Annotated in this window: 29 protein-coding genes, 1 other RNA gene and 26 pseudogenes; 14 read left to right on the forward strand and 42 right to left on the reverse strand. The window is 70.5% G+C overall.

Annotated elements, in window-relative coordinates:
- Both FF86_RS57340 and FF86_RS24910 read left to right on the forward strand, forming a co-directional pair.
- Positions 1–253 (forward strand): transposase (locus FF86_RS57340; protein ID WP_242419523.1); only part of this gene is annotated, 253 nt, incomplete at both ends.
- 1 nt (position 254) lies between these two features.
- Positions 255–1,101: pseudogene (locus FF86_RS24910) on the forward strand (IS256 family transposase); the annotation flags it as partial.
- Positions 1,102–1,273: 172 nt separating this feature from the next.
- On the opposite strand, the gene FF86_RS68230 reads toward FF86_RS24910, so the two are convergent.
- Positions 1,274–1,474: a helix-turn-helix transcriptional regulator gene (locus tag FF86_RS68230; protein WP_396230073.1), complete on the reverse strand. Its 201-nt coding sequence runs from the start codon at positions 1,472–1,474 to the stop codon at positions 1,274–1,276.
- Positions 1,475–2,917: 1,443 nt separating this feature from the next.
- On the opposite strand from FF86_RS68230, the gene FF86_RS36400 reads away from it, so the two are divergent.
- Positions 2,918–3,358, forward strand: a 441-nt coding sequence (locus FF86_RS36400; RefSeq protein ID WP_206779022.1) for a hypothetical protein, incomplete at its 3' end; no start/stop codon positions are given.
- A gap of 37 nt (positions 3,359–3,395) precedes the next feature.
- Here FF86_RS36400 and FF86_RS68235 read toward each other — a convergent pair.
- The 14 genes and pseudogenes from FF86_RS68235 to FF86_RS33680 all read right to left on the reverse strand — a co-directional run.
- Positions 3,396–3,786, reverse strand: a pseudogene (locus FF86_RS68235) (hypothetical protein); the annotation flags it as partial.
- Between the two features lies 1 nt (position 3,787).
- Positions 3,788–4,219, reverse strand: a pseudogene (locus FF86_RS68240) (AAA family ATPase); the annotation flags it as partial.
- A 692-nt stretch (positions 4,220–4,911) separates the two neighbouring features.
- Positions 4,912–6,373 (reverse strand): annotated as a pseudogene (locus tag FF86_RS35015) (DUF4157 domain-containing protein); the annotation flags it as partial.
- Positions 6,374–6,855: 482 nt separating this feature from the next.
- On the reverse strand, positions 6,856–8,106 hold a 1,251-nt coding region (locus FF86_RS24925; RefSeq protein ID WP_242419525.1), incomplete at its 5' end, for an Hsp70 family protein.
- Positions 8,107–8,379: 273 nt separating this feature from the next.
- The gene (gene tnpB, locus FF86_RS24930; protein WP_044887724.1) at positions 8,380–9,732 is read right to left on the reverse strand and encodes an IS607 family element RNA-guided endonuclease TnpB; all 1,353 of its coding nucleotides are present in this window, start codon (positions 9,730–9,732) and stop codon (positions 8,380–8,382) included.
- Positions 9,729–10,007: recombinase family protein (locus FF86_RS57345; protein WP_242419527.1), on the reverse strand; the 279-nt coding region annotated here is incomplete at its 5' end. The genes FF86_RS57345 and tnpB, both read right to left, overlap by 4 nt.
- Before the next feature lies 1 nt (position 10,008).
- Positions 10,009–10,148 (reverse strand): annotated as a pseudogene (locus tag FF86_RS57350) (recombinase family protein); the annotation flags it as partial.
- Between the two features lies 1 nt (position 10,149).
- Positions 10,150–10,304 (reverse strand): annotated as a pseudogene (locus tag FF86_RS57355) (IS607 family transposase); the annotation flags it as partial.
- Positions 10,305–11,293: 989 nt separating this feature from the next.
- A pseudogene (locus FF86_RS68245) lies at positions 11,294–12,176 on the reverse strand (dynamin family protein); the annotation flags it as partial.
- A 98-nt stretch (positions 12,177–12,274) separates the two neighbouring features.
- Positions 12,275–12,460 (reverse strand): nucleotide exchange factor GrpE (locus tag FF86_RS57360; RefSeq protein WP_242419529.1); only part of this gene is annotated, 186 nt, incomplete at its 5' end.
- Position 12,461: 1 nt separating this feature from the next.
- Positions 12,462–12,587: pseudogene (locus tag FF86_RS68250) on the reverse strand (hypothetical protein); the annotation flags it as partial.
- Between the two features lies 1 nt (position 12,588).
- Positions 12,589–12,844, reverse strand: a pseudogene (locus FF86_RS68255) (hypothetical protein); the annotation flags it as partial.
- On the reverse strand, positions 12,841–14,382 hold a 1,542-nt coding region (locus FF86_RS24950; protein ID WP_206779023.1), incomplete at its 5' end, for a dynamin family protein. The pseudogene FF86_RS68255 and the gene FF86_RS24950, both read right to left, overlap by 4 nt.
- Before the next feature lie 121 nt (positions 14,383–14,503).
- Positions 14,504–14,734, reverse strand: a pseudogene (locus FF86_RS33680) (hypothetical protein); the annotation flags it as partial.
- 224 nt (positions 14,735–14,958) lie between these two features.
- On the opposite strand from FF86_RS33680, the gene FF86_RS24960 reads away from it, so the two are divergent.
- Positions 14,959–16,113: a hypothetical protein gene (locus FF86_RS24960; RefSeq protein ID WP_044887719.1), complete on the forward strand. Its 1,155-nt coding sequence runs from the start codon at positions 14,959–14,961 to the stop codon at positions 16,111–16,113.
- Between the two features lie 333 nt (positions 16,114–16,446).
- Positions 16,447–16,602, forward strand: coding sequence for a hypothetical protein (locus FF86_RS34345; RefSeq protein ID WP_157866983.1), 156 nt, complete (start codon positions 16,447–16,449; stop codon positions 16,600–16,602).
- Positions 16,603–16,664: 62 nt separating this feature from the next.
- Here FF86_RS34345 and FF86_RS57365 read toward each other — a convergent pair.
- The 11 genes and pseudogenes from FF86_RS57365 to ssrA form a co-directional block, all read right to left on the reverse strand.
- Positions 16,665–16,879 (reverse strand): annotated as a pseudogene (locus FF86_RS57365) (nuclear transport factor 2 family protein); the annotation flags it as partial.
- A 1-nt stretch (position 16,880) separates the two neighbouring features.
- A pseudogene (locus FF86_RS57370) lies at positions 16,881–17,143 on the reverse strand (nuclear transport factor 2 family protein); the annotation flags it as partial.
- Between the two features lie 142 nt (positions 17,144–17,285).
- A complete protein-coding gene (locus FF86_RS24970; protein WP_044887718.1) occupies positions 17,286–17,573 on the reverse strand; it encodes a DUF1330 domain-containing protein in 288 nt (95 codons plus the stop codon).
- Between the two features lie 3,241 nt (positions 17,574–20,814).
- A pseudogene (locus FF86_RS36415) lies at positions 20,815–20,997 on the reverse strand (hypothetical protein); the annotation flags it as partial.
- A gap of 202 nt (positions 20,998–21,199) precedes the next feature.
- Positions 21,200–21,571: a DUF86 domain-containing protein gene (locus FF86_RS24985; protein ID WP_044887714.1), complete on the reverse strand. Its 372-nt coding sequence runs from the start codon at positions 21,569–21,571 to the stop codon at positions 21,200–21,202.
- On the reverse strand, positions 21,561–21,851 hold the full coding sequence (locus tag FF86_RS24990) for a nucleotidyltransferase family protein (protein WP_242419539.1): 291 nt from the start codon (positions 21,849–21,851) through the stop codon (positions 21,561–21,563). The genes FF86_RS24985 and FF86_RS24990 overlap by 11 nt, the downstream gene beginning before the upstream one ends.
- 116 nt (positions 21,852–21,967) lie before the next feature.
- Positions 21,968–22,453 (reverse strand): annotated as a pseudogene (locus FF86_RS57375) (transcriptional regulator); the annotation flags it as partial.
- A gap of 1 nt (position 22,454) precedes the next feature.
- Positions 22,455–22,527 (reverse strand): annotated as a pseudogene (locus FF86_RS57380) (hypothetical protein); the annotation flags it as partial.
- Position 22,528: 1 nt separating this feature from the next.
- Positions 22,529–22,861: pseudogene (locus FF86_RS57385) on the reverse strand (helix-turn-helix domain-containing protein); the annotation flags it as partial.
- A 27-nt stretch (positions 22,862–22,888) separates the two neighbouring features.
- Complete coding sequence (locus FF86_RS25000; protein ID WP_044887712.1) at positions 22,889–23,695, reverse strand: SDR family oxidoreductase; 807 nt, start codon at positions 23,693–23,695, stop codon at positions 22,889–22,891.
- A 1,415-nt stretch (positions 23,696–25,110) separates the two neighbouring features.
- Positions 25,111–25,478, reverse strand: a transfer-messenger RNA (tmRNA) gene (ssrA, locus tag FF86_RS31220).
- Between the two features lie 215 nt (positions 25,479–25,693).
- Here ssrA and FF86_RS57390 point away from each other — a divergent pair.
- From FF86_RS57390 to FF86_RS25015, 3 genes and pseudogenes are all read left to right on the forward strand, one after another.
- On the forward strand, positions 25,694–25,831 hold a 138-nt coding region (locus FF86_RS57390; RefSeq protein WP_242419541.1), incomplete at its 3' end, for a VOC family protein.
- A 1-nt stretch (position 25,832) separates the two neighbouring features.
- Positions 25,833–26,167, forward strand: a pseudogene (locus tag FF86_RS25010) (VOC family protein); the annotation flags it as partial.
- An 87-nt stretch (positions 26,168–26,254) separates the two neighbouring features.
- A complete protein-coding gene (locus tag FF86_RS25015; RefSeq protein WP_044887709.1) occupies positions 26,255–26,941 on the forward strand; it encodes a YoaK family protein in 687 nt (228 codons plus the stop codon).
- 76 nt (positions 26,942–27,017) lie between these two features.
- Here FF86_RS25015 and FF86_RS25020 read toward each other — a convergent pair whose 3' ends face one another.
- The 8 genes and pseudogenes from FF86_RS25020 to ftsE all read right to left on the reverse strand — a co-directional run bounded on the left by FF86_RS25020 (position 27,018) and on the right by ftsE (position 30,558).
- Positions 27,018–28,238, reverse strand: coding sequence for a class I SAM-dependent methyltransferase (locus FF86_RS25020; protein ID WP_082122216.1), 1,221 nt, complete (start codon positions 28,236–28,238; stop codon positions 27,018–27,020).
- A 62-nt stretch (positions 28,239–28,300) separates the two neighbouring features.
- On the reverse strand, positions 28,301–28,490 hold a 190-nt coding region (locus FF86_RS57395), incomplete at its 5' end, for an SsrA-binding protein (protein WP_242419531.1).
- Between the two features lies 1 nt (position 28,491).
- Positions 28,492–28,780 (reverse strand): annotated as a pseudogene (smpB, locus tag FF86_RS57400) (SsrA-binding protein SmpB); the annotation flags it as partial.
- Positions 28,781–28,912: 132 nt separating this feature from the next.
- On the reverse strand, positions 28,913–28,967 hold a 55-nt coding region (locus tag FF86_RS63110), incomplete at its 5' end, for a hypothetical protein (protein ID WP_255355913.1).
- 1 nt (position 28,968) lies between these two features.
- A pseudogene (locus FF86_RS57405) lies at positions 28,969–29,105 on the reverse strand (cell division protein FtsX); the annotation flags it as partial.
- A gap of 1 nt (position 29,106) precedes the next feature.
- Positions 29,107–29,687 (reverse strand): annotated as a pseudogene (locus tag FF86_RS25030) (permease-like cell division protein FtsX); the annotation flags it as partial.
- Between the two features lies 1 nt (position 29,688).
- Positions 29,689–29,785, reverse strand: a pseudogene (locus FF86_RS57410) (cell division protein FtsX); the annotation flags it as partial.
- A complete protein-coding gene (gene ftsE, locus FF86_RS25035) occupies positions 29,785–30,558 on the reverse strand; it encodes a cell division ATP-binding protein FtsE (RefSeq protein ID WP_055870407.1) in 774 nt (257 codons plus the stop codon). The pseudogene FF86_RS57410 and the gene ftsE, both read right to left, overlap by 1 nt.
- A 1,043-nt stretch (positions 30,559–31,601) precedes the next feature.
- Between ftsE and FF86_RS25045 the strand changes: the two are divergent.
- Positions 31,602–32,567: pseudogene (locus FF86_RS25045) on the forward strand (PQQ-dependent sugar dehydrogenase); the annotation flags it as partial.
- Between the two features lie 1,410 nt (positions 32,568–33,977).
- Here FF86_RS25045 and cobA read toward each other — a convergent pair.
- The 4 genes and pseudogenes from cobA to FF86_RS57415 form a co-directional block, all read right to left on the reverse strand.
- Complete coding sequence (gene cobA / locus FF86_RS25055) at positions 33,978–34,784, reverse strand: uroporphyrinogen-III C-methyltransferase (RefSeq protein ID WP_055870400.1); 807 nt, start codon at positions 34,782–34,784, stop codon at positions 33,978–33,980.
- A gap of 126 nt (positions 34,785–34,910) precedes the next feature.
- Entirely contained in the window at positions 34,911–35,255 is a 345-nt protein-coding gene (gene nirD / locus FF86_RS25060) for a nitrite reductase small subunit NirD (RefSeq protein WP_044887703.1), read from the reverse strand.
- On the reverse strand, positions 35,252–37,049 hold a 1,798-nt coding region (nirB, locus tag FF86_RS25065; RefSeq protein WP_242419533.1), incomplete at its 5' end, for a nitrite reductase large subunit NirB. The genes nirD and nirB, both read right to left, overlap by 4 nt.
- A gap of 1 nt (position 37,050) precedes the next feature.
- Positions 37,051–37,924, reverse strand: a pseudogene (locus FF86_RS57415) (FAD-dependent oxidoreductase); the annotation flags it as partial.
- 311 nt (positions 37,925–38,235) lie between these two features.
- Between FF86_RS57415 and FF86_RS25070 the strand changes: the two are divergent.
- Complete coding sequence (locus FF86_RS25070) at positions 38,236–39,393, forward strand: uroporphyrinogen-III synthase (RefSeq protein ID WP_044887701.1); 1,158 nt, start codon at positions 38,236–38,238, stop codon at positions 39,391–39,393.
- A gap of 120 nt (positions 39,394–39,513) precedes the next feature.
- On the opposite strand, the gene FF86_RS25075 is transcribed toward FF86_RS25070, so the two are convergent.
- The 3 genes and pseudogenes from FF86_RS25075 to prfB (FF86_RS57420) all read right to left on the reverse strand — a co-directional run.
- The gene (locus tag FF86_RS25075; RefSeq protein WP_052681426.1) at positions 39,514–40,350 is read right to left on the reverse strand and encodes a polysaccharide deacetylase family protein; all 837 of its coding nucleotides are present in this window, start codon (positions 40,348–40,350) and stop codon (positions 39,514–39,516) included.
- Between the two features lie 568 nt (positions 40,351–40,918).
- Positions 40,919–41,797: peptide chain release factor 2 (gene prfB / locus FF86_RS25080; protein ID WP_242419537.1), on the reverse strand; the 879-nt coding region annotated here is incomplete at its 5' end.
- Between the two features lies 1 nt (position 41,798).
- Positions 41,799–42,019, reverse strand: a pseudogene (gene prfB, locus FF86_RS57420) (peptide chain release factor 2); the annotation flags it as partial.
- 827 nt (positions 42,020–42,846) lie between these two features.
- On the opposite strand from prfB (FF86_RS57420), the gene FF86_RS25085 reads away from it, so the two are divergent.
- The gene (locus tag FF86_RS25085) at positions 42,847–43,965 is read left to right on the forward strand and encodes a hypothetical protein (RefSeq protein WP_044887700.1); all 1,119 of its coding nucleotides are present in this window, start codon (positions 42,847–42,849) and stop codon (positions 43,963–43,965) included.
- Here the strand turns inward: FF86_RS25085 and FF86_RS25090 are convergent.
- A complete protein-coding gene (locus tag FF86_RS25090; protein ID WP_044887728.1) occupies positions 43,907–44,404 on the reverse strand; it encodes a pilus assembly protein TadG-related protein in 498 nt (165 codons plus the stop codon). The two genes, FF86_RS25085 and FF86_RS25090, sit on opposite strands and share 59 nt — an antisense overlap.
- A gap of 250 nt (positions 44,405–44,654) precedes the next feature.
- Here FF86_RS25090 and FF86_RS63115 point away from each other — a divergent pair.
- From FF86_RS63115 to FF86_RS32525, 3 genes and pseudogenes are all read left to right on the forward strand, one after another.
- Positions 44,655–45,019: pseudogene (locus FF86_RS63115) on the forward strand (hypothetical protein); the annotation flags it as partial.
- Position 45,020: 1 nt separating this feature from the next.
- A pseudogene (locus FF86_RS25095) lies at positions 45,021–45,648 on the forward strand (SPFH domain-containing protein); the annotation flags it as partial.
- 220 nt (positions 45,649–45,868) lie between these two features.
- Positions 45,869–46,022, forward strand: a 154-nt coding sequence (locus tag FF86_RS32525; RefSeq protein ID WP_199865810.1) for a transposase domain-containing protein, incomplete at its 3' end; no start/stop codon positions are given.

Genomic DNA, 46,022 nt, shown 5'->3' on the forward strand with positions numbered 1-46,022 from the left:
GTGGTCCGTAACGGTCACGCGCAGCCGCGGCAGGTGATGACCGCCGCCGGCGCGGTCGAGGTCACCGCACCGCGGGTCAACGACCGCCGGGTCGATCCGGCCACCGGGGAACGACAGAGGTTCTCCTCGGCGATCCTGCCGCCGTGGTGCCGCCGCTCCCCGAAGATCGCCGAGGTGTTGCCGCTGCTCTACCTGCACGGCCTGTCCTCCGGTGACTTCGTGCCCGCGTTGGAGCAGTTCCTCGGCTCGGGTGNCGGCCTGTCCGCCTCGACGGTGACCCGGCTGACCACGACCTGGCAGGGCGACTACCAGGCGTTCACCAACCGGGACCTGGCCGGCGTGGACTACGTCTACCTGTGGGCCGACGGGATCCACGTCACCATCCGCCTGGATGAGGAGAAGCTGTGTCTGCTCGTCGTCATCGGGGTCCGCGCCGACGGTCGCAAGGAACTCGTCGCCCTCGCGGATGGCTACCGGGAGTCGACCGGGTCGTGGGCGGACCTGCTGCGCGACTGCGCGCGCCGCGGCATGGGCGCCCCCGTGCTCGCGGTCGGCGACGGCGCGCTGGGGTTCTGGGCCGCGCTGCGTGAGGTGTTCCCCCAGACCGCCGAGCAGCGCTGCTGGGTCCACAAGACCGCGAACGTCCTGGCCGCGCTGCCGAAGTCGGCGCATCCCGGTGCGAAGAAGCACCTCGCGGACATCTACAACGCCGAGGACAAGACCCACGCCACCGCCGCGGCGAAGGCGTTCGCCGCCGCCTACGGAGCGAAGTTCCCCAAAGCCACCGCGAAGGTCACCGACGACCTGGAGGTGCTGCTGGCGTTCTACGACTACCCCGCCGAACACTGGGTGCACCTACGGACCACGAACCCGATCGAGTCGACGTTCGCGACCGTCCGCCACCGCACCCGGGTCACCAAAGGCCCGGGATCGCGTGCCGCCGGGCTGGCCATGGCGTTCACGCTCATCGAGGCCGCCCAGGCCCGCTGGTGGGCGGTCAACGCACCCCACCTCGTCGCCCTCGTCCGCGCCGGCGCCGTCTTCGAAGCCGGCCAGCTCGTCGAACGACCCACCACCACACCCGTCAACCAAGCCGCCTAACGATCACCATCCACAGGTCTTGACAATTCCTCGTGATAACGACCCGCATGACGNCTTCCTTCCGCCGGAGGCAGACCGCGGTCGGACGGAGGCTAGTACGTCAGGGAACCAGTCGCCACGGTGATACCACCGGCTCACGCGGTTATGGACCACGGGTACAGACACCGGCTGGCTACCGGGAATTCAGGACAGCCGCCAGTTGCGCGCGCGAACGCAGGCCCAGCTTGGCGTAGACATTTCCCAGGTGGTATTCGACCGTGCGAACGCTCAGTACCAGTTCGTCCGCGATCTTCTGGTTCGACAACCCGTCGCCGGCCAGGCGCGCCACGTCCGACTCCCGCCGGGTCAGACCACGCACCCGGCCCGGCAGCATGAGGACCGGCGTTGGTGNGGAGGTTGGGGTTGGGGTTGGTGACCTGACCCGAGGCATGGCGTCCATGCACGCGGCCAGCGCGGTCTCGCAGGAGGTCAGGTACGGCGTGGCGCGCAGCGAGGCGAAAATGTCCCGGGCGGAGGCGAGGACCTGTGCCGCCTCGCCGAGCCGACGCGCCCGGCTCAGAAAACGACCATGGGTGAGATCGAGTAGTGCCCGGTCGAACGGCAGGCGCACGCTGAGAGTCGTCGCCACCGCGCGTTCGTATGCCCCCATGGCGGCTCCGGCCCGCCCACTCGCCCATTCGATCGCGACCCGCGCCCGCGCCGCGGCGAACCCGGTCAGGCTCATGCCCCGTTGGGAGACCGACCGCTCGAGGGGGGCGAGTATCTTCTCGGCCTCGTCGATGCGACCGACACAGGCCAGCGACTCGGCGTAGAACACCCTCCAGGGAAGACTGACGGGTTGGACCGGGTCGTCCGCCGGATGCGCGACGAACCATTCCAGCTCGTCGACAACACGAGTGTGCGCGCCGAGGGCATGCGCGACGCGGGCTCGCGCGATGCGCACAAACTCCTCGGCACGGCCGCCGGTCAGCGCGACACGCAGGTGCTCGACTCGAGCCACATGCACGCCGGCCGCCTCGGGGTCGCGCGCCGCGAGCGGTTGGATCATGGCGAGCAGGCACCACAACGCCAGCCACGCCTGGCCGGTCTCGACGGCCGCCGCCGCGGCGGTCTCGGCGTGCGCAAGCGCGTCATCCCAGTCACCCAGGCAGAACTCGACCAGGGCCAGATGCGCCAGTGCCACCAGTCCGACCGGCGCCGCCGGGTCATCACCGTTGTGCGCCTCCGCCGCGGCCCGCAGAATCGTCCGGGCCTGGGCCATCTCGTCGGTGGACGCCTTGTACACCCCCCGGACCAGCAGCGCCAACTCCCGTTGATGTTCGCCAGCCGCAGCGTCGCGTTCGACGGACTCGGCAACGGCCCGCGCGTCCGCGAGGCGTCCCGACCACAGGTAGGCGGTCAACGCCAGATAGGGAAGGCTGCTGGGCTGGCCGCCGCTGGACCCGCCGGCCAACTGTCGAGCGAGCAAGGCCCGGCGGGCCCACGACGCGCCCGACCGGAATGATCCGTAGCTCAGACCGACGATCAGTAACGCCTCGCAGACCGCGCTCGCCATGGCGGGGTCGCGTGCGGTCGCGGTCCGGACGTCGGTGGCGTCCGAGGACTCGGCCTGGGGTAAGGAGCGGGATCGGACCTGGGGCCGGGACCCGGCTCGAGGCGCGGTCAGTTCCGCCCAGGCCCGCAGGAGCCTCGCCTCACCGGCGACGTAGTCGCCGCGAACCAGCGCGAGCCGCCCGTGGAGATAGTGGTATCGGGCGCCGTCGGCGAGCGGTTCCGTGTCCTCGAGCTGGGCCACCGCGCGCGCGGCGTCTCCAGCGTGGAGCGTGGCGTCAAGCGCGTCGACGAAGCGTCTCTCTCGGGTTGGGCGATGAGACGTGAGGCGAGCGGCATCAAGGAGCAGATCGCCGACGGCCGCCCACCGCCCTCGGGAGGCTTCCTGCCCAGCGGCCTCCACCAGGTCACCAGCGAGAGCGTCGTCGGTCAGCGGCGACGCGGCCACCCGGTGCCGAAGCGTGTCACGCGGATCGTCAACGATGTCGGCGGCGCCGCGGTGCAGGGCACAGCGACGGATGGGACCGAGGTCATGGTAGACAGCCGCTCGGATCAGTGGGTGCGCGAAGGCGATACGTCGGCCGAGCGGGCCGTGGCGTTCGGCGAGCAGCCCGGAGGCGACCGCCGGTTCGAGCGCGGCCAGGCCATCGGCGCCGTCCCCGCTGACGTCGTCGATCTCGGCGAGCCTGAGCGCCGCGGCCAACGANCAGACCTGTCCCAACACGGAAGCGGCGACGACGAGNCGCCGCGTCGGCTCGGGGCAGGAGGTAAGGCGCGCGAGCACCACCAGCCCGAATGATCGGGGCGCCGGTAGCGGTCCGTCGTCGTCGGCGCGCAGCACGTCCTCTGGCAACTCCTCGAGCAACGCCCGGGCGTGCAGCGGGTTGCCGACCGTGGCCTCCTGCAGCCGCTCGGCCGCGCGCGCCGACAGCGGAACCGCCCGAACAGCCCGACAGAGGTGACCAAGATCCACCGCGGGCAGTCCGGACAGACGCAACCAGACAGCGCTGTCCACCAGCACCCGACGCAGTCCGTCGGCGAGCGCGGCGTTCTGACCACTCCGCATTGTCAACAGACACAGGACCTTCTCGCGCCGCAGGCGGCGTAACGCGAAAGCCAGCGCCCGCTGCGACGNGACGTCGGCCCACGCGACGTCATCAACGACAAGGACCAACACCCGATCGGCAGCGCCACCGTTCGCGAGCGCGGCCCCACCGTCCGCGAGCGCGGCGGCAAGCGCGGCACCGACCCTGGCCGAAGCCTGGAACGACTCCGCGCCGCGGGACAGGCCAGCGAGCCCCGCGAGAGACGGCGGCACGCGCTCGGGCGGTATCCCGGCGACGAACTGCTCGATGACGCCGAAGGGGACCGATCTCTCGGCCTCGTCAGCGCCCGCCAGCAGCGTGACCTCCTCGCTCAGGCCCGCGACGAACCGGCGTGCCAGGGCGGTCTTACCGATGCCGGCATCGCCGTCGATAACGACCAGACCCAGCCGACCTGTTCGTGTCTCGGCAAGCAGGGCGGCCAGAACCGCCAGTTCACGGTCCCTGCCGACGAGGTGATTCATCCCGTCACAACCCCTGTTTTCCGGCACGACGAGGGTCACTTCGGTAAATAGTTCCAAAAATTGGTGAAGTACTCAACGAACACCCCCTTCAGAATGCGCGCGGTGACGCCGGAAACAAAGATACTCGGGGCATTCCGCGCCACGCGCGGTCCACCCGTGGAATTCGACCGTGGACATGGCCGCCAACGAATCGATCGTATCCGTCCACGCGCCGCCGGCCACCGATTTTCAGGCACATCCCACCTCGGCCGAAGCACCCCCCGCGCCGATACCGGTCACTGAGCCGGGCCGTTGACCGGACGGCGGCCCGACTGGTCAGGCCAGACAGGGGTCCGCCATGATGATTGACCGAATCACGCTGTCAGGGACGTCGGTCGAGACGAGGTCGTTGAGGTCGGGTGTTCCGGCCGCACTGCCCGACTCGACCTCCCACCGGCCGTCCGCCTGCTTGCGGTAGACGACATCTCGTTGATCAATCTTCTGGTTGCCGAGTATGTCGCGTTCACAACGGCCGACGTCCCACCGCATCGTCAGCGTCTCGCCCGGCTTCTTTGCGGCAGCGACGTCGCGGATCTTCTTGCGCCAGACACCGAAGTTGAACCGGCCATCAAGGCCGACCGCCTTGTCGGCCGAATTGCCCGGGTCGAGGAACCACGCTCCGAGGTCGTAGAGGATTCCGTGTCCGCTCGGGNTGTCGAACGGCACGTAGCCCTCCTTGGCCGCCTGGTCCTTGATCCGCTTTTCGACGGCGCGGCCGTGTGCCCACCCGACGATGGGAAGCGCAATACTCAGCACGCCGCCGACAAGGCCGCCGATGCCGCCGCCGCCTCTCTTGGGCGTCGGCGTGGGCGAGGCTTCGGGGGCGAGCGCGGGCTCCGGGGCCACCGCCGGTTTCGGTGTGGGTGTGGGTGTGGGTTCGAGGGCCGCCGACTTCGGAGCGGCGGCGGGCGCCGGCTCGGCCACGGGCTTGGCCGCGGGCTTGGCCGCGGGACCGGATTTCGTTGCCGGACTGGGCTCGGGCGCGGGGCCGGACTCGGCCGCCGAGGGGGCGGCCGACGGTTCGCCGACGGCGGGAGAGCCCGCCGCGGGGGTCGGGCCCAGGGTCACACCGCGCACGAGCCGCGCGGAGGTCGCCGGCCGATTGCCCTGGAACGCGCTGGTGGAGGATGTCTTCGGGCTGGCCGTGGTGCCCGGCACCGTCATCGACTCGCGTGCGGGAACGTAGATTTCCAGGCGTTCGACCCCGAACTCGTGGGCCGCCTTCGTCAGCGCTGTGTCGCACTCAGGACAGGGAACCTGGTCGACGGCGACCATCATGGTCCCGCCCGCTGTCTGGGCGCCGGGCTTGACGCTGCCCCTGAGCGCCCCGATCGCGCCCTGCTCGCCGTGCGGCGTCGACCTGCTCGTGTAGGCACCAAGGCCGACGGCGACCTGGTTTCCCCTGGCGTCGACAATCTGGATCGCCGCATAGGTCCGATAGCCATAGCCCGTCGGCTTGCCGACCAGGTTCGGATCGATCGACACCGGCCCCGTCGTGCTGGTGCCGAATCCGCGCTGCGCGAGCATGGTGTCCATCAGCTCGTCAGGAGTGAGGGGCGGAAGGCCACCAGTCGGACCGCTCGGGCCGCCGGGCGCGAGCGCGACCCCACGGGCTGTTCCCTGGGCCCGGTCGGCCGGATGGCTGGCCGCCTGGCCCTTGCTGACCCGGTCGGCCTGGAGATCCGCCGCCGTCTCGTGAGACGCGGCGGCGTCCAGCGCCGGCGCCGGCCCGCCGAGCCGTTGCTGAACGACGTGGGCGAGCTCGTGCGCGATCAGGTGGTCGCCCGCCACGGTTCCCGGAACGTAGCGACCGGCGGCGAAGGAAATCTGCTCGCCGTGGGTGAAGGCGGCCGCGCCGAGCGCGCTCGCCGTTCGCGCGGCCGCGGCGTCAGTGTGCACCCGCACGCCGCTGAGATCCGTAGCGAAGCCCGCTTCCATTCGACGTCGGGTTGCCTCGTCCAACGCGTTGCCGGACGACGGTGTCGCCACGGCCAGGTCGGTGGCCGCGGCCTGGCCGAGGGTGAAGGAGCGCCGCGCGTGGACACGCGCCAGGGCTGGACGAGGCCGCCCAGCGGTCGCGGTCCGCGGCACCGATGGTGCCCGCTCACGAGTCATCAGGGGCCTCCCCTACCGATGGCGTCATCGCGGTGCCCGGCCACCGGTCAAACCCGGGTGACAGACCACAGTCCACGCGGCGGAATGCGGCAACCGTACTCCCGCCGCAAATCCAGCGCCGGCCATTTCTCACCGACGCCGCAGTCGGGTCGACGACATAGCCGGGTCGACTCTCGGGTGGTTCCCATTCAGAGCAGGGCGTTCTGCATCGCGAACAGCGCCGCCGCGCCACGGGTCGACACACCAATCCTGGGGTAAGAGCGTGTCTTGCGTGGACCTCCGGATATAGATTCGATCATGGATGTGTTGGCGAGCAGCCTCGCCGGGCGGCTGGTCCCGAGTGATCTGTGGGAGCTGGCGAAGTCGTTTTTGCCCCGGTTCGAGACGCGCCGGCAGGGTGGGGGGACGCCGGTGGAAGCAGGCGACGCGATACGGGCGATCGGCCCGCTCTCGTCTTCACGTAGCGGGCATGAAGCTCACCGTCAGCCGCGTCGGCCGAAGTTCTCGCCGAAGAAGGTCCCGACTCCGATTGCCGCGATGACGTACAGCGCGCCGGGCGGCGTGACGCCGATCAGACCGCCGAGGATGGTCAGCGCCACCACGGCGAGCACAGCACCCACGACAAAGCCGAGGACGGTCTTGAGGCGGTCGAAGGACGACGAACCTGACGGGGAACCGGGTACCGACGGGGAACCGGGTACCGACGGGGAACCGGGTACCGACGGGGAACTGGGTACCGACGGGGAGGGGGGTTTCGGCCGGGACACCGGCGGGGTGGAGATCTTCGGCCGCTCGTGGGTTCCGGCCCGGAACGGCTCCGGCGGCGTCGGCTTGACCGCCGGACCAGTGGTCGCCGACGGGGCCGCGTCGGCGCTGGCCGCGCCCGGCTTGGACGTGATCACAGGCTTGGGAGCGATCATCCGACGGGCGGTCAACGTCGCGCCCCGCACCACCGCCAGGTCGGGCTCGTCGACCTTGAGCACCCGGCGCCCGGACCGTCGGGCCAGTTCCCGCCCGACCAGCGGGCTCATCGAACTGCCGCCGACCGGCGCTACCGCGTCGACGTCGCGCCAGCCCAGACCCAGGTCGGCCAGCAGGCCCTCGCAGGTGTCGATCGTCTCCCGGACGTACCGGCCGGCGATTTCGTCCACGCGGTAGCGCGTCAGCTCAACCATGGTCGGCGGCTTTGTCTGCCCGACCAGTTCCGTGACCGACTTCCGGGTGGACAGCTCCCGCTTCAGCCGTTCGGCCCGGTCCCGCAGGTCGAGCCGTTGCCGTAGGACATCCAACGCGTCCGACGCGAGGAGCTCCTTGATCGGCGGGTAGGTGACGGCGAGGTGGGCGAGCAGGTCACGGTCGATGTCGCTCCCGCCGACGTCGAGGCCCTTGGTCCCCAGCGCCTCCCGGGTGCCGTCCGCCTGCTGCTCGACGACCGCGCAGTCGAACGTCCCACCGCCGAAGTCGTAGACGAGGATCCTTCCCGGCCCGCTGAAGTCGTCGGTACCGAAGGCGTGCTCGGCCCCGGCCACCGGCTCGGGAACCAGTCGCAGGACGGCGGGGTCGAAGCCGGCCGCGCCCGCCGCGTCCAACATCAGCCGCCGCCGCTGGTGCTCCCACGACACCGGCACGGTGATGCAGACCCGCTTCACCTTGCCCGGTACCTTCTCCGCGGCCAGGTGACGCAGATGCCGCAGCACCTCGCTGACCAGCTCGACGTTGGTCAGCTCCTGGTCNCCGAGCCGCTTCGGCGTGNGGTCCGCGATGTCGCCCTTGAACCCGTCCCGGTAGGCCTCGATACGGGTGTGGCGCATCCGCCGGGCCCGCTCGCCGACCGCTATCGTGCCGTCCGGGCCAAGGAAGACCGCCGTCGGCATGGAGACGCGGCTGCGGTCGGCCGGGTCCTGGATGGTCACCACATCGCCGCCCGGCCGACCAACCATGATCGCCGAAGTCGACATCCCGAAGTCGATCCCGTACACCAGTGCCACAGCTCATCCCGTTGCGAGTCATGAAGCATGAGTGAGCCTTCGTCTCGCAGCCACCGTCGATGTGGTGGCGCTCCCGGTCTGACCGGCCGCAGCCGTGCCGGGTTCCCGTTTCACAGCCACCTGCCGCGCGAACGCGGTCTTACGGTCGGCTCCGCGGGCGTTTTTCGTCTCCACCGCACTGGCGGCGACGAGGTGTTTGAGGTTGATCGCGGCGTTGGTGTCGCGGTCGAGGACCAGCCGGCAGGACTGGCAGTGGAACATGCGGTCCGACAGCGTCAGGCTTGGGTTTCGCCAGCCACAGCCGGAACAGGTCTTCGACGACGGGTACCAGCGGTCCGCGACGACGAGGGTCGAGCCGTACCAGCCGGTCTTGTAAGCGAGCTGACGGCGGATCTCGGCGAACCCGGCGGTCGCGACGGCCTTCGCGAGCCGGCGGTTGCGGACCATCCCGGCCACGTGGAGATCCTCGATCACGATCACGTCGTGGGACCGGGCGAGCCGGGTCGTGAGCTTGTGCAGGCCATCGCGGCGCTGGTCGGCGATCCGGTTCTGGACGTGGGCGAGCGCGGCGGCGCGCTGGCGGCGGCCGGCGGAGCTGGGCTTCGACCGGGCGTAGGCCCGCGACGCCCGGCGCAGTTTCCGTTCGGCCCGCTGGTAGTGCTTCGGGTTGGCCACGCTCTGTCCGGTCGACAGGACGGCGAGGGTCTTCACTCCCAGGTCGACCCCGACCGGGCCGCCCGTGCGCTGCCGCCAGGACGGCCGGGCGGGGATCTCGCGTTCGACCTCAACGGTGAACGAGACGAACCAGCGGGCGGCCGTGCGGGACACGGTCGCGCCGAGCAGCCGCGCCCGCCCGTCGGCCAGCCGGGACGCGAGCGCGGCCATCGGCTCGTAGACGTTGACCCGGCCGATCCGGGGCAGCTTCACGGACGTCTCGCTGGCTGGGCCGTAGGCGCCGGTCGTGTAACGGAACGAGTCGCGGCCCTTCCCGCGCTTTTTGAACCGGGGGAAGCCGACCTGTCGGCCCTTCCGTTTCCCTTTCCGGGAGTCGGTGACGTTCTTCAGCCCACGGGCAAGTTGGTCGAGGCCGGCGGAGAACGCCTCCTTCGAGCACTCGCCCCACCACGGGGCGACGTCGTTCTTCGCCGCGTTCCAGGCGAGGCGCAGCGCGGGCAGCGTCCACGGGACCGGGGTGAGCAGATCGCCGGTCAGGCCGTAGGACTGCTCGGCGGTGCGCTGCGACAGCGCGGCCTTCACCCGGGCCAGACCCCAGTTGTAGGCAAACCGAGCCGCCCCGGCGTGCCGGCGCAGGCCGGCGAGCTGGACCTGGTTCGGGTCAAGAGCGAACCGGTACGCCTGCAACGCCTTCACGCCGGGCCGTCTCTCGTCGCCTCAGCGACCGCACGCTGGGCCCGGTTCGCGGCGGCACGACGGCCGTACAGCCGGGCGCACATCGAGGTAAGGATCTCGGTCATGTCCCGGACCAGATCGTCATCGACCTCGGCCGGGTCGACCACCAGCAGCTCGCGGCCGTTCGCCGCAAGCGCGGCCTCAACATACTCGGCACCGAACCGGGCGAACCGGTCGCGATGCTCCACGACGATCGTGGACACGCCCGGGTCACGCAGCAGGGCGAGGAACTTCCTNCGGTGGCCGTTCAGCGCCGAACCCACCTCGGTGACCACCCGGTCGACAGGAAGACCCCGCCCTGTAGCCCAAGCGGTGACCCGGGCGACCTGCCGGTCCAGGTCCGGTTTCTGGTCAGCGGACGACACCCGGGCGTACACNGCGGCCAGCCCGGCCGGCCGTTCGGCGGCATCAGGCTCTACAAGGATCAGCCGGCCCACTCGGCGGGCCGGTACCGGCAGCTTGCCTTCCCGGAACCAGCGGTACGCGGTGACGTGGTGCACGCCCTCACGCTCAGCCCACTGCTTCAAGTTCACTCATGCATCATACTGCGCACTCAAACCGCAGCAGTTGGCACCCCCGTCGTGCGCCGTGTTCTTGTCGTCCGTTGGCGCCGGNCGCGACGGTCGGCGCAGGTGTCCGGCCNCCGCGCGCAGGCCGTCCAGCCGGGCCCGGAGCGTCTCGTAGCCGGCTTGGCGTTGCTCGAGTTCGGCCTGTCGCCGGACCAGGTCGCGTTCGGACCGCTTCTTGTTCTCGCGTAGCCGCCCGACCGACTGGTTCAGCGACTCCCGGGCGAGCGTGACCTGCTGGTTGAGCTCCTGGCGGACCACATGGGTGATGTCGGTCAGGGCCTCGTCGAACGTGCGCAGGGCCCGCTCGCGGTTGGTCCGGACGGTCTGGTCGAGGTGAGACCGGAGCTGGGAACGCCGCTCCTGCGCCGCCCGCTCATCGTCGGCCTGCACGGTCTCCCGGTAGCCGGCGACCGAACCGGAGATCAGGCCGAACAGCGCGCCGAGGGCTCCTCCGATGACGGTGCCGATGCCCGGCATCACGGCCGTGCCGACAAGCGCTCCGCCCACCGCGCCGCCGGTGTAGAACATCCGCCCGGCCTGGACGGCCCGCGACGCCTTCCGCAGCCCGGTCGAACCGGCCGACACGGTCAGGTGCGGGGCCGACACCCGGGCCGTGAACCCGCTGCCGGACGCCGCCGGCGCGGTCAGGGTCAGCGCCGTCCGCGTGGCGAAATCGGCGCAGACATACTCAGCCAGCCGCATCAGGTCGCCGTTGGCCGCGTTCACCGCGTCGACCATCGTCGCGCTGACGCTGCCGACCAGCGCGTCCGGGTCGGCGTCGGCCTTGACCGCATCGTGGATCTGGGTCCGGATCGCCTCGAAGTCCTCGTCGAGCCGGCGGCGCACCGGCCGGGACTCGGTGCGCAACGCGTGGGCGAGCTCCTCCCGCCAGCCGGCGGTGTCCGACTGGAGTCGCCGGGCCTGCTCGGTCGCCGCGACCAGCTCTGCCTCGNTCTTCTTGGGCTCACCACCGGCAGCCAGCGCGGCCAGCTCGTTGGCGACCGGAGCCGCACCCAGCGCCAGCGCGCTGTCGAGGGCGTCCAGGGCCCAGCCGAGCTGGGCCGCCCCACAGCCCGCCGCCAGACCGCCCCAGAGCTCGGCTTCCAGCTCGGGGAAGCCGGACTCGGCGACCAGCTCGGCCGTCAGCTCCTCGTCCGGCTCGGCGGTGGCCTGCTGCCGGCGGGCCGACGACAGCGCGACCACCAGCAGCTCGTCCGCGTCGAGCCCGGTCCGGCCCGCGACCCGCCTACGCGCCTCGTCGACGATCGCCGTGGCCGACACCACTTTGTCGATCATGGTCACGGCAACGACGACCACCGGCGACCGCTCCAGTGCGTCAGACAGAAAGTCGAGCTCCCGGCTGGACAGCGGCGCCATGGCCGAGGTCACGAACAGGATGGCGTCGGCGTTGGGGAGGAACGCGTAGGTGGCGGCGGTGTGCTCGGCGTTCATGCTGCCTATGCCGGGCGTGTCGACCAGCACCAGCCCGGTCTCCAGGGACGGGATCGGAGCCGTGATCTCGACCAGCTCGACCTGCCGCTGGTTGCCCGGGTTCGCCTGCTCGGTGACGAACTCCCGCACCTCGGCCAAGGTCAGGTCAACCCGCCGCGAAGGCCGGTCCGGCTTGGTCGCGTCCCGTAGCCAGGCGACGGCGGACTCCCGCTCCCCCCAGGCCAGGGTCATCACGGCACAGGTCGTCACGTCGACGTCGACCGGGAACAGTCGCGGTCGCTCCAGCAGAGCATTGAGCAGGCTGGACTTCCCCCGCCGGAACTCGCCGCAGACGACGACCCGGTAACGCCCGGCGGCCAGCCGGTCCCGCCCAGCGGTGAGCATCTCCCTGGCCGCCGCGGACAGGTCACCGCCGACCACGTCCAGCAGTTCCGGGAAGAAGGCCAGCACCCGGTCCCGGAGCTGGTCGAAATCGCTGTCGGTCACGCGGGCTCGTTCCCCTCAGGCGCGGCGTAGACGACCACCTGCTGGGGGCGGACGATCTGGTCGCGCCACAGGTAGCCGGGTCGAACGGTCTCGGCGATGCGGCCCTGGTGTCCGGCATCCGGCGCCGGCCGGGACGCGACGGCCTCGTGCCGGGCCGGATCAAACGGTCCCTCGTCGGCGACNCAGGTCACCTCGCAGTGGCTGATCATGGTGCCGACCCGCTGGGTGATCCAGCGGGCGAACGCGGCCGCGGCCGCGGGGTCGGCGATCGCCTCGTCATCGGTCAGGTCGACCAGGTTGTCGGCCACGNCAATCAGGTCGTGGACGACGACCGGCGGCCCGGCGTCGTCGATCGCGGCCAGCAGGTCTGCCAGGCGGTCGCGGTCGGCGGCCAAGCGGTCGCGGTCGGCGGCCAGACGGTCGCGGTCGGCGGCCAGCTCCGCGTAGGCGGCGGCACCGGCTTTCGACTCGGCCCGGGCCGCAGTCAGGTCGGCCACCAACCCGTCGGCCCGGCTCCGCAGGTCCCGCAGCTCGTGCCACGGTGACAGCACTCGACGGGTACTCACCCGACCACCACCTCACCATCGGACCTCGGCCGGGCTGCGCCGTGGGCCAGCCGTTCGTAGCTGCGCAGGACGGTCCGCGCCGCCCGGACCGTCTCCCGGTCCAGCAACGGATCGGCGCTGCGGCCCGCCCACCACCGGATCCGGGCCGTGGCCGCAGCGAGTTGGTCGGCCGCAGACGCGGCCGGGTCCAGACCCAGCCGGGCGGTCGGCTCCTGCCCGTACTCGCCGGTGACCCGCAGCAGCTCGTCGCGCTCGACCGACGAAAGATCCAGTTCCTGGGCGTAGAGCGCGGACAGGACCGAGAGCTCGGCGAAACTGTGGTCGTTGGATCGCAGGTTCTCCACTCGCCCGGCCAGGGCATCGACCGCAGCCGGCACCGGGCGCCCAGCCTGGCGCGCCTCGCGGCGCAGCCGCACGATCGCGTTCTCCAGGTCCCGCAGGCCGCCGTCCATCTTGATCAAGGTTGCCCGGTTACCGAAATGGTCGACGATCAGGGAACGCAGCCGCTCGACGCCGCTGTCGGCCAACAGCCGTTGCCGCACCTCGGCCTCGCCCAGCCCGTCCCGCAGGTAGCCGCAGGCCCGGTGGATCCCCCAGGCACCGAGCCGCAGGATCAGGTCCCGCCGCTGCTCCACCGGCACCCGGATGCCGGGCAGGGATTCGCGGGTGGCGAAGAACGCGGTGTCGCCGAGCCGCAGGGCCAGCCTTTTCGGGTCAGCGGCGGCCAGGTCGGCCAGCACGTCGAACGATGCGGCCGGCAGGGTCTGCGCCCCCTCGGCCACCAGCCCGGCCACCGGCACGATCGCAAAGAACAACCGGGCCAGCGCCGAGCGCTGGCCCAGCCGGGCGGCGATCTGGCTGGCCGCCGCCATCGGGTCGTAGGTCATCGGGTTGTGGTCACCCGGCAGGTCCGGCTGCGGTGGCCAGTACTCGTCGCACCGCGACAGCACGCCGAACGCCTTGAGCGCAGTGACCGTCGCCGCCGAACCGGACCCGACGAACTCGGTGACGACCCGCAGGTCCCGTTCGTGCGGGCTGCGCGCGAACAGGAAAAGCACGGCGTCCGCCCGGTTCACCTCGGCCGCGCTGTCGGCGTGCATGCCGGCCTCGGTCCGGCCGATCGTGGCCAGCGTCTCGGCCCGCCGCTGCGCCTCGGGGTCTCCGTACGTGCCCAGCGCGTCGTGGGTGTTCGCAGCGTCGACCCCGTCGACACTGCCCAGGCCGGGCGTGTCGACCAGGCGGAAGGTCCGCAGCAGCCGGTGCGGGAGCCCGAGTTCGACCGACCGGATCGCCCTCAGATCGGCCAGCCGCTCCGGGTCACGCACCGTCCACCGGTGCAGGTCGGCCGGGTCGACCTCGACCGAGCGGCCGTCCTGGTACCGAACGACGGCCGCCGGCTCGTCCGAGTAGACCAGCTCATTCACGTTGAAGGTCAGCTCGAGCTGGCCGGTCGCCGCGACCGTCTCTCCGAGCAGCGCGTTGACCAGGGTCGACTTCCCGCGTTTGAGCTGGCCTGCGACAGCGACCCGCATCGGCTGNTCCAGCCGCTCCTGAGCCTGGCGCAGGCAGCGGGCCACCNGCTCAGCGTCGTCCAGCCCGGCCAGCCGGTCCGCGTTGTCTGCGAAGAATCGGCCGNCGCCCGGGCTGCTGGCGTCACCGTCAGAAGTCTTCATCGCCCAGGCCGTCAAAGTGGTCGTCGCACGCGTCGTCGTTGTGGGCGTCGTCGTTGTGGGCGTCGTCGTCGTGGTCCGGCTCGAGCTCGGCCGGGTCCTCGCCGTGCAGGTAGTCGTCGTGTGTCTCGTACACATAGCCCAGCGCGTCCTGGTCGGGGTCGGTGACCGTCACCCCGTCGTCGAACTCGACGTCGTCCAGATCGCTCATGTGGCCGCCNTCCGCGCCCTTGATGTCGTGTGGCCCGACCACCCCCNGGTCAGCCGGGCCGGGCAAGACCGTAACCAGGACAGCGGTTCCCGGAGCCGCAGTTCATCGGCATGATGAGTACCGGTTGTCCCGTCCTGTCCTTCCAGGACAGCCGGAACGGGAGGAATCGCCGACGTCACTGAGCGGACGGACGACGCTGGGGGAAGTCCGCAGCCCACCGAGGAACGGAAGCGATGTCGCACACGGGGGAAACATCGCCGGAGGACCCGGACGGGGTCTCCAGCTACCAGGATCTGCACGAAGCGATCACCGGCCTGTGGGGGCGGTCCAACGACCGGTCGGTCGAGTCACGGACCGGCCTGTCCAAGACCACCATCAACGACCTGCGCAACCGGCGCCGTCGGCTCACCGAACACTCGGTGACCCGCATCGTCGAGGCCTTCGACCCGGCCCGACGCACGGCCTGGTTGGCCGCCTGGCACCGGCTACAGCGCACGGCCGGGCTGGGACCGGAGCCCGCAGCCGGGCCGGCCGGAGCCGAAACGGGAACCGCACCCGAACGCGAGACCGGCCGGAGCCCGGACGAGACGCCGGCGACGGTCGTCGCGGACCCGTCACCCGCCGATCCGGCCGAGCCCGACCCGGCGTGGCCTGGCGAGAGGCAGCCCGGAGAGAGGCGACCTGGCGAGAGGCAGCCCGACAAGGGGCAGCCCGGAGAGAGGCGGCCCGGAGAGGGGCGGCCGGCGCGACCGACCCGGACGCTGATCGGCGCGGCGATCGGCCTGCTCGGGGTGGGTCTCGGCGCCGGCATCGGCCTGGGCGCGCTGCTGTTCGGCGGCGGCACCGCCCCGACCGCCACGCCGGCCCCGCCCACCGCGGCTGGCCCACACGGCTGCTACAACCTGCCACTCAAGACGACAGCGACCGTTGTCGACCAGCGGGGCTCCGACCAGTACGGCGTGCGGGTCTCCGATGCCTCCTACACCTACTACGCCTCCTGGAACCCGTCGTTGGAGGTAGGCGGCCGGCTGTCGGCACCGGTGCCGGCCGGCAAGGAACTCGTCGGCGCCGGCTGGGCCGATCCCGGCACGACCGACTCGACGCCCCGGCACAACCCGGGCAACGGCCGCTACTACCCCGGGGACGTGCTCACGGTCTCCGACCAGCTCTGCTTTCGCGGGCCGCGCGGCGTCGTGGGCTACCCCGGCTATCCCGGGATCACGACCCGGATCTCCGTGATGCTGGTCGACAAGGGCGGGGCGACGGTGCTGGCCCGCGACGCCGAACGGCTCGACGGATTCACCGACCGCGACCTGGCTATCCGCGGGGCCGACATCATCGGCTACTTCGACGTCCCGTCGGCGCCGATGACGCCGCCGGACAGCTGATCCGCCGGCCGGGCCCACACCGAGCCACGCTGGCCCGGCCCCTGACTGCCGCCTCCTGCTGGTAAGTGGCACCCTGCCCCGCGGACGAAGATCGAAAATAGCTGAAACCGCTGTCTCACAATGGTTCTCAAGCGAGAAATGATCGCCGGAAATCGGTCGAAATCGCCCAGAAGTGGAACCGCTCCGGGTACCGACCGGGTACCCGGAGGGCCTTCCCGCTTGATCACTGGGGGCGGACGGAGGTTACTCTGCGTGCGGCTGCCCNCAAGGTCCACCCCGGACTGGATGGTTACTCTTCCTACCCGTCTGCGGACCCAGCCGTCTCGGCAAGCGGTGACACACACGCAGGGCCTCTCCAGCGGACTGGCCGGGGTGCGCATCGACGTCGACCGGCTCACCCGGATCTCGGGCGAGGTTGCCGACCCGGCGATCGCTGGCGCGCTCGACGCCGCGCTGGAGCTGCTCCGCGACGCCGGCGCGGCGATCTGATCTTACCGCGGGCGGGATTTCGGCCCGCTCATGGCCCGCTCGACGAGGATGGGGCGGCCCCNGCTGCCGGTGGCTTCGCGACCAGGTGGAGATCGCCCTTCCGACGCTGGATGCGCCAGCCCTCGGGCGTCCGGGACAGTCGGTCCAGGTGCCGCCCGAGTAGAGATATCCCCAGTCCGCCGTCGGGGCGCCGTTCCACCACCGTCCACATGACCTCCGCCGTCGCGGTATCACCGGCGAGGATCACGTCGGGGCTGGAAATGATGTGGAACGAGGTNCCGAGCCCGGCCGTGAGGGTCCGGGCCATGAGTTCCTGGATGGCCTCGGGTCCCTTGGCCCGCCCCATCGGTCCCAGGAGGACCTCACCGTCCTCGGCGAACAGGGCCGCCAACCGCTCCCAGTTGCCCTGATCAAGATGCCGGCCGTAATCGACGAATAATTGATGGATCGCATCGCGGTCCTCGAGCCGTTGAAGACGGTCCTCAAGACTTTCCATGGTCACCTCGCACTGTCGAAACGTCTGAGCAGCGCTGACCATCATCAGCGTCGCACCGCCGGGTGGTTTCGGTCGAGCAGCTCATCGACGACCTGTGTCCGGAGCAGCCCCCGGCCCGGGCGGCGGCCACGGTGCCGGTCTTCGTCTCCCGGCTGCGCCGGCCATCGGACCAGAGCGTCCCGACTCGTCACACGCCCGGCACGATGCGCATGTCACGAACGGCGCCGCCGTCGAGGACGGCCAGGGCCTTCTGGTAGGCGGGGCTGTCGTGTGCGGTCCGGGCAGCCTCGACCGAATCGAACTCGATAAGCACGGTGCGGGTCTTCTCCCCGGCCTCGTACGTCTGCTCGGGAAGACCCCGGGCTACGAAGGTGCCGCCGGCCGCACGCAGCGCCGGGCCGGCCAGCTCGGCGTACGCCGCGACCTTGCTCTCATCGACGATCTCCTTGTAGATACTGATCCAATAGGCAGTCATGACACCATCGTGCCCGAGGACGGCGCACAGACGGGTCTCAGCCCCAGGACGATCGGGCCAAGGACAGGCCCTGGAGCCTGGGTGAGGCCGTCGATGATGCGCTGACGCACCGGGGAACGCCCGATGCCCCGGCAGGAGAAAGCGGCACCGCCCTGAAGGGCGACGCCGCTTCTGCTGATCTTGCTAATTCGGCTGCCTCACCGAGCACTGCCCTGGCGGGCCAAGGTTCGAGTAAGGCTGTCGTGGTGGACCTAACGCACCACAATAAGAACCGTTTGATCTTAGTTCAGGGTCCCGAGATCACCATCCGCCCGGTCTCCACGCGACTTCCGACCAGGGGCGATGCCCGGTGATCGCTCAGCCGGCAACATCATCCAGAGAGTCGAACACACGTTCCGCACGCCTGGCGGGTCCGGAGGATCCGGTCCGCCGAGTGACCACGATCGTGAGATCGTCGTCGGGCTGAAGCCGCTTGACGCCGACGTCAGCGTGACTCCGGAGAGCCAGTCGGCGAGTATGGATCGACAGCCGGCGTCCTGCGCGCCGCGCCGGCCGGAGGTGGCGTCACCCCGGGGCGACGCCGGTCAATCGCACCTGGGGTACGGCCATGGGCCGTTCAGGTAGTCAAACATGGCGTTCCAGCTGTAGTACGAGCTCGCCGTGTCGGATGGGCACGCTATGTAGCTGTACATGAAACCACTCGGGTCACTGTAGTCGGAGCGATTGGTGAAGAGTGTGCTATGGAAGACCAAGAACACCATCGTCACGTCGCCGCTGACGTCCCAGTACACGGCTTTCGGCCCTTGGCCGTCCATGATGCCGGCATCTGGCAGGTCCGCGAGAGCCGGCCATATGTCAGTCACACCCAGAGGACTGGCCCAGGGCCCCATGGGCAGCATATCTCCGCTGCTCGCATCGAGCAGGACGACCCGGTTTCCCGCGATGAACAGGTAGGAGTCGCCGAAGGNCGTGGCACAGGAGATGCCGTTGGCCCACTGCTCTTTCTCTTCCTCGCCGAACTCTCCGCTGTCGATCCGGCTGAGCCCCCTCCAGGTATCCGTCAATTTCGACGGCGACCAGGTNACCGAGGTTCCGTTACCGTCCGTTCGCACACAGTAGGTGTCGTTGAACAGCCACCACATCCCGGTGCGGGGGACGAAGGTGCAGGTATCCAGCCCACTGTCAAACTGCTTGTAGTCCTTGAGGCAGGACCATCCATAGGTGCCCCTGAAATCCTCCGGGTTGGTGTGCATGGAGTTCCCGTCATACCCCGTGGAGAAGTAGACCGACGACACGGACTCGTCCGGATTCGAATTGGTGGCAGTGAAAGTCCAACGGTTCTTGTAGAGGTTGATGGAGTTCACGGTCCACCACCGCAGGCCGTTCACGGGGTCCGGAGGGTTCCATCCTCCCGGCGGGACGTAGCCCTCGTCCGGCACCGGCATCACGGCAGGATCGGGAATCCACCCCTCCAGTTTGACCCTTCCGTCCGACACCTGGTCCGAAACCGCCTTGATCGACTCCACCTCGACATCAATATACGCCTTAACCGCCTCGAAGAGCGGCGCGAGCTCCTCGAGCCCCTCCATGGCCGCTTTCAGGAACTGATCGAAGAGCTTGTCCATGCCGCCGATCCAGACAACCGCCTGCTTGCTCAGATGAATGGCATAATAGAGGCCACTCACTTCGCAGTAGACGTCTNCGCTGATGTCGGCCTTGCCGATGTTGGTCGCCCCGGTGTGNGAGCGGTGCGTGAGCGTTCCGCCAGCCGGTTGAGGGGGAAGCAGCAAGGTGACTCCTCCTGTCAGGACCCGTCGGCCAAAGAGTAGGAGAGCAAGCGGCTCGGCGATGGGCGTTCGAGACCTTATGTCCATCTAGGTGATGGGATGCTCNGGTCTGGTATGGAATCAGCGCCCGCTATTCCTCAACGCGCACGAACCGAGCGGCACGTCGCAGGCCCTGCTGGGCACGAGTAGGCACGTATCGAGCAGCGGGGAGACATCTTGTTCAGCCATCAGCCATCAGCCTTCTGGCGGGCGNCTTCCAGCGCCGCCTGGGACTCGTCGGGGCTGACGTCACAGAGGCCGAGATNCTCGGTATCGGCACTGTTTACCCAGATCAGAGGCCATCCGCTCTGTGCGGCGGACCATGCGTGGGCACAGTCAGGCCGAAGCCTCCGGGCTCCGACCGTCCCGCCGTCGATCCCCTACCGCGTCACCTGCGACCTCAAGATTGTCTCCGAGCTCCTTGGCCACGCCTCCGTCCACTTCACCGGTGACGTCTGCACCTCGGTCTTTGCTGATGCTGATCNGGCCGCCGCGAGGGCCGCGGCCGAGAATATCTGGTCGGGCTGACGTTCCTGTTCGCGTTCGGGAACGCGGCGACGCTCGGTATCCGTCTCGGGATGCCAACCTACGTCGCGTCCCTCGTAACCCCGGCGGTCGACCTCTCGGTCGTGGCGCTTCTGATCGGCACGCGATTCGACATTCGCGGATGCGCTGCCTCGATTCGCTGGATCGCAGGCCGTCGGCGCTGCAATGATTTCGCGCCTGGAGGGTGTGAGTGCAGCATGGCAGCGGGCCATCCGGTCGGTCTGGCTTTTCGGGATGCATCGTTCCCCGTCCTGGGCGCACCGGCAAGGCCGGACATCGGCCATAGGACCATCCGAGCGCCAATCGGGCCAGACTGGCCGCGGGTTCCGGGCGAGCGGACGTCCCCGACCTGGTATCCAGGCCGGGGCGCTCGTNGTCTCGGGCGGGTCAGCCGGCCGTCGGCACCGGCACGGTCTCAACGACCACGGCGTACAGGCCCTGGCCGACAGGGCTCCAGTCGCTGACGTGGCGGACTTCAAGGGTCGAGAGTAGGTTGTCGGTGGCCTCGCCGAGAGCGGGGAAGCCAGCCGCCTGATCGGCGGCGTAGCTGCCCGGCGTGAGGTAGATCGCGTCGAGGTGGCCGATGATGGCGCCTACCTTGTCGGCCTCACCGCGGACGATGCGGACCTCGCGGGTGTCAGCGTCGACATGCACGTAGGTGTTCGTGTNGGTCAAGGGTGCCTCCTTGGGGGTGGCAGAGATCGGTTCGGTTCGTGCAGGAGTCAGCCTTGCGCAGCGACGTAGACCCGTGCCACGCGCCCCCCGAGGTGTTAGGCCTCGGGGGCATACGGCCTCTCGCGGTCATCTCGCGAGGCCAACTCCAAACCGATGGTGGCCAAATCCGGGTCTCGCNGCAGTTGCGGATACGTTCAGCGGTAGATGCCATAGGTGCCGATCCGCAGCCAGATGATGTGTGGGTCAGCGCGGTTGGGGACTCCCGTGCCGTACTTCCGAAGTGCTCGGCCGTCGCGCGCCCAGCGGAGGTCAAACACGCCGTCTTCGCTGGGTCGCGATGGGGATGGGGGACGCTGGCGGGCAATCAGTGCCTTCAGNGGCGCCACGGGCGAGGGGAGCACCGCGGTAGACACCGGCGGACTATGCGTGCGTCGTCGCCCAGCAAGGCCTACGCGGGCCCCGAACGGGGACGATGCTCGGTGATCGTGCCGATCAGAACATTGTCCACGGAGGAGAGCAAGCGTTCCGAACGCCTGGCGGTCCGGGCACTTCCGGGCCGCCAGGTGACCGTGATCGTGGTCAGTGCGGCTGGTCGAGTTGGCTGGCGACGAGCGGGAACTCCGCCTTGAGGAGCATGGTCAGTTGCTCCTGAAGTTCGCGCAGCGCGGTCGTGGCGATGCGCCACACAATGGACCAGTCGACCTCGAAGTATGTATGCACGGCGATGTTACGAAAGTCCGTGACGGACCGCCCCGGCACGCCCGGCCAGCGCGCGCGGATCTCGGGCGAGACTCGCCCCGCCGCCTCACCGATCACCAGGAGCTTCTGCAGAACGGCGCTCTGGATCAGGTCGCTCGCTGCGAACGCGGTCTCGTCGACGTCCCGGACGAACGTCGTCGCGGCGGCCGCGGCTTCGATCATGTCGACGAGGTACAGCTCATCACGCCGCATAGAGGACCCGAGCCTCCGCGAGCACCCGATCGCGGATAACCCACTTCAGCCGGGACTTGGGCACCAGGTCGACGCGGCGACTGACGATCATTTCGAGCTCGTCTCGGAGATCAACGATCTCGAAGCCAAGCGTCGAGTCAGGCGCCAGCACGTACAGCAGGTCGACGTCCGAGGATTCGGTTCCGCAATCGCGTTCGAGTTGTCTTGGCCCGGCATCGCTGTGATGGATCAGCCCGTCATCGACACGGCGTCGGGCGTCATCGCGCCGCCACAGCGCCATCTTCAACGGTTCATGCGCGTGTCCACACTGATTTTTGTCTCACTCCCGTGTTTACCTTCCGGCAGATTGTTGCCCCACGTCATGGTCCGCTGACCAGTACGGCTGAAGGGGTTGGACTATCCGTTGTGTGCTTCAAGCTCGGTCGCCAGCGTCTGTTGGGTGGCCGCCCACGACGCCAGGAGCGCTAAATTGTCAGCGGTCGGTGTGCCCGCGGGTGCGGTGTAGACGTTGAGGTGCAGGCCGGGTTCGGCGGGCAGTTCCAGGGACTCGACGTCCAAGTCGAGCTGGCCCACGATCGGATGGCGCACACGCTTGCGGCCGGACCGGTGCAGCCGCACGTCCTGAGATGCCCACCGCTGCCGAAATAGCTCACTGCACGTTGACAGTTCGCCGACCAGGGCGATCAGCTCCTCGTCGTGCGGATTGCGACCGGCTTCCATGCGTAGCTTCGCGGCCACGTCACCGGCAATTTGGTCGTAGTCGACAAAGAAATCTCTGGCCGCCTCGGGGCTTAGATAGACGAACCGCGCTGTGTTCGCGGGCCGTCGCGGGTCGGCCAGCACCGGTGAATACAGCGCGCGAGCGAGTTGATTCATGGCGAGNACGTCATAACGGCCGTTACCGATCCAGGCCGGCGCATCGGAGATCGCGTCGAGCACCTGCTGCAGCGTCGAGCNCACCGTCACGGCATGCCTACGCCGGCGTGGGCCGCTGGGCGCCCTGGATTGGCGCGCGAGGTGGAACAGGTGGTCGCGCTCGGCCTCGTCGAGTTGCAAGGCAGAGGCCAACGCGTCGAGCACGCCATCGGAGGCACCGGCGAGGCTGCCGCGCTCCATGCGCACGTAGTAGTCGACCGATACCCCCGCCAGTAGCGCTACCTCCTCGCGGCGCAGACCTTTGACCCGACGGTTACTGCCGTAGGCGGGCAGGCCCGCCTGCTCGGGTGCGATGTGGGCGCGACGCGAGCTGAGAAACTCCCGGATCTCGGTGCGCAGATCCATCGTGGCCATCCCCTCGCCGTAAGCCCGTCCCGCAGTTTAAGGGGTACCCGATGCGGTCGTCGCGATGCCGCCGTCTACGGGGATGATGGTGCCCGTGAGGTAGGACCCAGCCCGGCTAGCGAGAAACACGGCGATACCCGCCATGTCGTCGTCGCGGCCGAGCCGGCGCAAAGGGGCCGCCGCCGCGATCGTGTCGCCGATGGCATCGAGCGTGGACGCCATCATCTGCGACGGGAACACTCCCGGTGCTACCGCGTTCACCGTGACGTGCTGTGGGCCCAGCTCTCTGGCAAGCACTCTGGTGAGTTGATGGAGTGCCGCTTTGCTGCTGGCGTACGAGTAGTTGGGCGACTGGGCGACGTGGATGGCGGCGATACTGCCGATGTTGATGATCCGCGCGGGATCATCGGCGGTGCCCGCCCTGCGAAGCGCGGGGAGCAGCGCCTGCACCAGCCAGAACGGCGACTTGAGGTTGAGGTCGATCACTGCGTCCCAGGCCTCGTCCGGGAACGTCGCCAGCGGCTCGCGCCACATCGCTCCCGCGTTGTTGACAAGGATGTCCAGGCGTTCCGAGTCGACTTTGACAAGATCGGCGAGGCGCTGACACTCGTCGTGCCTGGACAGGTCGGCGGAGATTGCTTGAACGTCACCGAATTCGGACAGTAGATGCTGTGCCTCCGCGCACGTGTCTGCCTTGCGTGAGCTGATGACGACGCGGGCGCCCGCCTGGAGAAAGCCGCGCGCTATCATCATCCCAATGCCCCTGGTGCCGCCAGTGACAAGGGCGTACTTCCCACTCAGATCGAAAAGTTCCGGGTGAGCGGTGAATTGGTTGTCCGCCATTGGTCTCCGTCCCATCTGTCGTGGAAGAATGTGCCGACACGGTCGCGCATTCGGGGCAGCTGAATTGAACTGATGGGGGTAAAGCTGCAGGGCGTGTCCATGGAGTGTTGTCGGCGCTTTCGACTCAACCAGGTTGACAGGCGTTTTGGACGTCTGGGAGACCCTGGTGATACAGGTACTGTGAGAGCCCCCCTTGCCTGGTGCGCTGACTCACCTCAGTGATCGGAGCCGACTGCGGGGCGGCGGCGGACGGCGGTCTCGCCTTATACATCGACCTACGCACAATCGGGTCGGCAAGCGGCTTGCTCGAATAGTCGCATTCGCCAACGAGAGCGGGCAGTTCGATCCGAGCACCCCATAAGGACCTCGCACCCAGGGGGTGGTGCTCTTCGGGATCATCCACCTGGTTCGGATAAGTCGGTGACGTCGTCGTTGCCGATGCCGTGGATGNGCCTGGCGAAGGCGGTGATGGGCGTGTCGGGTCGGACCAACCAGGTACTCTCCCAGGCCAGGGTCATCACGGCAGAGGTCGTCACGTCGACATCTCCACATGATCTTGATTGGCGGTGGCCCGCCAGCACGCAGCTCGGCGAGTCGGGGTACGCGTGAGCTGGCCAGGTCCGGCCACCGGCTCGGGGGGTGCCGGCGACCGGACGACCCCACTCTCCCTCGTGTTGGAACGTGGGAAGTTCCCTCGGACATGAAGGTCTACTTCACGGCTTGATGGGCCCGTGACCTGCGCAGACAGACGTCTCACGCCCGAGATCTTCGGGTTCGACGGGGAACTGGANGTATCCGTCGGGCCGGCTCGGACAGAGAGGCGTTCGATGTCCGTAGCTGGGCTGTTACTGGTGGTCTATTCTCGATGCGCAGCGACGCTGGACTCCGGAGAGCAGGGGAAGAAGCCTTCCGCGCCATGGGACTGGAACTCGCCCAGGCCACGGGCTCCACACGCGCCGACACCCTGCTCGACGGTATGGCGGGAGCGCTCGCGGGAAACAATCGGGTGCTGGAGGTCGGCCAGTTCCTGGCCCTACCTGCCAAGATGGTGCGAGACAGGGATGTCGGCTAACTAGCGAGTAGGGCGGGTAGGGAGCGCAAGCCAGATGGACATGGGGCTGACAGCGGTTCGTCGACGCCGACCAGCGTCTCGTCGGTGCCCAGTCCGATGGTGAGGTAGCGCGGGCCGCCCAGCCTCACCGTGGCCAGGACGGGGAATCTGGTCCGTGCCTCGGCAGGCCAGCCCGGGGGGTTCGGGGGGTCGTCCCCCCGGAAGGCATTGCGGCCCGCCGGGAAGCCGATCGAAGATCGGCGACCACGGCGGGCCAACTCGGGGGGTTCGGGGGGTCGTCCCCCCGGAAAAATCGCGGCCCGCCGGGAAGCTGGACGAAGTCCAGCGACCACGGCGGGCCAGCTCGTGGAGGTGGCGGGAATCGAACCCGCGTCCTCCGGCACCGACACAGGGCTTCTCCGGGCGGAGCCTGCTACTTGTTTCTCAGCCCCGTCGGACTCACAGGCAAGCCGACGTAGGCTCAGTCGCTGTTTGATTTTCCGGCTGGCCCCGCGACCGGGTCAGTCGGTGATCCTCCTAGCGACGTCAGGTCCTGGGCCGGAGGCTCTCCCAGGCTGACGCTTGCCTAGTACTTAAGCCGCGAGGGCGAAAGTGGCAAGGGGCTGCTTCTTGTTGGCAGCTATTTTTTTGAACGGATCGTTAACGAGATAACCGTTCATCCTCGGCCCGCTTCCCCTGCCTCGACGTCCGAAGTCGAAACCGATCACCCCCAGGTACGGTTGTCTTGCCTGACGCTCCATGCTACCGCAGGACGCTGGCGACCGGGGTCCTGCGCCGCAGCCGGCGGACGCCGCCCGGGTCGACGACGGCCGGCGGCTCCCCGGCCGGGCAGACGCGGAATCGATGTGCGGCGGCGGGCATGTCGGACCCCCCGTGGTAGTTGTACGAGCAACGGCATCCCGTCCGCCAGCCCCGGGGAGACCACTGTGGAGATCAAGGAACTGGGACATCTCGTCCTCTACGTCCGCAACATCGAGCGTTCGGTCGCGTTCTACCGGGACGTCCTCGGCTGGCGGCAGGTGTTCCCCGCCCCGGCGGACTCCGCCGGCAACCCGCTGCGCGTGNCCGCGGCGGCCTTCTCCTCCGGCCGCACGCATCACGAACTGCTGCTCATCGAGGTCGGCGAGGACGCGGCGGCGGTGCCGGCCGGCCGCCGGATCGGGCTCTACCACTTCGGGCTGAAGGTCGGCGACAGCGACGACGAGCTGCGCGAGGTCCTGGCCCGCATCCGGCAGGCGGGCGTCGACATCGTCGGGGCGTCGGATCACACGATCACCCACAGCCTCTACATCCTCGACCCGGACGGCAACGAGATCGAGCTCTACGTCGACGTGCCGGGCGTCGACTGGCAGTCGGAGCCGCACCTGATCGCCGCCCCGATCCGTCCCCTGCGCCTGTAACGGCACCCGCCGCCGGCACCGCACCACGCCCCGCCCGGCCGGCGGTGGCGGTGCCGGGCGACTCGAGGTCGGGGTGACACTGTGCCGATGACGCCGTCGACCGCGCGCGACCGGCGACAGGTGGCGCTGCTGTTGGCATTGGCGAGCCTGACGGGGCTGGTCGACGCGACCAGCTTTCTCGGGCTCGGCCGGGTGTTCGTGGCGAACATGACCGGCAACGTCGTGCTCCTCGCGTTCGCACTGGCGGGAGCGCCCGGATTGTCCGCGGACCTGTCCGCGCTCGCGTTGGCCGGCTTCCTGACCGGCGCGGTCCTCGCGGGGCGGGCAGGCACGGCCCCGGCGCTGCGCCGTGGACGCGGGGCTCGGTGGCTGACGGTCGCCCTGGCCATCCAGACCGGGTTGATCATCGCGGCGCTGATCGCCGCCTCACTCACCAGCGAGGGCAGGGCGGACCGGCCTTACGGGATCATCGCGCCGCTGGCCGCCGCGATGGGCCTGCAGCACGCGACGGCGCGGCGGGTGGCGGTCCCGGAGGTACCGACCAATGTGCTGACCACCACCCTTACGGGGCTGGTCATCGACTCACGGCTGGCCGGCGGCCCCGGCTTCCACGCTCCGCGCCGGCTGGCCGCGCCCCTGGCCATGTTCACCGGTGCACTGGTCGGCAGCGCCCTTCTGCTGCACGTCGACCGGGTCGTGCCACTCGCCCTGGCCGCCGCCATCGCCGCCGGCTGCCTCACCGCTGCGGCCACGGGTCGGCTCACCGCGCCGTGAGCCGGCAAACCGCGCACAAGCCTCGGCACGAGGCTGCAGGCGAGCGACGACGGACAGGGCCGGCTACGGGTCTGGTTCATCCGATGAGGGACGGGCGCGGCAGGGGACGGGCATCAGGAAACCAGTGCGTGCAGAGGAAGGCCCAGGGCTCGTCGCGCAGCCTGGTCATCACCAGGGTGATGGCCGGACCGCCGGCGACCAGATCGCGGCGGCGGGGCAGCAGGCGGCGGCGCAGTTCGTCGACGTCGCCCGCGAGCCCACGACGACGGATCTCCAACGACCCGATCCCGCGCCCGCGTAGCTCGCCGGCGAGCCGGCGGACGTCGAACGGCAGGCTCGCGCAGATCTGCAGCAACCGGGCGAACGGGCTGGCGACGGGCGTATCCGAGCTGAGAAAGGCGATCATCGGGTCGATCTGCCAGGCGCCGAGCCGGCGCGCGAGCTCACCTACCAGGCCGGCCCGGGTGACGGCCGGACTCGGGTCGTAGAGGTACTGCCCAGGGGCGGCGACCGGGCCGCCGGGCTCCGCCGGGTCCGGGATGCCCACCAGGCTGACCGGCCGCCCCTCAGGCGACGCGGGGTGAAGCACGGTCGCGCGGCGCTCGGTCGTGGCCAGCGCCGGGGAGAACAGCACGGCCTCCTTGAGGTCGCGGCCGTCGGCGACGAACTCGATCTCCCAGCCGGGCGGGACCTGGTCGGTCGCGAGGCCCGGGGCCGCCTTCACCGCCACGGCCGCGACCCGGTCGGCGAGGGCGAAGCACCAGGGCAGCGGCGGCTCGCTGGCCCGCGAGGCCAGCCGGCGGTCCCCGGTACGCCGGGCCGGGTCGACGAAGACCCCGTCATAACCGGTCAGGTCTGCGTCGCGGACGTCGGCGAGCAGCGTGTCGACTCGGTGCGCCCCGTGGGCGGCGACGTTCAGCGCGGCCATCCGCAGGTGTACCGGGTCCCGGTCGACGAGCAGGATCTCCCGCCCCGGTGCCAGGGCGAGGGCGTCCCCGCCGATCCCGGTGCACAGGTCCGCCAGGCGACGCCGGCCGGCGAACCGCGCCGCCCGGTGTTCGGCCGCAGCCTGGGAGGACGCCTGCTCCAGCCCGGCTCGGGTGAAGAACATCTCCTCGGCGCGGGCGAACTTGGCCGCCGCCCGATGCCGCAGCTCCGCCTGGGTGAAGGCGGCGGCGACCAGCTCGGCGGGCACACCCTCGGCCCGCAGCCGCGCGCCGACGGCGAGTTCCCGCGCCGCGCTCCCGCTCCCGCTCCCGCTCCCGCCGGTGTACACCGCGGCCGCGGCGGCGAGCACCGCACCGCCGTCGGCGGTCAGCAGGGCGTCGAGCTGGGCCAGGCGCTCGGGATCGGCGCCGGTCAGCGGTAGCGGCCCTTGACGCGGCGGCCCATCTCCCGGCTGATCTCCCGGGTGGCGTCCCGCTCGGCGAGGGCGTGCCGCTTGTCGTAGGACTTGCGGCCGCGGGCCAGGGCGATCTCGATCTTGGCGCGGCCGTCCTTCCAGTACAGGCTCAGCGGCACGAGGGTGAGGCCGCCCTCCTGGGTCTGGNCGATCAGCTTCTCGATCTCGGCCCGGTGCAGCAGCATCTTGCGCTTGCGCCGCGGGGCATGGTTCGTCCAGGTGCCCTCGGTGTACTCGGGGATGTGCACGTTGTGCAGCCAGATCTCGCCGTCGCTGACCTGGGCGAAGCCGTCGACCAGGGAGGCCCGCCCGGCCCGCAGCGCCTTGACCTCGGTGCCGCGCAGCACGAGCCCGGCCTCGTACGTGTCGAGGATGTCGTAGTCATGCCGGGCACGCTTGTTCTGCGCGATCGACTTGCGCCCCGTCTCCTTCGGCACCGTCTGCGACCCTCTTCCCACTTGCCACACGTTCGCGGAACGCTTCCGAACCTACGTCCTGGCGGCGCCCCCACGCCCGAACGGCCTTGGCCGGGCAGCCATCCACCATTGTATCGATCATGCGGCGGCGGCTCAGACGCGCAGGTGGCGGCGCAGCGCGATCGATGCCATCAGCGCGGCGGCCAGCNCGCCGGCGGCGAGGACCACGACCGCCGACTCCCAGACCGCGGACCAGCCGAACAGCGGGAACATCGTCTGCCGCGCGAACTGGCCGTCCACCAGGAAGACCTTCGCCGCGACCAGCACGCCGGCGGCGAGCAGCCCANCGGCCAGTCCCGCGACCGCGCTCTCCAGCACGAACGGCGCCCGGATCGTCCCGTTCGACGCCCCGACCAGCTTCATGATCGCTGTCTCCCGGCGGCGGCCGTGCGCGGAGATCCGGATCATCGTGTAGATCAACGCGAACGAGGCGAGCGCCTGCACGGCGGCCAGGGTGAAGGCGCCGACGGTGAAGGCGTCGAGGAAACGGTAGAGCGGATCGAGCAGGGCGCGCTGGTCCCGGACCGCCTCCACCCCGTCGAGCCCGGTGTAGGTGACGACGATGTCGCGCGACGCCCGGGGATCGGCCAGGGTCAGCCGCAGGGCCGCGGGCAGGTCCTCGGGCCCGACCCCGGCGACGACGTCGGGCGAGCCCCGGAAGTCCCGGCGGAACCGCTCGTACACCTGCTTCTTCGTCTCGTAGTGGACGCCGACGATCAGCGGGTCGCGGCGCATCTCCGCCTCCAGCTCGGAACGTTCGGCGGGGGTGATGCCGTCGGAGAGGTCGACGACGACCTCGATCTGGTCGAGCAGGAAGCCGTCGATGGTGTGCACCTGGGCCCGCAGCAGCAGGCCCGCGCCGAGCATCNCCAGGCAGATGGTCACCGTGACGATCACCGCCCCGGTCATCGCGAGGTTGCGGCGCAGTCCCGTCCACAGCAACGAGGCCAGCGGGCCCGGACGCATCAGCCGACCGGGTCGGTGCGCGTCAGCAGCGGTACAGACGGCGGCGGTACGGACGGCGGCGGTACGGACGGCGGCAGGGGCTGCGGCACGGTCTGGTCGTAGCGGCCGCCGGCCTCGTCGCGGATCAGCGCGCCGTCGCCGAGTTCGAGCACCCGGCGCCGCATCGCGTCGACCAGGGACGCGTTGTGGGTGGCCATGACGACGGTCGTGCCGGCGCGGTGGACGGCGTCGAGCAGGCTCATGATCTCGATGCTGGTAGCCGGGTCGAGGTTTCCGGTCGGCTCGTCGGCCAGCAGCACCCGTGGCCGACCGACGAACGCCCGGGCGATCGCGACCCGTTGCTGCTCGCCCCCGGACAGCTCGTCGGGATAGCGGTCCGCCTTCTCCCCCAGCCCGACCAGATCCAGCACCTCGGGGACGACGCTGCGCACGACATGTCGGGGACGCCCGACCACGTCGAGGGCGAACGCGACATTGGCCGCCACCGTCCGGTTCGGCAGCAGCCGGAAGTCCTGGAACACGCAGCCGACGATCCGGCGCAACTGCGGAACCCGCCGATCCGGAATCCGGGCGACGTCCCGGCCGGCGACGATGACCTGCCCGCTGGTCGCGCGATCCTCGCGCAGCAGCAGCCGCAGCAGCGTCGACTTGCCCGATCCGGACGGTCCCACCAGGAACACGAACTCCCCGGCGCCGATCTCGGCGCTGACGTCGATCAGAGCGGGCCGGGCGCCGTTGGGGTACCACTTGCTCACCGAGCTCAGGACGATCACCACACCATCCTCACGTCGAGCATCAGGTCGCATACATTCTGCGACAGAGATGGTAGGACGTAGCCGGAGCCGGCCGGCGCGGCACGCGAGGGCGAGCCGCTTCGGCCCGGATCCCCGCCGGGCTGGCGCACCGCCGGCCGCACGCGGCAAGCCGCACCGCGTAAGCCCCTGGCGGCGCCAGACCGCGAACCGAGCCAGACCGCGAAGCGGTGCGCCGTGTGGTAGCGGATACCCAATGCCCGCCGGCAGGGCGAAGGGGCGCCCGCGGGCGTACCGTAAGAGGGAGTCGATCGTCCGGATCCCGTTCCGGCGACCGGGCGGGGAACGACCGGCGCGGCGCCGGGCCGGACCCCGGGAGGGATCTACGACGATCCCTCGGATCCGCGGTCGACGTGCCGCGGCGGGAAGCGGGNAGGAGGCGGCATGGGCAGCGAAGATCTGGTCTGCGCGAGCTGCTCGGGTCTGGTGATCGAGGGCCGGTGCCCCACCTGCCGCGCGTCGCGCGAGTACCTGCGCCGGAACTCCGTCACGATCTCCCCGCAGCTCATCCTCGCGATCCTCGCGATCATCATGATGCTCACGGCCCTGGCCGTCCGCCACGCCACCTGAGCCCCGCTCGGGCCACGACGCCCACCTTCCGGCCTTCGCGCGTCATCGCCCGGGCGCGTGCAAGCCGGGCACTCAAGCACCCCGACGATCGTTGGCAGTCGAGAAAGTCCGGGTGTGAAATCCGCCGATGCCCGGTTCCTGCCGGTCCTGGAGCGTCGATGTCCGCACCTGTGCTCGCTGGGCGCCTTGGGCGGGCCGGACCGCGCCGCGAAGGCCGGGAACGAATCCGCCGGCTGATCCTGCTCACCACGGCACTCGCCGTGGTCGGGGTCGGGGTGGTCGCGTGCGGCGGTGGATCCGAGCCCGCCGCCGGCGCGGCCGCCTCCACACAGGCAACCGCGGGTCCGGTGACCGGGGAGGCGGCGAGCCCGCGTTCGGGGGCAACCCGGCCGGGCGCCTCGGAAGCGGGGGCGGCTGGGGCAGGGACGGCCGCNCCGGGGCTGCGCACCGTGGTCACGGGGCTCGCCGCGCCATGGGACGTCGCCTTCCTGCCGTCCGGCGAGGCTCTGATCAGCGAACGCGACAGCGGGCGGATCATTCGGCTGCCGGCGGGCGGCGGGCGGGCGACCGAGGTGGCGAGGCTGCCTGGCGTGGTCCACCGCGGCGAGTCGGGGCTGCTGGGGCTCGCGGTCTCCCCGAGCTTCGCGACCGACCGGCTCGTGTACGCCTACTACACCTCGGCCACCGACAACCGGATCGTGCGCTTCCGGCTGTCCGGGGACCGCGCCGAGGCGCCCACCCCGATCCTCACCGGGCTCGCCGACGCCGCGGTCCACAACGGCGGCCGGATCCGCTTCGGACCCGACGGCCTGCTCTATGCCGGAGTCGGTGACGCCGGGGTGCGCTCGCGCGCGCAGGACCGGTCGAGCCTCAACGGCAAGATCCTGCGGATGCGCCCCGACGGCGGCGTCCCGCCGGGCAATCCGTTCCCCAGCTCCCTCGTCTACAGCCTCGGCCACCGCAACGTCCAGGGCCTGGCCTGGGACTCCGCCGGCCGCCTGTGGGCGTCCGAGTTCGGCCAGGACAGGCTCGACGAGATCAACCTGATCGTCCCGGGCGGGAACTACGGCTGGCCCGGCGTCGAGGGCACCGGCGACACCGACGGCGGCCGGTTGCGCAACCCGCTGGCCACCTGGACCACCGCGGAGGCGTCCCCGAGCGGGATCGCGATCCGCGGCGACACCCTCTACGTGGCGGCGCTGCGCGGGCAGCGGCTGTGGGAACTCGACCTGGCCGGGACGGCCGTGCGAGGCCGGCCGCGGGCGCTGTTCACCGGCGAGCTGGGCCGGCTGCGCGCCGCGGTGGCCGCCCCGGACGGCTCGGTGTGGCTGCTCACCAACAACACCGACGGCCGCGGCGCCCCGAAGCCGGGCGACGACCGCATCGTCGCCCTGCGCTAGCCGCCCGCGGCCTCGCCGAGCGGGCGGTCCCGGCACGCGTGGGCTACGGGGCCACGGGTCAGTGGGGCCACGGGTCAGTGGGCACCGAACAGCTCCAGGTAGCGCTTCGAGGATTGTGGGTTCAGGTCCGGTTTGTACAGCGATGACAGGACGTTCGCCGGCTCGGAGGTGTTGAAGTAGGCCTCGTAGGCCAGGTTCGCCGCATTCGCCATGAACGTTTCGTGCATCTTGCTGATGTAGAAGGGGTTGTCCTTCCCGCCGCCGTTCGACCAGGCCACCCCCCACTCCGGGACGGCGAACTTCTTGCCGTGATCATGGGCGAACTTGATCACCGTGCACAGTCCGGACCGCTGGTGGCACTGTCGGCCCCAGCTCGCCTCGTTGATCGACGGGGGATAGAAGTCGTACGCGTCGATGCTGACGACGTCGACGTACTGGTCGCCGGGATAGGCATCCCACACGTCCTGCCCGCTGCCGGGCAGCGTGTCGGCGTGGGCGTTCATGTTCCAGTCGATTCTGACTTTCGGCGCGGTCGACCGGATCGCGGTCACCGTTCGACGGAAGCATGTCTTCCAGGTCTCGACGTCGCGCACGTGCCAGTAGTTGAAGGCGCCGTTGAACTCCCAGCCGAGGCGGACATAGGCGTCGCCCCGGCCGAACTTCGTCAGCGTGGCGCCGAAGGTGCGCCAGTTGGCGTCATAGGCGCCACTGGCGCAGGTGGCCTCGTCGCCGTCCTCGGGGAACGGCGGTTGCGCGATCGACAGTGCGCCGGGGAACTTGTCCTCGGTGAAGGCGGCCGTCGGCCAGTCCGCCGAGACGAGGTTGTACCAGTCCTTACGGCTGGTGAAGACGACCGCAACCCCGATCTCGCGGCCGGTGAACGTACCCCAGGCGTTCACGTCGGTCGGGTAGTTGCCGTTGGTGCCGGACACCCAGTGCACCCCCGCCGGCGCCGGCTCCGGCGAGCGGGAACAGGCCCCGAGCCCCGCGGCCAGCAGCCCGATGACCAGCAGCAGCAACAGTGGCAGCAACCGCAACCGCGACCGTGGCAGCAGCGGCGAGCGGAGGTGGCCGCCGCGCCCGGGGAGCTGCCGGCCCGCCGACGCCGCCCGCCGCTGCGCGCGGAGGATCCGGGAGCAGGGATCCGCTGCTCGCCGGGCGAACATCACCTGGATGATCATCCGACGGCCTCCCGTGAGGTCCCCAAGACCGAACACCCCCTCGATCGGCAGCGGCCTACATTCTCCCGACCGCGCCTCGNCAATGCGCCATCGAAAAGTCGACCCTAACGTAAGGGTGGATTTTGGTCTTTCCGGGCCCTTGGTGCTCGCCCCTGCGCGGCGGAACGCCGAACTCGGACAGGCACTGCTCCCGTCGCGATGCCGACCGGCACGCTGGCCGAGGAGGCGGTCAGCTCCGCTCGTCAGCCGGCTGGTCCGGGGCACGCCGGGCAGCCCTGGCGCCGGCGATCTGGTCGCGCAGGCGTACCACGTCCCCGATGACGATGACGGCGGGCGAGCCGAGGTCGGCCTCCGCGGCCAGCTCGGCGATGTCCGACAGCACGCCGGTGAGGACGACCTCGTCGGCGGTGCCCCCGGCGTGGATGACCGCGGTCGGCGTGTCCGGGCGCCGGCCGCGCTTGACCAGCTCCCGGGTGATCCCCGCCAGCGCCGCCACACCCATCAGCACCACGACCGTCCCCGGCCCCGTGGCCAGCGCGTCCCAGTCGACGGTGGAGCCGGGATGGGAGGGGTCGACGTGCCCGCTGACGATGGACACGTCCTGGGTGATGCCACGGTGGGTGACCGGGATGCCGGCGAGCGCCGGGACGGCGACCGCGCTCGTCACCCCGGGGACGATCTCGCACGGCAGCCCGGCCGCGGCGCAGGCCAGGGCCTCCTCGCCGCCGCGACCGAAGACGAACGGGTCGCCACCCTTGAGCCGCACGACACCGAGCCCGCGCCGGCCACGGTCGACGATCACCGCGTTGATCTCGTCCTGGGTCAGGTTGTGGCCGTGCGGCGCCTTGCCCGCGTCGATGATCTCGACGCCGGAGCGGGTCTCGGCCAGCAGCTCGCGGGGAGCGAGGCGGTCGACCACCACGACGTCCGCGATCCGCAGCAGGCGCAGTCCGCGCACGGTGATGAGATCCGCCCGGCCGGGCCCGCCGCCGACGAGCGCCACCCAACCCCCGGAGGGTCTGTCCACGCCGGTCACCTCCGTCGCTGTTGCCCTACCGGGCCTGTCCCGCTGCCGGCGCGCGAGTCCCGGCCGCGACGACTCTCCCAGTGTGCGGCCTGACCAGCCCGTTCGGGGCGGATCGCGCCTTCCGTGCGGACGTGCTCAGGCGATGCGCCGGGCGGTGCCCGCCGGGCCGACCAGGACGCGACCGGCCCGCACCTCGACCGGATGGACCGGGATGCGCACTCCTTCGGCGTCCAGACATTCGCCCGTGACCAGGTCGAACGCCTGCTTGTGCAGCGGAGAGAAGACGACCGCGCGCGCACCGCGGGAGCCGACGAGACCGCGGCAGAGCACGTTGGCCCGGGAGATCGGGTCGGTGTTGCCGACCGCGACGACCGGCCCGTCGCTGAGTCGGAACACGGCGACCTGCGCGCCGTCGACGAGCGCGCCGGCCCCCCGGTCCGGGGTGAGGTCCTCCAGGGCACAGACATCGGTCCAGTTCACGCTGACCTCCAGGTGATCTCGGCGGGGTCCGGCAGGACGAGTGCCGGCGTCGCGGCGGGGGCGGGGGCGGCGGCGGCGACGGACTCGTGCGGGCCAGGCTGGCGCACGACCGGCAGGGTCGTCCCGGCGATCAGCGCGGCCCGCTCACCGTCGCGGGCCGGCCGGGGCTGGCCGCGGTCGAGCACGTGCAGGATGTCCGGGTCGGGCGTGTCGGGGGCGTTGACGAACGAGGTGAACCGGCGCAGCGCCACCGGGTCGGCCAGCGTCGCCTTCCACTCGTCCTGGTAGGTGTCGACGTGGTGGGCCATGGCCGCGTCCAGCTCGGCGCAGATGCCCAGCGCGTCCTCGACGATCACCTCGCGGACGTGCGCCAGGCCGCCGTCGAGGCCCTCCACCCACGGCGCGGTGCGCTGCAGGCGGTCGGCGGTGCGCACGTAGAACATGAGGAACCGGTCGATGTAGCGGACGAGGGTCTCGGTGTCGAGATCGGCGGCGAACAGCTCCGCGTGGCGCGGCCGGTGACCGCCGTTGCCGCCCAGGTAGAGGTTCCAGCCGAGCTCCGTGGCGATCACGCCGACGTCCTTGGAGCGGGCCTCGGCGCATTCGCGGGCACAGCCGGAGACCGCCATCTTGATCTTGTGGGGGGACCGCAGCCCGCGGTAGCGCAGCTCCAGGTCGATGGCGAGGGTGGTGGAGTCCTGCACGCCGTAGCGGCACCAGGTCTCCCCCACGCAGGACTTCACCGTGCGCAGGGACTTGCCGTAGGCGTGCCCGGATTCCAGCCCGGCGTCGGTGAGCCGCTTCCAGATCTTCGGCAGGTCCTCGGCGCGGGCGCCGAGCAGGTCGATGCGCTGACCGCCAGTGATCTTGGTGTAGAGGCGGAAGTCGCGGGCCACCTCGCCGATGAGGATGAGCGCCTCCGGGGTGACCTCGCCGCCGGGCAGCCGGGGGATGACCGAGTACGTCCCGTCCTTCTGCATGTTCGCCAGCATGTGGTCGTTGGTGTCCTGCAGCGCGGCCCGCTCGCCGTCGAGGATGTAGCCGTTGTGGATCGAGGCGAGGATCGACGCGACCACCGGCCGGCAGACCTCGCAGCCGCGGCCCCGCCCGTGCTCGGCGACGAGCTGGGAGAACGTCGTGATCCCGCGGACGCGGACGAGCTCGAACAGCTCGGCTCGGCTGTGGTCGAAGTGCTCGCACAGGGCCGTGGAGACCTCGATGCCGGCGGCGGCGAGCTGCTGGCCGAGGATCGTCCTCAGCATCGGCACGCAGCTTCCGCAGCTCGTGCCCGCGTTCGTGCAGCCCTTGATCCCGGCGACGTCGGTCAGCCCGTTGTCGCTGATCGCCGCGCAGATCTGACCCTGGGTGACGTTGTTGCACGAGCAGATCTGCGCCTCGGCCGGCAGCGTCACCCCGGCGCCGGCACCGGCACCGTCGCCGGCCGGCAGGATCAGCCGCGCCGGGTCGTCCGGAACCGCGCCGACGGCGCCGACCAGCGCCCGCAGGGTGCCGTACTCACCGGCGTCGCCGACGAGGATGCCACCGAGCACGCTGGTCGCGTCGTCGGAGAGCACGAGCTTCTTGTAGACCCCGGTGACCGGGTCCGCGAACGTGATCGGCAGCGCGCCGGGCGTCGTGCCGAAGGCGTCGCCGAAGCTTGCCACGTCCACGCCGAGCAGCTTGAGCTTGGTGGACAGGTCCGCGCCGGTGAAGGTCGCCGCGCCGCCGAGCAGCCGGTCGGCGACGACCTCGGCCATCGCGTAGCCGGGGGCGACCAGCCCGTAGACCCGCCCGNCGGCCGCCGCGCACTCGCCGATCGCGTAGACGTGCTCGTCGCTGGTGCGGCAACCCTCGTCGACGACGACGCCGCCGCGCTCCCCGACGGCCAGTCCGCACCCACGGGCCAGCTCGTCGCGGGGGCGGATGCCCGCGGAGAACACGACGACGTCGGCGTCGAGGCCGGCCAGGCCCTCGGGGTGGCGGCCGAAGACGAGCCGGGCGACCCGACCGGCGGCGTCGGCCTCGATCCGCTCCGTGGCGGTGTCGGTGTGCACGCCGATCCCGAGCCCGGTGATGTGGGCGCGCAGCGTCTGCCCGCCGGCGTCGTCGACCTGCGCGGGCATCAGTCGGGGGGCGAACTCGACGACGTGGGTGGTCAGGCCCAGGCTGCGCAGGGCGTTCGCCGCCTCCAGGCCGAGCAGGCCGCCGCCGATGACCACGCCGGTGCCGGTACGGCTCGACCGCGCCGACGCGCTGATCGCGTCCAGGTCCTCGATGGTGCGGTACACGTGGCAGCCGGCGGCCTCGCACCCGGGAACCGGCGGGACGAACGGGACGGACCCGGTGGCAAGCACCAGGGCGTCGTAACGGTAGGTGTGTCCGGGGGCGGTGCGCACCGTACGGACGGCCCGGTCGACGGCGACGACGGGCTCACCGAGGCGCACCCGCAGCCGGGGATGATCGAGAAAGCCGGCCGCGACCAGGCTCAGGTCGTCCGCCGTCGACCCGGTGAAGTAGGCCGACAGGCCGACCCGGTCGTAGGCCGGCCGCGGCTCCTCGGCCAGGACGGTGACGTCCCAGACCTGCCCGGCGTCCCGTTCCCGCACCGCCTCGCACAGCCGATGGCCGACCATGCCGTGACCGACGACCACCAGCGACCGAGCAGACATCCGCGCATCACCCCTGTCCCAGGTCCGATCCAGGGGCCCGCCGCCCTCGGCGGAACCCGCTACGGTCGCTGACCGTACGAGCGGCGGATGTCGCTGCCGACTCAGGTCCACGTCGGTGCGGAAACAAGGCACGCACCCCCGGCCACAGCCGGATGTGAGACTCTCGGCCCGGCCGGGGTGGCCGTCACGGGACCGGGAACGACGCCGGTTAACCGCGCCGTTGCCTGCGGGTAAGCGCCCGGACATCGGGGTGCCTGATCCTGCCAGGGACCTGAGATCGGCGTGGGTCCACAGGCCAGGAGGTCGTCGTCTTGCCAACCCCCAGTTCCGGACGGTCCGAATCCGGTGATGCGGCGGTGGCGGAGCTGCCTCCGCTGCTCGGGTTCACCGTCGGGATCACCGCGGCCCGGCGCCGCGACGAGCTCGCCAACCTGCTCGAACGGCGCGGCGCCCGGGTGGTGCAGGCGCCGGCGCTGCGCATCGTCCCGCTGGCGGACGACGGACAACTGCTCGCCGCCACCCGGGCCTGCCTCGCCGGGCGCCTCGACGCGGTGATCGCCACGACGGCGATCGGCTTTCGCGGCTGGCTGGAGGCCGCCGAAGGCTGGGGCCTCGGCGGCGGTCTGCGCGATCGGCTGGCACAGGCCCGGCTGTTCACCCGCGGGCCCAAGGTGACCGGCGCGGTCCGGGCGGCGGGGCTGACCGAGTGCTGGTCGCCCCGGTCGGAGTCGGGCGCGGAGCTCATGACCCATCTCCTCGCCACCAACCTCACCGGCCTGCGCATCGCCGTGCAGCTACACGGCGAGCCGCTGCCGGACATGGTCGAGGGGCTGCGCGCTGCCGGAGCGGAGGTGGTCGAGATCCCGGTGTACCGGTGGGAGCCACCCGAGGACCTGCGCCCGGTCCGGCGGATGGTGGAGCTGATCGTCACCGGCGGCGTGTCCGCGGTGACCTTCACCAGCGCGCCGGCCGTGCTGAGCCTGCTGGGGACCGCACGGGAGGCCGGCCGCCTCGACGAGACGCTGGCCGCGCTGCGCGCCGACGTGCTGGCCGCCTGCGTGGGACCGGTGTGTGCCGCGCCGCTCGTCCGGCTGGGGATCCCCGTCGTGACGCCGGAGCGTTACCGCCTGGGAGCGCTCGTGCGCACGCTGGCCGACGAGCTGCCGCGTCGGCGGGTGCGCACCGTCGAGGCTGCCGGGCACGTGCTGCGGGTGCAGGGCACGGCGGTGATCGTCAACGGGGAGCCGGTGATGCTGGCACCGAAGACGGCAGCGGTACTCGACGCGCTCGCCGAGCGTCCCGGTCGGGTGCTCTCCCGCGCGGAGCTGCTGCGCCGCACGGGCACCGCGGGGCTGACGGACGAACACGCGGTGGAGATGACCGTCGCCCGCCTGCGCACGGCGCTCGGCCCGGCCGGCCGCGCGGTGGAGACCGTCATCAAGCGGGGCTACCGGCTAGCGATCGCCTGAGTGGGCTTTTCGCCGTTCACCGGAGGCGGTCGGACGACGTCATCGGAAAACGACGTCATCGGAAAACGACGTGCGCCTCCGCCTGGGCACGTTTCCGCCGCTCCGTTGCCGGATCGGCGGTCAGCCGCCCCGGCCGAGCCGCCAGCGCGCCGCGCGATAGGCCCGCCAGCCGGACCGCAACCCGCGGCGGGCACTCGTGAACGCGTCGCGGTGCCCGAGGGAAACCAGGCGCAGGATGTCGGCCGCCCCGGCCGCCCGGTCCACCACCAGCCGACTGATGCCGAAACGGGACTGGGTCGGCTGATGCAGTCGGTAACCGACCTCGCAGGCCGAATCGAATCCGGCCGCCGCGACCACGTGCCGAACCGACGCGCAGTGGTATCCGAATGGATAGGAGAAACTGTCCGGGCTGCGTCCGGTCTTCTCCTCGATCATGCGCCGGCTGGCAGTCACGTCATAGCGGGCCAGCGCCGTGGGCACCACGTCCAGTTCGAGATGGCGATGACCGTGCGAGCCCAGTTCGATGCCCTCCCCCGCGAGGTCGGCCAGGTCGGCCCAGCCCAGCAACGGGAGATTGCGCTCGCTGTAGCCGTCCAGCCAGGTGGCGCGCCGGCCGGCGTAGGCGGTCGGGATGTAGAGGGTGGCGCCGGCGCCGACCGTCTGCAAGGCCGGCAGGGCCGTCGTCACGAAATCCTCGAAGCCGTCGTCGAAGGTGATGGCCACCTGCCGGCGGTGCGGGTGCGCGAGGGCGTCGGTGAGCCCGGTGAGGTGGTAGCCGCCGGCCGCGAGCGCGCCGAGCTGCTCGGCGAACACGCCCGGCGGGACCTCCCAGCTCCGGAAGTCGGCACTCACGGAGTCACCCACGCTGTGGTACATCAGGACGGGCAGGGGCATCGGGGGCGCCTCGTCCAGCACGCCGGAGGCGGCACCGGGCAGCGCAGTCGCCAGGGTGGTCACCTCGTTCCCGTACCCGCGACGATCGCCGTCACGCCCGGATCGAGCTGGACATTTCCGTGCATATACCTGTGTGCATTCATCTGCAGGGACACAGGCCGTACTCCCTCCGCGACGACGGTGCGCAATCGTGGACGAACAGGTGACACGGNCGAACATCCCATCGAGTGAAGTAGTGCGCGAACCAGCCCAGGAGGCCGAAACTAAAACATCGAACGGTCCGCGAACTACCCGGGACTCTACACGCGCATACCGGGCGTGCCAATGGCATCGGGAGATCCGCCGGAGACGTCACCCGAGGGTGGTCTGCACGGTCCCGACCCACTCGCTACACGGCCCGGATCAGGCCGCCGGACGGGTCACTGNCATTTCACCGGGTGTTCATCGCGGCTACGGTCGCATTCAAAGGCACCCGGTAAATCGGGGGAACACGGATGGGCGATCCCCCGGAAGGCATGACCGACAAACGCGAAAGTTGCCGGCCGGGGCGGCGGATAAGATTTTCGATCGACCGACCCGCGCGGGCCTGGAGAGCAGACGGGAACAGCACCGGCCGTTGGGGCGGGTATTCTCACGCCTGGTTCTCGACGGCCCGGCGCCACCGGATCTCGGCATCGATGAAATCGTCGAGCTCACCGTCGAGCACACCGCCGGTGTTCGAGGTCTCGGTGTCGGTGCGCAGGTCCTTCACGAGCTGGTAGGGATGCAGGACGTAGTTGCGGATCTGCGATCCGAAGGAGACGTCCTGGGGGCCGCCGGTGATGCGCTGCTTCGCCGCGGCCTCCTCGGCGCGGCGGCGCTCCAGGAGCTTCGCCTGCAGCACGATCATCGCGGCGGCCTTGTTCTGAAGCTGGCTGCGCTCGTTCTGGCAGGTGACCACGATGCCGGTGGGCAGGTGGGTGATACGGACCGCCGAGTCGGTCGTGTTGACCCCCTGGCCGCCCGGGCCGGAGGACCGGAAGATGTCGATCCGCAGGTCCTTGTCGTCGATGTCGACGTGGTCGGACAGCTCGACGACCGGGGTCACCTCGACGCCGGCGAAGGAGGTCTGCCGCCGGTTCTGATTGTCGAACGGCGAGATGCGCACGAGCCGGTGCACCCCGTGCTCACTGCGCAGCGTCCCATAGGCATAGGGGGCCTTGACCTGGAAGGTGGCGGACTTCAGGCCCGCCTCCTCGGCCTCGGAGGTATCGAAGACCTCGGTGGGGTAGCCGTGGCGCTCGGCCCAGCGCAGGTACATCCGCAGCAGCATCGCCGTCCAGTCGGCGGCGTCGACGCCGCCGGCACCCGCGGAGAGCTGCACGATCGCATCCCGCTCGTCGAACTCGCCGGACAGCAGGGTGCGCACCTCCAGCGCGGAGATGTCGCCGCTGAGCGCCGGCAGATCGGCCGCGGCCTCGGCGAGCAGGTCGTCGTCGCCGAGATCCGCGGCGGCGGCGATGTCGTCGAGNCGGCGGCGCAGCCCCTCCACGCGGGAGATGTCGCCGCGGGTCGACGACAGGCGCCGGGTGACGACCTGCGCCCGGTCCTGGTCGGACCACAGGTCGGGATCCGCGGCCTGCCGCTCCAGCTCCTCGGCGCGACGGCGCAGCCCCTCCACGTCGAGAACGGACTCGATGCCGCTCAGCGTTGCATCGAGCTGCTTGATCTCCTCGGACAGGTCGACGGCCATGGTGTTCACCTTACCGGCGCCTCCCGCCGACCACGGGCAGGACTGATCTTGACCCGATCCGCGACGGACCGCGGCGGACCACGGCGGCCGGGCCGGCCGTCCCTCGGCGCGGGGCCGATCGGGGCGGCGGGAGATCGTCCGTCTACGAACCAACCGACCGCCGCAGATGGCCGGCGACCGCGGCCAACACCGCCCGCCGCCGTCGCGCCGACACCGGGCAGCGGTCGTGAAAAGCCACATCGATGAAACATGCAAAGGCGTGGCGACATCATCCTGAAACACGGGATGCGGACTCGTGAATATCCGGCCAACCGACACCCGCACCGCGGACAATCCTGANGGTAACCGCACCACCCACCCCGACGGGCCACCGCCGGGACGCTGGTCGATGCCAATCCGCGGAGAGATCTGTCCCACATCGCCGAGCGCACACGACCCCGGGCGTTTGTCGTTCCCGAACGATATCTTTGACCACGGCGCTTCGCCGACGAATGCGCCGGGCATCTGGTTCCGCGGGGCAACGTGGTCCCGCGGGGCAACGTGGTCCCGCGGGGCAACGTGGTCCCGCCAGTCGCCGGGCCGCCACCAGGTCATGGTCAGGAGACCAACGAACACGGACACACGGTTAATGCGGGCCGCCAGGAGGCGGAACAGTCAGTGCCGGGCCGCTTGTCAGGGAAAGCGAGGGAGGCCGCCATGGGAACCCAGCTCAGTCAGCAGACCAACCGGGGTACGCAGTTAGACCTGGCGGTTCACCGTCCCGTCGCGCTTCGCCGGCAGGTAGACGGCGGCGCGATCACCCCCACCCGAGCGCGAAGGGTGCCATCGTGGCCGAAGTTTCGAACCGACGGTCCGTACTGGTCGCCACCGGCCTCGCGGCGGTCGGCTCCATGAGCCTGGGAGCCGACGCCACCGCGGACGCCGCCGGGTTGCACGACGCCTGCGCCGCCGCGCTGAGCGCCGCGGTGGACGCCTACGAGACCACCGATCTCAGCGCGACGGCCGCCGCCCTCGTCCCACTCGAACGCACCACCAGGACGGTGCCTCGCGAGCACCGGCTACGCGGGCGGGCCGCCCTGGACTGGATGCGCCTGCACGCCGCCGTGACGACCGCCGCGGCGGCTGTGGCGTACGACCGCGGCCGGCACGCCGACGCCGCCACCCGGGCGGACCGCGCCGCCGCCCTCGCCCGCGCCGCCGGCGACGGGCCGCTCGCCGCACGGGCACTGGCCCTGCGTGCGCGGATGGTCCGCCCGCACAGCCCGGCGGTCGCCCTGCAGATCGCCGGGGTGGCCGCGCGGATAGCCGGGTTCAGCCCCACCCGCGCGCTCATCGCCGGCAAGGTCGTCACGAGCGCGTGCGCGGCCACCGGCGACACCCCCGGGGTGCGCGACGCGGTCGCCCGCGCCTGGCAGACGATGGAACGCCTCGACGACGACGACTTCGGCTCCCCCGGTTTCGCCCTGGAGACCTACTCCCCGGCGGACCTCGCGCTGGCCTGCGCCGAGGCGCTGACCACCGTGGGCGCCGCAGACGAGGCCACACCGCACCTGGAGCGGGCCGAGACGCTCATCGCCGGCTCCGGCCAGACCGGCATGGTGGTCTCGGTGCGGATGGCGCAGGCCCGCGCCGCGCTCGCCCGGGAGATCCCCGACCGGGACGAGGCCGCCGCCTACGCCGGTCAGGCGGTGACCCTGTCCACCGGTCGGCCGGCGCAGTGGCTGGCCCGGCTCGTGCGCGACGTCTCCGAGCTGGCCGACCTGCGCACCGGGCAGGGCCTGGACGATCTCGTCGACGCCACCACCCCCTGGCTGCACGAAAGCTGGGAGGCCGACCGGGACCTGCAGCGGCCGGCGGCGCGCTTCGGCGTCCCCGGCCCGTCCGGCGTCATGGTGCAGCGGGCTGGCGGACCACCGACTGTGCCTGTGCCCCGGCCCGCACTGTGACCGGCCCGACCCCGAGGTAGCCCACGACCGGCAGGTCGACCAGGCGCGAACCCTCCACCTCCACCGTCGTCGCGTCGACGAGGCTGGAGGTGAGGGTCGTGCGGCCGCTCGGGTCGGACTGCCGCTGGTACTGCTCGACGGTCGCGTTGATGTCCGCGAGCGGAAGCTCCTGGAAGGCGTCCGTCGCCGTGTAGATCGCGTTCTCGTCGATGCGCTGCGCGGCGGCGAGCGCCGCGCCGTCCGCGGCCGAGGCGACCGAACGGCGGGCCAGGTAGACGGCGGACACGTCGGTCACGACGACGACCAGCATCGCGGCGACCATCAGGTAGCCGAGCGTGAGGATGAGAATCGTCCCGCCGTCGGCGCCGCCGGGCCCGGCCTGATCGCCGGTCGCGGCCCCATCACCTGTCGCCGGGTTCCGCCGCAGGTCACCAGGCATGTGCTTCTCCCCGTCCGGGATCGCCGGTCGCCCCACACCGGCGTCCTTCGCCGATTCGCCGCCCGACATCCCGCATTATAGGAGAATGCGCCACGTAGGGATCATGGGGCGCGTATACCTCCCCGGGGACGAAGGATCAAGACCGAGCGGGACGAGATCGAGACCCGGCTGGAACGGGAATGCCAGATCTCCGCCGCGCCGCGGAAATGCCCGCCTGTCGTCACGACCCTCGATGTCGTCCGGGATGTGGATGACGATCCGTCACCACTTCGCGTATCCCCTGGTGCCGGTCCCCTGGTGTCGGTCCCCTGGAGCCGGCTGGCCGGCCGCCGCCGCGACCCAGCACGACGCCTGGGTCGAGAACCGGACAGTCCCGCGATTCGACCGCGGAAACCGGACATACTGGCGACGAGCCGCATCGATCAAGGGAGTGGGTGTGCCATCAGGCAGGCGTGTCGGGATCGGAGCCGCTGCCGTCGTCGGCGTGTTGGCGGTGGTCTTCGGTCTGGTCGTGGGGGCGAGCGCGCTCGGTTCGTTCGCGTCGACGTCGGGCGGGCAGATCGCGGTGGTCCGCAACGGTGGCCCGTTCGACAATCACCGGATCCGCCAGATCATNGATCCCGCCTCGTCATTGACCTACGCCGGCATGTATTCCTCGACGCACAACTATCCGGCACAGCAGCGTTACTACACGATCACGTCCGTTGTCGGTGAGAGCGACCGGGGCACGGTCGATGTCGTGACGACACCGTCGAAGGACGGGGTGAGTATGGGGATCGAGGGAACGTTCTACTTCACTCTCAATCTCGACCACAATGTCCTGCGCCAGTTCGATGACAAGTTCGGCACCCGGAAGTTCCCGCTGGCGAGCAAGGGTGGGAAGCTCTACTACGCCTGGTCGGGCGACGACGGCTGGTCCGCGTTCCTCGGCGCCATCATCCGACCGGTCATCGACAACGACCTTCGCGAGCAGATCAACAACTTCACCTGCGCCGACCTCGTCTCCTCCTGCGCGCTGGTCCAGATGGGCGCGCAACAGCAGGCCGGGGCCTCGACGACGCTCAACGCGGCGTCGAGCAACGGCAACATCCAGGCCGTCCAGAACGCGATCAACAAGTCGCTGGCGACCGACCTCAACGCCAATCTCGGTGGCCCGTTCCTGGAGAACCTGCGATTCACCCTCGCCCGGGTAACCCTGCCGGCGAACGTCCAGGGGGCCGTGAACAGCGCCCAGGCCGCGTTTGNACGGATTGCCGAGGCACAGGCACGAGTCGCCGAGGCGAAAGNCGACGCGGAGGCGAACCGCCAGCGCCAGTCGGGTTATGCACAGTGCCCGGCCTGCGCCAAGATCGATGAGCTCAAGGCGATTCCGCCGAATGTGACGACCTACGCGCCCGGGGCGGAGGTCGCGGTCGCCCCGGGACAATACCAGGAACTTAGGTTCTGATCGTGTAGGTTCGAGGGGTGCCGAGACGCGGTCAGGTGAAGGAGAAGCCCGAGGACCGGTTGGTGGACCGGGTCGGGCTGGGGGTGCTGGCGGCGCAGTTCCCGGACGCGCTGGTCGACCGGGTGGTCACCGAGACCGGTCGTCGCGAGAAGCGGACGCGGGACCTGCCCG

It is taken from the genome of Frankia sp. CpI1-P (genome assembly GCF_001421075.1).
Lineage (GTDB): Bacteria > Actinomycetota > Actinomycetes > Frankiales > Frankiaceae > Frankia > Frankia torreyi.

Bases quoted from the DNA above. Each gene is read 5' to 3' on its own strand.
- FF86_RS68230 (WP_396230073.1), bottom strand. From the start codon at position 1,474: ATGCTGCCGGGCCGGGTGCGTGGTCTGACCCGGCGGGAGTCGGACGTG.
- FF86_RS24960 (WP_044887719.1), top strand. From the start codon at position 14,959: ATGTCGCACACGGGGGAAACATCGCCGGAGGACCCGGACGGGGTCTCC.
- FF86_RS24970 (WP_044887718.1), bottom strand. From the start codon at position 17,573: ATGACTGCCTATTGGATCAGTATCTACAAGGAGATCGTCGATGAGAGC.
- FF86_RS24985 (WP_044887714.1), bottom strand. From the start codon at position 21,571: ATGCGGCGTGATGAGCTGTACCTCGTCGACATGATCGAAGCCGCGGCC.
- FF86_RS24990 (WP_242419539.1), bottom strand. From the start codon at position 21,851: ATGGCGCTGTGGCGGCGCGATGACGCCCGACGCCGTGTCGATGACGGG.
- FF86_RS25000 (WP_044887712.1), bottom strand. From the start codon at position 23,695: ATGGCGGACAACCAATTCACCGCTCACCCGGAACTTTTCGATCTGAGT.
- FF86_RS25015 (WP_044887709.1), top strand. From the start codon at position 26,255: ATGACGCCGTCGACCGCGCGCGACCGGCGACAGGTGGCGCTGCTGTTG.
- FF86_RS25090 (WP_044887728.1), bottom strand. From the start codon at position 44,404: ATGCCTGGTGACCTGCGGCGGAACCCGGCGACAGGTGATGGGGCCGCG.